Raw genomic sequence first — 56,819 nt, 5'->3', positions numbered from 1 at the left:
CTTGGCATCACCACGCTGCCGAGTTATGGCTCTGCCTGGGGTCTGGATCCCAACAATCCGGCTCACGTGATGCAGGGCAAGTATGTGCGTTACTACGATGAGAAGGCCCACGCGCCCTGGCTGTGGAACGAAGAGAAGAAGGTGTTCCTCTCAACCGAAGATGAAGAGTCCATGGGCCACAAGCTCGACTACATCATCAAGCGCGGTCTGGGTGGCGTGATGTTCTGGGAGATGGCGGGTGACTACGCCTTCGATCCGGCCAAGAACGAGTATGGCATGGGCAGCACCCTGACCACCCTGGCTTACGAGAAGTTTGCCAAGGCAACTCCGTACAACACCAAGCAAAACGATCTGGCCGCGCCGAGCGCCCAGCTCGACATCCAGGTCAGCCTCTCCGGCTTCAAGGAAGGGGACTCCAACTACCCGATCAACCCGAAACTCAAGCTGGTCAACAAGTCGACCCAGACCATTCCGGGTGGCGCGCGCATCGAGTTTCTGGTGCCCACCTCCACCTCTGACACCATCACGGATCAGAGTGGCATGGGCCTGAAAGTGGTGGAGAGCGGTGGCAACGACAACTCGGAAGGCATTGCCAACGAGAAGGACTTCCACAAGGTCGCCATGAACCTGCCGGGCTGGCAGACTCTGGCGCCGGGGGCCGAGATTGAAGTCGCCATGACTTACTACCTGCCCGCCGCTGGCGTGCCGAGCGGTATGCGTATCATCAGCGGCAGCCAGACCATTGGTCTCAAGGCCGAGTTCCCGACCCTGCCGGAGGCCGTGCTGGGTTCGGGTGGCGGCGAGAATCCGGGCACCAGCTGCAGCAGCCAGAACGTCAATCCGGCGGCCTACAAGGCCTATCCGAGCTGGCCGCAGGGGGATCATGCCAATGGCGGTGATCGCATCACCCATAACAAGGTGGTGTGGCAAGCAAACTGGTGGACCAGCAGCGAGCCCAAGGCAACCGATGGCAGCTGGAAGTCTGTCTGTAGCTATTGATTTTAAAATCAATGAGATAAGTGAGGCTTCGGCCTCACTTTTTTTGTCTGGTTGGTCGCTCTGGTTGAAAATGCGCCTGCCTTTCCTGGCGGGCAGCCTCTATAATAGAGTCGATTAATAATCAGATGGATATCAGCGTATGGCGAGTATATTGGATTCCGTTGATCAACGAACTCAACTGGTGGGGGAAAACCGCCTCGAGTTGTTGATGTTTCGTCTCGGCACCCGTCAGATGTTCGCCATCAACGTCTTCAAGGTACGGGAAGTGGTCAAATTGCCCCATCTGAGCAAGATGCCGGGCTCCCATCACAATATCAGTGGGGTGGCCAATATCCGCGGTACCTCGATCCCGGTGATCAACCTGCGTAGCGCCATCGGCATGCGTCCCATGCCCATCGACAGTGAATCCAACCTCATCATCACCGAGTACAACCGTACCATTCAGGGCTTTCTGGTGGGGCAGGTGGCCAATATCGTCAACATGACCTGGAAGGATATCCTGCCGCCGCCGCGATCTGCCGGGCGTGCCAACTACCTCACTGCCATCACCCGCATTCCCGAAGATGGGGTGGATCAGATCGTCGAGATCATCGACGTGGAGAAGGTGCTGGCGGAGATCATCACCTATGACATCCGCATCTCCGAAGAGGTGCTGGATCGGGAGATCCTGCCCGAGATGCATGGCCGCAAAGTGCTGATCGTCGATGACTCCAGCACCGCCCGCAATCTGGTGCGCGAGACCCTGGGCCAGCTTGGGCTTGAGGTGATCGAGTGTCAGGATGGTTTGCAGGCGCTGACCCTGCTCAAGGGGTGGTGCGATGCTGGCAAGAAGGTGACCGACGAGATCCTGCTGATGATCACCGATGCCGAAATGCCGGAGATGGATGGCTACCGCCTGACCCACGAGGTGCGCAGCGATCCGCGTATGTCCGATCTCTTTATCACCCTCAACACCTCCCTGAGCGGCAACTTCAACGAAGCCATGGTCAAGAAGGTGGGGTGCGACCGCTTTATCTCCAAATTCCAGCCCGACTTGCTGGTCGGCGTGGCCCAGGAGCGGCTGCGTCAGGTACTGGAAAGCTGAGAAACTGCCTGCCGGTTATGCTAAATCAATAACAACACATCCCGCTTCGGCGGGATGTGTTGTTATTGGGTATTAGCGATGGATTGGTTGAATCAAGGTGCCACGCAGAGATCGTCGACCATTCAAAACATCCGATTTTGGCGGGATATTTTGTTATGGGATATTGGCGATAGACGGCGGGCTTATTGGCTGAGCAGCGGCTCCATAAAGCGGGCGACTTTATCGCGGATTTGTGGCTGGGCCGCCGGGGTGGGATGAATACCATCGTTCATCATAAGTTCAGGGCGCAGCGCAATATCATCCATAAAGAAGGGCAGCAGGGGCAGATCGTTAGCCTGGGCCAACTCGGGAAAGATCTGTTCGAACTGGCGCAGATAGCGGGCACCGTAGTTGCGGGGCAGCTGGATTTGGGTCAACACCACACGGGTCTGCTGCTCCTTGGCGAGCGCGATCATGCTGGCCAGATTCTGGCGGGTAATGGTCGGTGCGAAGCCGCGCAGGCCATCGTTGCCCCCCAGTTCGATCAGCAGCCAGTCCGGCTTGTGCTCCTTCAGCAGAGCGGGCAGACGGGCCAGCGCCCCCTGGGTCGTTTCACCGCTGATGCTGGCATTGAGCAGGGTGTGTTTGCCCCCCTCCTCCTGCCATTTCTGGTTGAGCAGGGCAGGCCAGCTCTGCTCAACCTGCATTTGATAGCCGGCGCTCAGGCTGTCTCCCAGCACCAGCAGGGTCTGGGCCTGAGCCGACGAGAGCAGGCTGCCGAGGCCAACGAACAAGGCAAACAGAATACGCACCATCAATTCAACTCCCGCTATGGATTGTCATCAAGGAATTGGAACAAAGGATACAGAGCATGAGTTCAACCCCCATTATTGTCGTCAAGGGCCTCGGCAAATCGGTTCGCCTCGGCCAGGAAAGCCTCACCATCCTTGAAGGGATCGATCTGCAAGTCAATAGCGGCGAGACGGTGGCCCTGGTCGGCGCCTCCGGCTCCGGCAAGTCCACCCTGCTGGGATTGCTGGCCGGGCTCGATCTGCCGAGTCAGGGGGAGATCGAAATCCTCGGCAAATCCCTTGGCGAGCTGGATGAGGAGGGGCGGGCCCGGTTGCGCGCCGAGCAGATCGGCTTTGTGTTCCAGTCGTTCCTGCTGCTCCCGACCATGACGGCGCTGGAGAATGTGATGCTGCCCGCCGAGCTGCGCGGGGAGCGGGATTGCGAACCAAGAGCCCGCGAGCTGCTGGCAGCGGTCGGGCTTGGCGAGCGGTTGCACCATCTGCCGCCACGGCTTTCCGGCGGTGAGCAGCAGCGGGTGGCAATCGCCCGCGCCTTTATGACCCGTCCAAGCCTGCTGCTGGCGGACGAGCCGACCGGCAACCTCGACAGCAAGACCGGCGAGAAGGTGATCGAGCTGCTGTTTGAACTCAATCGCAAGCACGGCACCACGCTAGTGGTGGTAACCCATGATCATCAGCTGGCCGAACGTTGCCAGCGGCAAGTGGTCATGACGGCGGGCAGACTGGAGCGCGAGGTGGCCCATGATGTGGTGTAACGGGGTGAGCTGCGGATCAGGCGGGAGATGCAAGGGATGATGCAGTGGCGATTGGGATGGCGACTGCTTCGCCGGGAAGGTTTTAGCGGCGAGCTGCGCTGGTTTGTGCTGGCGCTAGCGCTTAGCGTGGCGTGCGTCTTGAGTGTGGCATTGGTGGCGGATCGGCTCGATGCCGGACTCAAGGCGTCGGGCCGCGACTTTATCGGAGCGGATCGGGTGCTGCGTACTGCCGCTGCTCTGCCGGATGGTTGGCTGGAACGAGCGAAACAGGATGGCTTGGCGGTGCAGACCACCGTCAGCTTCAACAGCATGCTGTTTCACGGCGACGCCCTGCAGCTCGCCTCCATTCGGGCGGTGCCCGACGGTTTTCCCTTCTACGGCAAGCTCACTCTGGAACCTGCCCGTGCCCCGGCCCCCGGCGAGATCTGGCTCTCCGCTCGGGTGATGCAGCTGCTTAAGGCCAAAACGGGGGATGAGCTGGAGGTGGGCAATACGGTGCTCAAGGTGGCAGGCCTGCTTGGCGAGGAGCCGGATCAGGGCTTCAGCCCCTTCCTGCTGGCGCCGCGTGCGCTGATCCACAGTGCCGATATCGAGGCGACCGGTGCTCTGCTCCCCGGCAGCCGCCAGCAGTGGCGCTATCTGTTCAAAGGGCCGCGAGAGTCGCTGGCCCGTTACGAGCAATGGTTGTTGCCGCAATTGCAGGCCGGACAGAAGTGGATCAAACCGGATGACAGCGAATCCCAAGTGGGTCGCTCGCTGGCCAATGCCGAGCGTTTCTTCCGGCTCGCCTCGCTAAGCGGGGTGTTGCTGGGGGCGTTGGCGATGGGGATTGCGGTGCGCCACTTTGCCGAGCGCCAGACCAATATGGTGGCGTTGCTCAAGACCCTGGGGGCATCTCGTCGCTCGCTCTGGCAACTGATGGGAACCCTGCTGCTGTCGCTGACGCTGATCGGTGCGCTGCTGGGTCTGGTAGCGGGTACCGTCATGCAGTGGATCACCTTGCAACTGCTGGGGGACCTGCTGCCGCCGGATCTGCCGCCCCCCTCCTGGCGCCCCTTTGCCCTGGGCGTGGCAGTGGCGCTCTTTATCACACTGCTGCTCGCTTTTGTGCCCTTCTTGCGGCTGCTGAAGGTGTCGCCGCTGCGGGTATTGCGCCGGGAGCTGGAGGCGGGGATTCCCCCCTGGCTGGCTCTGCCGGTCGGTCTGCTCGGGCTGTTTGCGCTGGTCTGGGGCTTTACCGCCGATGTGCGGCTGGCGCTGGGTCTGGTAGGTGGCATGGGCTTGCTGATGGGGCTGCTGGCCCTGCTGGCGGCGCTGATGTTGCGGCTGGGAGCGAGAGTGAGCGGGCCTCATGCCTTGCGGCTGGCGCTGGCCCATCTGTCGCGCGAGCGCAGCAGCGGCCTGTTTCAGCTGGCGGGCTTTGCGCTGGCATTGATGCTGTTTGGTCTGTTATGGGCGGCCCGGGTCGATCTGCTGGATGAGTTTTCGGCCCGTCTTCCCGTCGATGCGCCCAACCGTTTTCTGGTCAATGTGGCGGAGAACGAACGGGAGGGGATCCTGAGCGAGCTTGCGGCAGCCGGGGCCACCACTTCCGATTTCTATCCCATGGTGCGTGGCCGGCTGACCCATATCGCCGGTGAGGCGGTGGGCGAGGGGGCCAGCAGTGGCCGCGAGGGGGTCGATCGGGAGCTCAACTTCACTACCACAACAACTCTGCCAACCGACAACAAGCTGGTGGCCGGTAAATGGCTTGCCGGGCCCGGCGAGGTGTCGGTGGATAGCGAGCTGGCCAAGCGGCTCGATATCAAGTTGGGGGACATGCTCGCCTTTACTATCGAGGGGCGCAGCTTTGGCGCCAGGGTCACCAGTCTGCGCAGCATCAAGTGGGACAATATGCGTCCCAACTTCTACATGATCTTCTCCGAGGATCTGCTGGCACCCTTCTCCCGTACCTGGCTTGGCAGCTACCGGCTGCCCGAAGCGGGGCGCACTGCCGAGGTGGAGCTTATTCGCCGCCACCCCACGGTGAGCCTTATCGATGTGGATGACCTGATTGCGCGGCTCACTCAGGTATCGGAGCAGGTGAGCCGGGCGCTGGCGCTGATGCTGGGGCTGGTGACAGTGGCCGCGTTGCTGGTGCTGCTGACCCAGACTCAGGCCAGCATGGCCCAGCGTCGGCGCGAGCTGTTGCTGATGCGCACCCTGGGTGCCAGCAGCGACCTGCTGAAAAAGATGCTGCGCTGGGAGCTGGTGGCCAGTGGTGCGCTGGCGGGACTCTGTGCCGCCATGGTGGTGGAGCTCTGCTCCTTTGGCCTGCAGTGGTGGTGGTTCGAGGGGCAGTGGCAGTTCCACTGGGCCATCTGGCTCGGCCTGCCGACACTGGGGGCACTGCTGGTAACGCTGGCGGGGCAGGGGATGCAGCGTCAGCTGCTGGCTGGCACCCTGAGCGATCGGCTGCGAGGGCTGGGTCAGGGGTTGTTGTAATCCCGCCAGCGCGAGCCGATGCACACAAGGTGCAATAGCGCAGCCACCATAAACAAGCAGCCCGGCCATTGGCCGGGCTGCTTGCTATGTGGGGCGCTGACGAGTGGACGCAGCGAGCGGGTGTGAGTTAGCGGGGCTCGCGCAGCAGATTGGCGAGGGCGCTCGGCAGCTCGGGATAGCTGAAGTGAAAACCGGCCTGTTGCAGCCGTGCTGGTATCACCTTTTGTCCGGTCAGCAGCAGATCTGCCGCCTCCCCCATCACCAGTTGCAGCAGCGGCGCCGGGACGAAGAAGAGGTGTGGACGGTGTAGCGTCGCAGCCAGGGTCTGGCTGAACTCCCGGTTACTGACCGGATGGGGCGCAGTGCCGTTGAAGATGCCGCTACACTCCTCATGCTCCAGCAGGAACAGCATGGCACGTACCAAATCCTGCACATGGATCCAGCTCATCATCTGGCTGCCCGATCCCATGGGGCCGCCGAGTCCGAGTCGGTAGGGGGGGAGCATTTTGGGCAGGGCGCCGCCATCCATGCCAAGCACCAGTCCGATCCGCACGATACAGACCCGGGTTTGGCGGCTCTGGGCCTCTTGCACCAGGGTCTCCCACTGCTGGCAGAGTTGGTGGGTAAACTCGTCGTTGGGAGAGCGACACTGCTCGTCGAGGGTTTCGGTGCCCTGTCTGCCATACCAGCCGATGGCGGAGGCGTTGATCAGCACCTTGGGCGGCGTGCTGGATAGCTTGATGAGATCCACCAGTTGCTCGGTCAACAGCCAGCGGCTATCGCAGAGCAGCTGTTTGCGCGACTCGCTCCAGCGTCCGGCGGCGATGGGTTCACCGGCCAGATTGATCACCGCATCCACGTCATTGAGGTCATCAAGCCGGTCGAGGTTATCCAATACCTTGATATCGTGGCCGAGCAGGGAGTAGGCGCGGCTCCCCTGCCTGCTCAAGACCACGACCTCATGATTGACCTTGAGATGGGCAACCAGCTTGCGGCCGATAAAGCCGGTTCCTCCGGTAATAAGAATCTTCATCGCTGTATGCTCCTGCTGCCGTTTGCTCAACTTTAATGGTGTGGCTTCCCTTCAACAAGTGAGACGTGCTTCGGGAGTTTTCTGTTTGACGTTTGTTAACTCTATCCTCTTCTTACGACATATTGTTGAACAATAGTTTGAATTGATTGATTTTTGTTGGGTGGACATTTGTTGAACAATCGCTATTATGGCGACCCTTTTCGCCTGTCCACCGAGGCTGTCACCCATTATCCGAGCATCAAAGAGGCCGCCATGCCATTTCGTCGTTTGAAACTTCGCCAGCTTTACTCGAGGATTCTCTTGGCGCTGCTGATGGGGGGCGGGATCCTGCTGCTGGGGGTTGTTGCCGTTATCTGGCAGACGGTGACGGAGACAGAGCGTGATGCCGATTCACGGTTGCAGCATGCCCGTGTGATGTTTGAGCGCTCCATCGGCCATGCCCAGCAGGCGGCCATCAATGTGAAGGGGATGCTGGGTCACTCGTGCAAGGAGGCGGCACAACTGCTGCGCGAACAGGTGGCCACGGTGCCTTATGTCCGTTCCGCCAATCTGGCTGTAGGCAGCCACATCTATTGCACCTCGCTCTATGGTGACTACGATGGCCCCTTCAATCCCGACCGCTATGTGGATGGCAGGTTGCAACTGCTGCCTGGCAATGAGGTCACACCGGATCGCCCCTTGATCGTGCTGCGTCATGAAACGGACAAGGGGAGTGTGCTGATCGGTGTAGATGGCTACTACCTGCGCAATACCCTGGAGATCTCCAGCAAGAACTCCCCGATGGCTCTGGTGGTGGGGCAGAGGGCTCTGTTTGGCTCAGGTCAGGTCGGGGCGGCGCCCTCTCCGACAGAAGAGGGTTATATTGCCCTCGCTTCGGCCGATTTCCCCTATCAGGTCGTCACCCGGGTCACGGTGCATGACTACTGGAGTCACGCATGGCGCTACTCCAGATATACCTTGTTCCTCTCTCCGCTGCTGGCGCTGCTGATTGGATTCGGCACCTTCAGGCTGATGGGGCGTAGCAGCTCACCAGCGGAGGAGCTCAAGCGGGCGTTGATCGAAGAGGAGTTTATCCCCTACCTGCAGCCGGTGGTCTCCGGTGAGGATGAGCAGTGGCGTGGCTGTGAGGTGCTGATGCGCTGGCAGCATCCCAAGCAGGGGATGATCTCGCCGGATCGCTTTATTCCGCTGGCGGAAGATAGCGGGCTGATCGTGCCCATGACCAGCCTGTTGATGGCGCAGGTGCGCGACCACTTCTCCCCTTATGCCCGCAAGCTGCCGGCAAAGTTTCATTTTTGCTTCAATATCAGCGCCAAGCACTTTCAGGATCTCGACTTGTTGGCTGACTGCAAGGCCTTTCTCGACGCGTTTAAGGACAATCCCGTTGATTTGGGGCTGGAGCTGACCGAGCGGGAGCTGCTGGTGGCTGATGAAACAACCGCTCAGATGTTTGCCGAATTGCGCAAACTGGGCGTGTTGATCTCTATCGATGACTTTGGCACCGGTCACTCCAGTCTCACCTATCTGCAACAGTTTCAGGTCGATGCAATCAAGATTGACCGGAGCTTTGTGGAGATGATCGGCACGGATGCACTCTCCAGCCATATCGTTGAAAACGTGATTGATCTGGCGAAGCGACTTGAATTGATCCTGATTGCGGAGGGGGTCGAGAAGCAGTCGCAGGCGGACTACCTGCGGGCGCGCCACGTTGACTATCTGCAAGGGTATCGTTACAGCCGCCCCATTCCGATGAAGCAGTTTTGCAAGACCCTGTTTGGCTGAACGGTTGAATGGGGAGCATAAAAAACCAGCGATCACTCGCTGGTTTTTTTGTTGATACGGTTTGGCTTGGGCGATCAGAGCATGCGCTGGAGGGCGCGGGCCAAGCGTTTGACCCCCTCCTCGATGGTCGCTTCATCGACGCAGGAGAAGCTCAGGCGCAGGGTGTTCTTGATCTCGGGTCGCACGTAGAAGGGGGCGCCGGGTACGAAGGCCACCTTCTCCTTGATCGCCTCGTCAAACAGCGCCATGGCACTGATGTGGGCTGGCAGGGTCAGCCAGAGGAACATACCCCCTTCCGGTCGGGTGTAGCTGACGCCGGGCGGGCAGTGACGGGCCAGCGCGGCTTCCATGGCGGCGCGCTGGCGGCCATAGACCTCTTTGATTTTCTCCAGGTGAGCGTCGAGGGAGTTGTCGGTCAGGAAGCGGTGCAGCACCTGCTGGCTGAAGGCGTTGCTGTGCAGATCGGTCGCCTGCTTGGCGATGGTCACCTTCTTGCGCAGCCAGTCCGGCATCACCATCCAGCCCAGCCGGAAGGCGGGCACCACGGTTTTCGAGAAGGAGCCGAGCAGCACGGTATTGTTTGGCGCCAGCTTGGCAATGGGGGGCAGATGCTCGCCCTCGAAGCGCAGCTCGCCATAGGGATCATCTTCCACCATCAACAGCTCGTGGCGCACCAGTCGCTCGGCCAGTGCCTCGCGGTTAGCACGGCTGTAGGAGACTCCGCTCGGGTTCTGGAAGTTGGGCACGCCGTAGAGCAGTTTGGCACTGGACCCGTTGGCCAGCAGCGCATCCAGCGCCGCCAGATCCAGACCCTCTTCTTCAAGGGTGATCGGCTTGAAGGTGGGCTGGTAGACAGAAAAGGCCTGAATGGCGCCAAGGTAACCCGGCTCTTCGATGATGAGATCCTGACCCTCGTCGATCAGCACCTTGCCCAGCAGATCCAGCGCCTGCTGGGAGCCGCTGGTGATGAGGATGTTGTCCGGATTGACCTGCATGCCGTGGCGGGTCAGATAGCGGTCGGCAATATATTGGCGCAGCGGGGCGAAGCCTTCGGTCGCCGCATATTGCAGGGCGGCAGCCCCTTGCTCGCGCAGCACATCCTGACAGGCCTGATCGATCGCCTTGACCGGAAACAGGTGGGGATTGGGCAGGCCACCGGCGAAGGAGATGATCTCCGGATTGGCGGCAACTTTGAGGATTTCACGGATAAAGGAAGGCTCGACCTTCTCGAAGCGCTGGGCAAAAAACGGCTGCATAGACAATTCTCTCGGCATGTGGGCGGTCGCTCCATTCGACCGCCAGGTTATCCGTTTGTATCAGATTTCAGAAATGAGGCAATGATTGTCACAAAAATCGCCAAAAAAGGGCAGGTTTGGCACCTGCCCGAATTTTACCTGCCCGTGTGGCGCCCATGCATTGAATTGAAATGAGTTAGGGCGATCTTGTTTTGTGGACAAGCAACTGACTTTACAAACCCGGTTCCTTGAGGAAGCGGATCATCAGGTCGGTGTTGGCGCCAAGTTGGCTTTCTACTCTGCCAGGGAATAGTTCCTCCATCTTGTCGAGGCGGTCGTACTGGGTGTGCCAAATTTTTCCCCACTGGGTTTCGCTGTCACGATCGCAGGCGCTCTTGGTGGTGGCGTCATAGCAGTCCCACAGCGCTGGATTGGTGCTTTGGGAGTAGCCGTCATAGCCATCAGCGCCGTTGATGGTGAAGTTGGTCGCTTCAACGTAGGCGATCGGCACCCCCAGGCAGGCAAAGGGTGCGTGATCTGACCAGCTGCCAGTCTCTCCTTCCGGATAACCGCTGTAGCTGGGATGAATGGCAAACGGGGTTGCAGTCTGTTTGGAGAGGGTAAGCAGGCGATCCCGCACCTTGGGATCGAAGCTGTAGCGGCTCGGATCTGTGCAGTTGTATTCGGCGACGTCCGAGTGGGCTGAGTGGACGTAGACGATGTCGCCCCCGGCGATGGTGTCGTAGTTCACCATCGCCAGCAGCTTGGCGACGGCGGCGCTGTCGAGGCTGGCGACATAGGCTTTGGAACCGTTGAGACCGTTCTCCTCCGCGCCGAAGAATGCAAAGCGAACCGTGTAGGGCAAGGTTTGTCCTTTAAGCGCTTCAGCCACTGCCAGCAGGGCCGCGACGCCAGCGCCGTTGTCGGTGGCTCCTTCAGAACCTTTCTTGTCGCCCGTACTGTCGTAGTGGGCGCCGATCAGGATCACCTTGTCACTTGTGCCCTTGAGCTCAGCGATCAGGTTTTGGGAGTTTTTACTGGCGCCGCTTTTGGTGTAGGTGAAGGGTTGGCGTTGCACATCGTAGCCCCAACCGGTCAGATGGTCCTGGATCCATGCCGCGGCACGAGTTTCTGCCTCTGTCCCCGTGGGGCGTGCGCCAATCCCTTCTGCGGTTGAGCTCAACTGCACCAGATACTCATAGGCCTGCTCGGCGGCGGCAGGGGCTTGTGAGTCATTTGTTGATGTGTCGCATCCCACAAGCAAAGTGGTGATGGCAAACGCCAATGCTCTGTATTTCATACTGCAATCCTTTGTTGTGTATGGTTTTATTTGTGCAGGCAGCATGTACTCGACGCGTGACCAATTCTGTGAACGGGTCGGCATTTGTCAACTGTTGTCAATGAAATGGTGAGAGATGAGGGATTTGTTGCGCGAAACACTTGCGCCTTGGGCCTATCTTGGGATAATTCGCTCCCCTGTTTTCGCGGGTCGATGAAATGCCGAGCCGCGAGCGGTCCCGCTCGGGATCGAACACAAGATGTATTACCCGGATTGATGAAATAACGAGACCATTATGCCTGTGACCCAAGATGTATTTAACGAAGACGGCAAGTTCATGCGCAAGATCCGCAGCTTTGTCCGTCGCGAAGGCCGCCTGACCAAAGGGCAGGAGAAGGCCCTGGAAGAGCTCTGGCCGGTCATGGGCATCGATTTCGAGCCAAAGCAGCTCGATCTGGTCGCACTGTTTGGCCGTGAAGCACCTGTGGTGCTGGAGATCGGTTTTGGCATGGGCGCCTCTCTGGTGGAGATGGCCAAGAATGCCCCCGAGAAGAACTTCATCGGCATCGAAGTGCACTCCCCGGGCGTGGGCGCCTGTCTGGGTACCGCTCAGGAAGCGGGGGTCACCAATCTGAAGGTGATCTGCCACGATGCGGTCGAGGTGCTGGAGCACATGATCCCGAACGGTTCACTCTCCTGCCTGCAGCTCTTCTTCCCGGATCCCTGGCACAAGAGCCGTCACCACAAGCGCCGCATCGTACAGCCTGCGTTTGCCCAGGATATTCGTCAAAAGCTGGCCATCGGTGGCGTGTTCCACATGGCGACCGACTGGGAAAACTATGCCGAGCACATGCTGGAAGTGATGAGCGCCGCCGAGGGTTACGAGAACACCTCCGCCACCGGCAACTGGGTGCCGCGTCCTGACTGGCGTCCGCTGACCAAATTTGAACAACGTGGCCACCGTCTCGGCCACGGGGTTTGGGATCTGATTTTCAAGCGTGTCAGCTAAGCTGGCACGTCAACACACCTAGCGTATCAACTAACTTGAGGAGCTATCATGGCCAATCGTAGCCGCCGCCTGCGCAAGAAACTGCGCGTCGATGAATTCCAGGAAATGGGTTTCGACATCAGTTTCAACTTCCCGGTCGGCACTGCCGAAGAGACCATCGATGCGGTAGTCGATGCGATGATCGATGAGGTTGTTGAACCCCGCAAACTGGCTTTTGCCGGCTCCGGTCACCTGGCCTGGGAAGGGATGATCTGCACCCAGCAACTGGGCAAGTGTACCGAAGAAGACCGCGCTGCCGTCAAATCCTGGCTGGAAGGCAAGGGGATGGAAGCCGTGGTCGTTACCGAGCTGTTCGACCTCTGGTACGGTGAACCGGCCTGATACAAGGCTGCCGCATCTGGCGCCTTGTTGTGGGTAACTGAAAAATCCCGCCGCTGGCGGGATTTTTGTCAGTGGGGATGGGATCTCCACCGCTGTTTTAGTCATGGAATCGCTTATTGCTTATGGTGTTGTCATCCGAATTACTGGCCAGCATCCTTGAAGAGGTGCGCCCGTTGCTGGGACAAGGCAAGGTGGCCGACTACATTCCGGCACTGGCTCAGGTACCGGCCGATCGGCTGGGTATCGCAGTCTGTACCGTCGAGGGGGAGCTGTTCACCGCCGGTGACGCTTTTGAACCCTTCTCCATCCAGAGTATCTCCAAGGCCCTGAGCCTGACCCTGGCGCTCACCCTCTATCAGGAGGAGGAGATCTGGGCCCGGGTTGGCAAGGAGCCCTCCGGCCAGCCCTTCAACTCGTTGGTGCAGCTCGAGTTCGAGCAGGGGATCCCCCGCAACCCCTTTATCAATGCCGGGGCGCTGGTGGTGAGCGATCTGCTGGAGACCCGCCTCACTGCGCCCCGTCAGCGTACCCTCGAGCTGGTGCGCCGCCTTTCCGGCAATCCGGCCATCATGGCGGATCAGGTGGTCGCCCGCTCCGAATATCAGCACTCTGCCCGCAACGCCGCCATCGCCTATCTGATGAAGGCTTATGGCAACTTCGAAAACGAAGTGGACAAGGTGCTGCAAAGCTACTTCAATGCCTGTGCCATTCGCATGAGCTGCGTCGATCTGGCGCGGGCATTCATCTATCTGGCCAACCGTGGTGTGCCACTGGGCGAGAGCGTGCCGCTGCTGCCCGCCCGCACCACCAAACAGGTCAACGCCCTGCTCGCCACCTGCGGTCTCTATGATGAGGCGGGCGATTTTGCCTATCGTGTCGGCATGCCGGGCAAATCGGGTGTCGGCGGCGGTATCATCGCCCTGATCCCGGGCGAGCTCTGCGTCTGTGTCTGGTCGCCCGAGCTCAACAAAGCTGGCAACTCGCTGGCGGGCACGGCGGCGCTGGAGCTGCTGGCCGAGCGGCTGGGTCGCTCCATTTTTTAACCTTGTTCACTATGAATCGAGAAATCACCATGAAACGACATCTTCGCTTCCTGCAGGCCGCGCTGGCGACCTTACTGCTCTGGTGTGCCCTGCCCGCCGTGGCAGGGGAGTTGCCACCGCTCTCGCTGGCCGATGCCAAGGCCAAACAGGCTGTCATCCTGGATACCCGCGCCAGCTACTTCTATCAGGGGTGGCCGATGGAAGGGGAGAAGCAGGGCGGTCATGTGGCGGGTGCCGAGAACCTCTCTGCCGAGTGGAAATACAGCGATGAAGAGTGGCCAAAGGCGCTCGAGATCAAGGGGCTGAAAGCAGATCGTCCGGTTGCCCTCTACGGTGCGTCCCGCGAAGTGGCCGAGGTGGCCCGTCTGCTGCGCAAGCAGGGGATCAAGCAGCTGTTCGAGTTGCAAGGGTGGCAAGCCGCACCGCGCGAGTCGTTGGCACGCTGGCAGCAGCTGGTCTATCCGCGCTGGTTGGCGGATCTGCAAGAGGGCAAGCCGGTCGCCGCAGCGCCCAAGGGTGACTGGAAGTTGTTTGAAGTGGATTGGGGTTCACCCAAGGCCTACCTCATCAGCCACATCCCGGGGGCCGGTTATATCGATACCAACAGCCTCGAAGAGGAGCCGCTGTGGAACAAGGTCTCTGACGAAGCGCTCAAGAAGCTGCTGCTGGATAACGGCATCCGTCACGACACCACCGTTATCCTCTATGGTCGCAACACCATGGCGGCTGCCCGTGCCGCGCACCTGATGATGTATGCGGGGGTGGAAGATGTGCGCCTGCTGGACGGTGGTCTGGATGCCTGGTTTATCCAGCACCTGCGCACCGAAACCGGTCTGCCCAACAAATATGAGCCGGTGAAGGAGTTTGGCGTGGCCATTCCCGCTCACCCCGAGTACTACACCACGCTAAGTCAGGCGAAAGAGCTGCTCAAGAAGCCCGATAGCGCGCTGGTCAGTGTGCGTACCTGGGACGAGTTTGTCGGCAACACCTCAGGTTACAGCTACATCAAGCCGAAGGGCGATATCCCGGGGGCCAAATGGGGTCATGGTGGCGTCGATGCCAACAGCATGAGCGACTTCCACAACCCGGACGGCACCATGAAGCCGGCCCGCGAGATCCTCGCCATGTGGGACCAGTGGAACATCGAGCCAACTCAGCAGGCGGCGTTCTACTGCGGTACCGGCTGGCGCGCCTCCGAGGCCTTCTTCTACGCTTGGCTGATGGACTGGAAACAGATCAGCGTCTACGACGGCGGTTGGTACGAGTGGAGTTCCGATCCCAAGAACCCGACCGTGACCGGTGAGCGTCAGCCTGCCAAGTCATGATTGCGCCCTTGCGCTGAAAAGAAGAGGCCGGACAGATGTCCGGCCTTTTTCATTGCGCTCGCCACCCGGCCAGATAGCGAGGCTAAGTCGCTGATTATTGACAGCGATCCCGCTTTGCTCATCGCGCCATCCCGTGCCGTGCGATTGAACTAGGCTTCAAGAAACATCCTCGTGGTGAGGATGATCGCAGAAGAGGCCGCAATGAAAAAACTGATGATGATCCTGGTGTGTGCCCTGGGGCTGGTGGCATGCAGCTCCCAATACATCATGAGCACCAAGGATGGCAAGATGATCACCACAGAGAGCAAACCCAAGCTGGACGAGAGCACCGGCATGTATCGCTATTACGATCATGAAGGGCGCGAGGTAATGATCAAGAAAGATGACGTGACCCAAATCATGGAACGCTAAGCGCTCTCTTGTCGCAAGGGCCGCTATCTGCGGCTCTTCTCTTTTTGCCGAAGAGTAGTACTGTTTTCTCTGTTGATCCCCGCACATTCGCAGCAAATTCAGCTGTGATACAGCTTCCGTTATGGTTTAGCCCTTATCATCACACTCCATTTTTAATTGGAGGTGTTATGTCCTTGATGTCTATCTGGAATTCCCGTTTTTCTGCACGCAGCTTGCTGGGTGGTGTCTTGCTGGTAGTGGCGTCAGCCAGCCATGCCGGTGACGATCAGTTCACGCTGGGGCGGACTATTTTACTGGGAGCCGGTGATCATGGTGCGACAATTCCTTTGGTGGTTTGCCGTCAGACCAAATATATCAAGGTGAAGGCGGAGCGTGATTTGACCCTGGATCGGGTGGTGGTGACCTATGGTGGTGATCGTACCAAGACCATTCGTTTCGATCGAGAAATGAGCAGCGATAAAGAGACCGAGTGGAAATCACTGGGCTCGCGCCGTTGTGTGAAAAAAATCGAAGTGTACGGTAATTCAGAGCGCAGCAAAGCGGGCGTAAAAGTATTCGGCCGCAAATAATTGATGCGGTTTTTCTGCGCAGACAGATGAGTTAAAAATAATGGCGAGCCGTGGCTCGCCATTATTTTTTATGGTCGGGTTCGCTATTTTTTCGGCCGAAACGGCTTGATGACAGTTTCATCGCACTCGAGATACGGCCCTTCCATCAAATCGATACAGTAGGGGATGGCGGGGAAGACGGCATCCAGACATTCGCGGATTGATTTGGGCTTGCCCGGCAGATTGACGATCAGGGTATCGTCGCGCAGCCCGGCAGCCTGGCGCGATAAAATGGCAGTCGGCACAAACTTGAGGGATTCGGCCCGCATCAGCTCGCCAAAGCCCGGCATCATGCGATCACATACCGCCTCGGTCGCTTCCGGCGTGACATCCCGCTTGGCCGGACCGGTGCCGCCTGTGGTGACGATGAGACAACACTGCTCCTCATCCGCCAGCCGGATCAGGGTTGCTTCAATCTGCTCCTGCTCATCGGGGATCACCTGATAGACAGGTTCCCACTCCGAGGTCAGATAGGCGTTCAGGGTGTCGATGATGGCCTTGCCGGAGAGGTCTTCATAGATGCCCGCGCTGGCGCGATCGCTGACGGTGACGATACCGATTTTTGCCTTGCTCATGGTCTACTCTTGAATGTCCGATAAAAGTGGCAATTAAAATAACATAATCAGTGAGATATGTTAAACCGTCAGGAGATGGCGCGGGTCGGTGAGGGAAGAATAAAGTGTCGAATGAAGCAAAATAAGGCCACCCGGATTTTTATTTGCAATAAAAAACAGAAAATCACAACCTAAAATGTATAAGTGTTTTATCTCGCATGAATTAAAAACAATCGCTTGTTTCCAAACACAATTAAAATAGATAGACACCCTCGTAGTGACCATTGTCCGGTTTAGTCCCCAGTGGATGGATTGAACCCTTTTTCGCCGCATCGTATATACAGATTTATATGGCTGGGACGTGATGGTGTGGTACCGCAGTGTGTTGCCAGCAATAGTCGCCAAGGAGGGCATATGGAGTTGCCTGATTTTGACACCCTGAAGGAGTTGGCTGCGAGTGAGCCCTCCCGGCTGGATGCGATTCTGGAGCAGCAGATCGACCAGTTGATGGCCCGTGCGAGCCCCGATCAGCAGCGCCGTCTGCGCGGGTTGCAGTTCAAGATTGATGGTCAGCGCCGTCTGGCGAAAAACAATCTTGATAGCTGTATCCGGATTACCAACATGATGCGGGAATCTTTTTATTTGATGCGCAGCGAAATGAGCCAGTTCAGAGAAGAGGGGGACCCTCCGTCTGAAAGCGATGGCAGTGGTAAAATAATCCATCTGGCGGACTATCGACGTCGCAAATAATATGCAATAACCCCCTTGGTTGATATTTCAGCCAAATCGGTGAGGCCATGATAAAGGGAATTGCTGGCGACCTGATTGTTATGGTTTTTAATGTTAGTCGTAATGTACTTGTGATGTAATCTCTTTTCTCCTTCTTGTAATAACTAATTAGTCAGGTTGTGATAGGGGTGGATGAATAACAGTAAAAGTTAGGCTAATATGGCCGAAATTTTTATTGCTACGACTCGAAGGGATTATGAGAAGTATCACACCAAGACGGGTGTTGTCGCGGGAGCAACAGACAGAGATCACCCGCATTATCGTCAAGGTGGGTCAGATGTTGGCCCAGTTCGGGGCGGAGAGCCGGATCATCGAGCAGACCACGGTGCGGTTGGGGATGGCGCTGGGGCTGGAGAGTGTCGAGATGGCCATCTCTTCCAGTGCCATCGTGCTCACCAGCCTCTATCAGGGGGGCTGTGTTACCACTACCCGGCGGGTGCGCGAACATGGCATCAATATGCAGGTGGTGTGCGAGATCCAGCGGATCTGCATCATGGCGGAAAAAGAGCTGATCGGTGCCCGTGAAGTGCGCCAGCGCCTCGAAGCCATCGTCCCTTTCCACTATCACCCCTGGTTGGTGGTCCCCATGGTGGGGCTCTCCTGTGGTGCCTTTAGCCTGCTGTTTGGCGGAGACTGGCCCATCTTCCTGGTGACCTGCTTCTCATCTGCCGTGGCGATGCGGGTGCGCCAGCTGATGGCTCGCCATCACCACAGCCCGCTCATCAACTTTGCCGCCACCGGCTTTATTGCCACCCTGCTCTCCTCCAGCGCCACCTTCTTCAACTGGGGTGACCAGCCCTATCTCGCCATGGCGGCCAGCGTGCTGCTGCTGGTGCCGGGCTTTCCGCTGATCAATGCGGTCTCCGACATGGTGAAGGGCTACTTCAATATGGGGCTGGCCCGCTGGGGGACCGCGACCCTGCTGACCATCAGCGCCGCCATAGGCATCATTCTCGCCATGTCGGTGACCGGGATCTGGGGGTGGAAAGTATGATGGATTTGCTCTGGCTACTGGCCAAGGATGCCTTCTGGTCCTCCATTCCGGCGGTGGGGTTTGCCATGCTGTTCAACGTGCCGCCACGGATGCTGAAATATTGCGCCATGGGCGGCGCGCTGGCCCACAGCCTGCGTACCCTGCTTATCCACTACGGCATGCCTATCGAGTGGGCGACGCTGGCTGCGGCGACCACGGTCGGCTTTGTCTGCGTCTACTGGTCGCGCCGTCTGCTGGCGCCGCGTCCGGTGTTCAGCGTTGCTTCCATCATTCCGATGATCCCGGGCAGTTATGCGTTCAAAACCATGATTGCGGTGGTAGAGCTCAATATCAACGGCGTGACCATGGAGTTGATCCAGAGTGCGGTGGAGAACGGCCTCAAGGCGCTCTTTATCGTCGGTGCCCTCAGTTTCGGTTTGGCGATCCCCTCTCTGGTCGTGTACCGTAACCGCCCCATAATCTGACAGACGGTGAGAGGCCCCATGAAGATTTCCATGATTGCCGCCATGGCCCACGACAGGGTGATCGGCAAGGACAACCAGATGCCCTGGCATCTGCCTGCCGATCTGGCTCACTTCAAGCGTGTCACCTTCGGTAAACCGGTATTGATGGGGCGCAAGACCTTCGAATCTATTGGTCGACCGCTGCCCGGACGGCGCAATCTGGTGATCAGCCGCAATCCCGACTATCAGGTCGAGGGCATTGAGGTGGTGGGCTCCGTCGAGGCGGCGCTGGCTCTGTTGGCAGGCAGCTTGGTGGAGGAGTTGATGGTGATCGGTGGTGGTCATCTCTATGCCGAGATGTTGCCGAGTGCGGATTGCCTCTATCTGACGCAAATCGATCTGGCGGTGGAGGGAGATACCCGTTTCCCTGCTTTTGATGATGGCCAGTGGCAACGGATTGAGTGCGAGAGCCACCCTGCCGATGAGAAGAACCCGCACCCCTATAGCTTCGAGACCTGGCAGCGCCGCTGACGGACAAATGCTAATGGGCAAATAACAACAAGGGCATCTTCGGATGCCCTTGTTGTTCTGTTGGGTTTTCAAGACGGGATTAGATGCCTGAGCCGTCGTTCTCGCCATTTTCCTCGTGCAAACCGCACTCGCGCTTGAGGCCGAAGAAGCGGGTCTGCTCCTCGCTCATGCCCGGCTCCCATTTTGTGGTGGTGTGGACATCGCCCACCGACAGGTAGCCCTGCTCCCACAGCGGATGGTAGGGGAGGTCGAACTCCTTGAAGTAGTAGAAGACATCCTTGTTGCTCCAGTCGATCACCGGCAGGAACTTGAAGCGGCCGCGCTGGATGCCCAGCACCGGCAGCTTGCCACGGCTGCCGGACTGCTCCCGGCGCAGGCCGGAGAACCAGGTCTGGGCCCCCAGATCACGCAGAGCGCGCTCCATCGGCTCCACCTTGTTGAGCTGGTTGTAGCGGGTGATCCCCTCCACCCCCTGCTCCCACAAGAGACCAAATCGAGCCTCCTGCCAGGCAGGGCTGAGCTCGGCCTGATAGGTTTTCAGGTTGAGCGCGAGGCGCTCGGTCAGCTCGTCGATGAAACGGTAGGTCTCCGGGAACAGATAACCGGTATCGGTCAGCACCACGGGCACGTCGGCCCGCTCGCGGCTTACCAGATGGAGCATCAGCGCCGCCTGAATGCCGAAGCTGGAGGAGAGCACATGCTCCCCCGGCAGATTTGCCAGGGCCCAGCGCACCCGCTCGGGGGCACTCATGGTATCCAGCTCCCGGTTGAGGGGGGCCAGCGCCTCGACTTGCTCCTCACGGCCGAGGGCCAGCAGTGCCTGCAGGTCAAGGCGGCCATCTTCAGTGACATTAAGCGGCAGATTAAGCGGCATAGAAGTCCCTCGCAGAATCGATAACGGGCGCAATCACCCCAACCCGGATCACGAAGTCGCCGAAGCACTCACCCTGATTTCGCTCGGTGGCCCAGCGGCCGATCAACGCGTCGAGTTCGGCCAAAATCTGCGGCTCGGTGATGTTCTCCTGATAGAGGCGCGGAATGCGGGTGCCTTCCAGGTTGCCCCCCAGATGGAGGTTGTAGCGGCCAGGCGCCTTGCCCACCAGACCCACTTCCGCCAGCATGGCGCGGCCGCAGCCGTTGGGGCAACCGGTGACACGGAAGATGATGGCGTCATCCGCCAGCCCATGTTTGGTGAGCAAGTCCTCGATGTCGGTGACCAATGCTGGCAGCATGCGCTCCGCTTCAGCCATCGCCAGCGGGCAGGTAGGCAGTGCCACACAAGCCATGGACTGCTTGCGCTGCTCGCTTACGCCGTCATCCAGCAGGCCGTATTGGCGTGCCAGCCCTTCGATGCGGGCCTTCTCGCTGGCAGGCACCCCGGCGATGATCAGGTTCTGGTTGGCGGTCAGGCGAAAATCCCCCTGATGCACCTTGGCGATCTCCAGCATGCCAGTTTTGAGCGGCTTGCCTGGGAAGTCCAGCAGGCGGCCATTCTCGATAAAGAGGGTTAGGTGGTGCTTGCCGTCGATCCCGAGGGTCCAACCGAAGCGATCGCCACGGCTGGTGAACTCATAGGGGCGAACCGGCCCGAACTGGATGCCAGCGCGGCTCTCCACCTCGGCCTTGAAGGCTTCGACGCCGACCCGCTCGAGGGTGTACTTGGTCTTGGCGTTCTTGCGGTTGACCCGGTTACCCCAGTCGCGCTGGGTGCTGACCACGGCGGCCGCCACCTCCAGCACGTGAGAGAGCGGAATAAAGCCAAAGTCGCTCGCCTTGCGCGGGTAGGTGCTGGTGTCGCCGTGGGTCATGGCCAGCCCGCCGCCCACCAGCACGTTGAAGCCAACCAGCTTGCCATGCTCGGCAATGGCCACGAAGTTGAGATCGTTGGCGTGGATATCCACGTCGTTGTGAGGCGGGATCACCACAGTGGTCTTGAATTTGCGCGGCAGGTAGTTGGAGCCCAGGATCGGCTCCTCGTCCTGCCCCAGTTTTTCACCGTCCAGCCAGATCTCCACGTAGGCGCGGGTCTTGGGCAGCAGATGCTCGGAGATCTTCTTGGCCCACTCGTAGGCCTCCTGATGCAGTTCGGACTCCACCGGGTTGCTGGTGCAGAGCACGTTGCGGTTCACGTCGCCCGCGGTGGCAATACTGTCGATACCGGTGCTGTTGAGGGTCTGGTGCATCAGCTTGATGTCGCGCTTCAATACCCCGTGGAACTGGAAGGTCTGACGGGTGGTCAGGCGGATGCTGCCGTAGAGGCTGTGCTCTTCGGCGAACTTGTCGATGATCTGCCACTGGGCCGGGGTGATGATCCCACCCGGCAGGCGGGCACGCAGCATGACGTTGTGCAGCGGTTCCAGCTTCTGGGCGGCGCGCTCCGGGCGGATATCGCGGTCATCCTGCTGGTACATGCCGTGAAAGCGGATCAGCTGGAAGTTGTCGCCGTTGAAGCCGCCGGTGAGCGGGTCCTGCAGATCCTGCTCTATGGTGCCGCGCAGGAAGTTGCTCTCGCGCTTGAGGCGCTCGTTGTCGGCCAGCGGCCCTTCGACCGGTCCCGCTTTGGGGTGAGAAAGAGGTTGTTTGCTCATCAATAGACATCCCTTTGATAACGTTTGGCACGACGCAATTCGCTCAAATACTCTTCTGCTTCCTCACGGCTCTTGTGACCGTGTTCGGCAATTACATCCAGCAGGGCCTCCTGCACATCCTTGGCCATCTTGTTGGCGTCGCCACACACATAGAAGTGAGCGCCTGCTTCCAGCCACTGGTAGAGCTCCTGGCCCGCTTCACGCAGGCGGTCCTGCACATAAATCTTGTTGGCCTGATCCCGGCTGAAGGCCAGGGAGATCTTCGACAGCAGCCCCGATTTCACATAACGCTGCCACTCCACCTGATAGAGGAAATCCTGGGTAAAGTGGGGGTTGCCGAAGAAGAGCCAGTTCTTGCCTTCCGCGCCCTGAGCTTCCCGTTCCTGCATAAAGGCGCGGAACGGGGCGATGCCGGTGCCCGGGCCCACCATGATGACGGGGGTGTCGGGATTGACGGGCAGGCGGAAGTTGTCGTTGTGCTCGATGAATACCCGCACCTCGCCATCCTCAATCAGCCGATCCGCCAGATAGGAGGAGGCGGCGCCAGAGCGCACTGTGCCATCTTCCTGTGGGTAGCGCACCACGCCGACGGTCAGGTGCACCTCCTCTTCCACTTCGCTCTGGGCGGAGGCGATGGAGTAGAGGCGCGGGGTGAGGGGACGTAGCAACCCGATCAGCTGCTCGGCCGTGAGGGCGGTCGGGAAGCGTTTCAGCACATCCACCACCTGAGCGGAGGCCACCAGTGCATTGACCTGGGCCTTGTCACCAGCCAGATCTTTCAGCGCCGCATTATCCGATATGTCAGCGAGCCCTGTGATAAAGCCGCCGTGCAGCCGGGTCAGTTCGAAGTGACTGGTCAGGGCCGCGCACAAGGTGCCGTGGGCCGTGGCTTCATCGCCAGAGAGGCCGGTCAGGGCCAGCACTTCGCCCACCAGTTCGGCGTCATTGTCGAACCAGACACCGAGGGCATCACCCGGCTGATAGGCGAGTCCGGAGGACTCGAGGCTGATCTCGATATGGCGGATATCCTTGGTGGAATCCCGGCCGGTGATCTTCTGATTGACCGACAGGCGGGCAGGGAAGGGATTCTCCTTGCTGTACTGGCTGTGGCCAACCGCCTGCTGCACCGCGCTGGCTACGTTGCTGGCCACACCGGTAGAGAGGGTCGTGGCAATGGCGTTGAGTGCCTGCTCGCCCCAACTCTTGGCCGCATCCTGATAATCCACATCGAGGCTCGCGAGCTCATAAATGCGCTCGGCCCCTGCTTTGGCGAGGAAGTTGTCAAAATCTTTGCCGGTCTGGCAGAAAAATTCGTAGGAGCTGTCACCCAGCCCCAGTACCGCGAACTTGAGCCCGTCCAGCTTGCCAAGCTTGCCTTTTTTAAGTTGCTCGAACAGATCGACGGCGCTTTCAGGTGGTTCACCCTCCCCGTAAGTGCTCACTACCACCAGCAGGTGGCTCTCTTTCTTGAGCTGCTTGGGTTTGTAGTCGGCCATAGACGCTAGGGTGACCGGTAGGCCGCGGGCCTCGGCCTGCGCCTTGATGGCACTCGCGACCCCTTTGGCGTTGCCTGTCTGGGAGCCGTAGAGAATGGTCAGTCTGCCGCTGGGCGCAGCCACGGCGGCGCTGGCAGCAACGTTCTGGTGACCGCTCTGGGAGAGGCCGTAGAGATATCCGCTCACCCAGGCCAGTTGCTGGGTATTGAGGGTCGAGAGTACCTGGCCCAGCTGACGTTGCTGCTCGTCAGATAGGGGGGAGAGGTAGAATGGGGAATCCTTCAATTGCATCGCACGCGTCTTCCATGGTCTGATTTTTGGCCAGATTAAAGGGCGTTTTGGATAACAACAAAGAATAAAAATATCTTCTTTATTCCATTATTGAATTTATAAAGTGATTTGGCGGTAAAGGAGATAGAAAAACGCCCCGCAGTTGCGGGGCGTTTTTATGGGCTATCACGCTTGGGATTGACCCAAGGGATTTAGCTGGCTTCTGTGGGCCTTATTTCTGCGGACGCAGGGCCGGGAACAGAATGACGTCACGGATGGTGTGGCTGTTGGTGAACAGCATGACCAGACGGTCGATACCGATACCCTGACCGGCAGTCGGCGGCAGGCCGTGTTCCAGCGCGGTGACGAAGTCGGCGTCGTAGAACATGGCTTCGTCGTCGCCTGCTTCTTTCTGATCAACCTGATCCTGGAAGCGCTTGGCCTGGTCTTCTGCATCGTTCAGCTCGGAGAAGCCGTTGGCCAGCTCGCGGCCACCGATGAAGAATTCGAAGCGGTCGGTTACGTCCGGGTTCACGTCGTTGCGACGAGCCAGCGGAGAAACGGCGGCCGGGTACTCGGTGATAAAGGTCGGTTGCAGCAGCATGTGCTCCACGGTCTCTTCGAAGATCGCGGTGATCACGTGGCCCAGTTCCCATCCCTTCATCAGCTCGATGTGCAGACGCTTGGCAACGGCCTTGGCGCTCTCGAGGGTAGCCAGATCGTCCAGAGTTACGTCCGGGTTGAACTTCAGGATGGACTCGACCATGGTGAGGCGCTGGAACGGCTGACCGAAATCGATGGTCAGGCCCTCTTCGCCCTCTTTGGCGTAACGGATCTTGGTGTCGCCCAGAATGTCTTGCGCCAGGGTGCGCAGCAGCTCTTCGGTCAGGTCCATCAGATCGATGTAGTCGGCGTAGGCCATGTAGAACTCGATCATGGTGAACTCGGGGTTGTGACGAACCGAGATACCTTCGTTACGGAAGTTGCGGTTGATCTCGTAGACACGCTCGAAACCACCGACCACCAGACGCTTCAGATAGAGCTCCGGAGCGATACGCAGGTACATGTCGATGTCCAGCGCATTGTGGTGAGTGACGAACGGACGCGCGGAGGCACCACCCGGGATGACTTGCATCATCGGGGTTTCTACTTCCATGAAGCGCTTTTCGTTGAAGAACTTGCGGATACCGGCAACCACCTGGGTGCGGATCATGAAGGTCTTGCGAGACTCTTCGTTGGCGATCAGATCCAGGTAGCGCTGGCGGCAGCGAGCTTCCTGGTCGGTCAGGCCTTTGTGCTTCTCGGGCAGCGGACGCAGTGCCTTGGTCAGCAGGCGGATATCGGAAACGTGAACGGAGAGCTCACCGGTCTGGGTCTTGAACAGGGTACCTTCGACACCCACGATGTCGCCCAGATCCCACTTCTTGAACTGCTCGTTGTAGAAACCTTCCGGCAGGTCGTCACGGGTAACGTAGACCTGGATCTTGCCGGCCATGTCCTGCAGGGTGGCGAAAGAAGCCTTGCCCATGATCCGGCGGGTCATGATGCGACCGGCAATCTTCACCCGTTTACCCAGGCTCGTCAGCTCCTCGGCGCTTTTGTCGTCGAACTCTGCGTGCAGATCGCCAGAGAGGCTGTCGCGACGGAAGTCGTTGGGGAAAGGATTACCCTGGGCACGCAGGGCGGCCAGCTTGGAACGACGCTCGGTCATCTCGTTGTTGAGTTCGAGAGTTTGGTCGACTTCCGGAGTGATGGTTTGTTCAGACATGGTGATTCCTGCTTGTTTACAGACCTGATTTCAGGCTGGCTTCGATAAACTTGTCCAAGTCACCGTCGAGCACCGATTGGGTATTACGGGTTTCGACGCCGGTGCGCAGATCCTTGATACGGGAGTCATCCAGCACATAGGAACGGATCTGGCTGCCCCAACCGATATCAGACTTGGTCTCTTCCAGGGCTTGTTTCTCAGCGTTCTGCTTCTGAATTTCCAGCTCGTAGAGCTTGGCTTTCAGCTGCTTCATACACTGGTCTTTGTTTTTGTGCTGGGAACGGTCGTTCTGGCACTGTACCACGACACCGGTCGGAACGTGGGTAATACGCACCGCGGATTCGGTTCGGTTAACGTGCTGACCACCGGCACCGGAGGCACGGTAGACGTCGATCCGCAGATCCGCCGGGTTGATCTCGATATCGATATCGTCATCGATCTCGGGGTAGACGAACACAGAACAGAAGGAGGTGTGACGGCGGCCACCGGAATCGAACGGGGACTTGCGAACCAGACGGTGAACGCCGGTTTCGGTACGCAGCCAGCCGAACGCATATTCGCCGGTGAACTTGATGGTGGCGGATTTGATACCAGCCACGTCGCCTTCGGAGCATTCAATCAGCTCGGGCTTGTAACCGTGGGCATCGCCCCAGCGCAGGTACATGCGCAGTACCATGTTGGCCCAATCCTGTGCTTCGGTACCACCGGAGCCGGATTGAATATCGATATAGCAGTCGGAGCCGTCGTGCTGACCGGAGAACATGCGGCGGAATTCGAGATCCACCAGCTTGGCTTCCAGCTGTTCGGATTCGGCGATGGCTTCGTTGAAGGTCTCTTCGTCTTCCCCTTCCACGGCCAGGCTCACCAGCATCTCGACGTCATCCACGCCCTGGGTCAGGGTGTCGATGGTGCCGACCACGTTTTCCAGCGCGACGCGCTCTTTGCCCAGCGCCTGTGCGCGCTCGGGTTCATTCCATACGTCCGGCTGTTCCAGCTCGGCGTTGACCTCTTCTAGACGCTCTTTCTTGGCGTCATAGTCAAAGGTACCCCCTAAGAAGCTCGGTCCGCTCAGACAGCTCCTTAAGTTTATTTAATACGGGATTAACTTCGAACATCGTGAAAACTCTCAGGGTCGATGTGATTTAAAAACGGGATATTCTAGCCAATTGTGGAAGGAATAAACAGGGTTGCCTTGGCTTGTGCGGCTCATGCCGTCAATTTCTGGTGCACTTTTCTCCACCTCGGTAGAAAATATCGCCCGCAGACCCATTTTCAGGTTCAGTTTTGGCCATTCGGGTCGCTAATGACTACGTGTAGTGTTGTGCAATTTAGGGAAAAACCCGCTCCTCACCTCAATAAGAAGAACACATGATGAAAAACCTGTCACTCAAGCAGAAGATACTGTTGTCAGTGGTGATCGCCCTTTCGTTGGTGATTTTGTTGCTCTCCTGGCAGAGCTATAGCAGCCAGAAGTCCCTGTTGCTGCAAGGCAGCCAGGAGCAGTTGCAACGGCTGGGTACCCAGCAGGCCGAGCGTGTCAGCGACTGGCTCGCCGCCCGTCGCGACGTGATCCAGGCGCTCGGCAACAAGGCCGGTGCCGAACCCCTCAATGCCTTGCAACAGGCACAAGTTTCCGGCCGTTTCCAGCTCACCTATTTCGGTGAGAGCAGTGGCAAGATGAATGACTCTGATCCTTCCATCAACCGCGATGGCTACGACCCGCGCTCCCGTGGCTGGTATCAGGAGGCGATGAGCAAAGGTGGCCTGATTGTCACCAAACCCTATCTCGACGTGGCTTACAACATCATGGTGGTGACCCTGGCCCAGCCGGTTTCTGGCGGGGTAGTCGGTGGTGACCTCTCCATCGCCTCGCTAGTGGAAGACGTGACCAAGATGCAGCTGCCTGCCGACGGTTTCGCCATCATGATGCACAAGGATGGCACCATCATCGCCTACAAGGATGCCGCCAAGGCGATGAAACCGGCCAGCGAGATCGACAACGATCTGACCAATGCGCTGATCGAGCAGAGCAAGTCGAGCAAGGATCTGGTTCCTGCCTACTTCGACAACGAAGGTCGCGACAAGCTGCTGTGGGCGGCCGATATCCCCGACACGGATTGGGAGCTGGTGCTGGTGCTGGACAAGGCCGCGCTGGAAGCGCCGCTCTCCTCTCTGCTGATGACCCAGCTGGGCATGGCGCTGCTGGTGCTGGTGGGCAGCATCCTCGCCATCTCCTGGCTGGTCAGCATGCTGCTGGGCCCGCTCACCAAGGTCTCCCAGGCACTGGCCCGCATTGCCGATGGTAACGGTGATCTGACCCAGCGCATCAAGATCGACGCCAACGACGAAGTGGGCCAACTGGCCAACAGCTTCAACCGTTTCGTCGGTAGCCAGCATCAGCTGATCGGCAATATCCGTCAGCTGGCCAACGAGTTGAACGCCGATGCCGAGCGCAGTCTGGTGACCAACCAGGCCGCGGTGGACGAGCTGCAGCGTCAGCAGCAGGAGGTGACCATGGTCGCCACTGCAGTCACCGAGATGGCGAGCGCCACCATGGAGATCGCCGGCAACGCCGAGAACACCGCCGCCGCTGCCCAGCAATCAGCCCAGAGCAGTGAGCAGGGCAAAATGCTGGTCAACAAGACTCGCCAGTCCATCAATGGTCTGGCCGAAGAGGTGGGGCAGGCGACCGAGGTGATCGGCGAGCTGAGCCGCCACGCGCAGGCCATCACCAGCATCCTCTCCACCATTCAGGGGATTGCCGAGCAGACCAACCTGCTGGCACTGAACGCGGCCATCGAAGCGGCCCGTGCCGGTGAGCAGGGTCGTGGTTTTGCGGTGGTGGCTGATGAGGTGCGTGTGCTGTCGCGCCGTACCCAGGACTCCACCCAGCAGATCCAGTCCACCATCGAGACCCTGCAACAGACCACTGCCCGCGCGGTGAGCCTGATGCAGACCAGTCAGGGGCTGGCGGACAACAGCGTGCAGGATGCCGATCAGGCGGTGCGTGCGCTGGAAGAGATCACCAGCGCCATCTCCCTCATCTCCGACATGGCGGGTCAGATCGCCACAGCTGCCGAGGAGCAGACCCAGGTGACCGGCGAGATCACCCAGAACACCACCGCCATCAAGGATGTGAGTGACGAGATCACCGCCGCTGCCATGCGCGATCTGGATCAGGCACACAGCCTTAAAGGGCGTGCTGCTGACCTGAACCAGCAGGTGTCGACCTTTATCCTGTAAGGTGCACGTCCCGGTCTGTTCCGGCTGAGATAAACAAGCCCCGCCCTCTGTCGAGTGCGGGGCTTTTTGTTGTTTGGAGGAGTGCGGGATGTGGGGATTCCGGGTAGTCCGGGTTGCTCGCGGGTCACCCTGGTGGCGGATACGATCCCCGGCTCTGCCTGCGTCACCTAGCGAGTCGATAACAAACAAAGAGCCCACCGAAAGGTGGGCTCTGATCATATACGTCTGACGGAAAGGGAATTACAGGAATGGCATCGCCATAAACAGCTTGATCACCATGGCGTTGATGATGTCGATAAAGAAGGCACCCACCATGGGCACCACCAGAAACGCCAGGTGGGAGGGACCGAAGCGCTGGGTAATGGCCTGCATGTTGGCAATCGCGGTCGGGGTGGCCCCGAGGCCAAAGCCGCAGTGACCTGCCGCCAGCACGGCTGCATCGTAATTTTTGCCCATCACCCGGAAGGTGACGAAGATGGCGTAGAGCGCCATTGCCACTGTCTGGGCGGCCAGCAGGATGAAGATGGGCAGCGCCAGGCTGGCCAGATCCCACAATTTCAGGCTCATCAGTGCCATCGCCAGGAACAGCGACAGGCTGACGTTGCCCAGCAGGGAGACCTCGCGATCGCTCACCTCATGCCAGTTCAGCAGGGTCAGGACGTTGCGCAGCAGCACGCCGACAAACAGCACGCAGACAAAGATCGGCAGCTCGAAGGCGCCCCCTTTGAGCGAGGCCGAGAGCAGCTCGCCGCCCTTGAGGCTGATGGCGATCAGCGCCAGCGTTTCGATAACGCTGAAAGTGGTGAGGGGGCGCTCCATATCCGGCATTTCGAAGCCCTGGGGGGCCTCATCCTGATTGTGCTCCTCACCGGGCACCTGTACTTTCTTCACCAGATAGCGAGCGACCGGGCCACCAATCAGGCCGCCCAGCACCAGACCGAAGGTGGCACAGGCGATGGCGAGCTCAGCGGCGGATTGCACGCCGTACTTCTCGGAGAAGGTAGCGCTCCAGGCCGCACCGGTGCCGTGGCCGCCGGAGAGTGTGATGGAGCCGGCCAGCAGCCCCATGTGGGGGTCCAGACCGAGCAGGGTCGCCAGACCGACACCCAGACTGTTCTGCACCAGCAGCAGGCCGGTGACCACCATCAGGAAGGTAACCACCGCCTTGCCGCCGCGTTTCAGGCTGGCGAGATCAGCGGAAAGACCGATGGAGGCGAAGAAGGCCAGCATCAGCGGGGTTTGCAGGCTGGTATCAAATTGCAGCTCCATCTGCAGGGTGGAGCGCAGCAGCAGCAGCACCAGCGCGACCACCAGGCCGCCGGCTACCGGTTTGGGGATGTTGAAGGTACGCAGCAGCCCGACTCGGGTAACCAACACCCGGCCAAGCAGCAACACCAGAGTGGCAGCGACCAGCGTTGCGTAGGAATCAAGTTGTAACATTCAGTACTCCCATGTTGATTGGCTGTGTCTTTCATAGCAAAAGACTTACAGATTCAGCCGGGATGAAAACAGTGTGGCTTATGTGCCAGCAAAGAAGGGGAAACATCTCCCCGCCCCAGGAAAGATGGGGCTTGTGCGGGCCTGAAATGCTCAGGCATCCAGATGAGATTTTAGTAAAATCCGGCGGATTGTAGCAAAAAGCATCGTTTAATTCCATCTTTGTCGTATTAATGCTCGTTTTAGTGGTTTATTGTGACATTTAACACTATGTGGGTAGAGGGCAGAAAAGCCGAAAAGGGTGCATGGAACGGCTGTCATTTGGGGCGCCAGTCTCTATAATTCGCCGGTTTCCGCTGCACGCAGAGGCGCTGGCGGGCGTTGACATTGTGGTTCACCCCGACATGGTTCATGTTCCGGCGGTGTTCACTTCATCAAGAGGAGAGGGTGTGAAGAAGTCTATCTACATTGCCTACACAGGCGGCACCATTGGGATGCAGCGTTCCGATCACGGCTACGTGCCGATGGCGGGCTTTATGGAAGACTGTCTGGCGCGGATGCCCGAGTTCCACCGCCCCGAGATGCCGGATTACCATATCCACGAATATGCGCCCCTCATCGACTCCTCCGACATGACCCCGGCGGATTGGCAGCGTATCGCCGAGGATATTCGCGACAACTACGAGAAATACGATGGTTTCGTGATCCTGCATGGCACCGACACCATGTCGTTCACCGCCTCGGCGCTCTCCTTCATGCTGGAAGATCTGCACAAGCCGGTCATCATCACCGGCTCCCAGATCCCGCTCGCCGAGTTGCGCTCCGACGGTCAGCAGAATCTGCTCAACGCCCTCTATATCGCGGCCAACTACCCGATCCACGAGGTGACGCTGTTCTTCAACAATCAGCTCTATCGCGGCAACCGCAGCAAGAAGGTGCACGCCGACGGCTTCCACGCCTTCGATTCCCCCAACTATCCGCCGCTGCTCAATGCCGGGATCGCCATCTCGCTGGAAGCGGGCGAGTTGGGCGTGCCGTCCGAGCGGCCGCTGGTGCTGCACGACATTACCCCCCAGCCCATCGGCGTGGTAACCCTCTATCCGGGGATCTCCAGCGAGGTGATCGCCAATATCCTGCAACAGCCGGTGAAGGCGCTGATCCTGTTGTCATTCGGGGTCGGCAATGCGCCGCAAAACCCGGCCATGCTGGCGCTGCTTTCCGAGGCTTCGGCCCGCGGCGTCATCATCGTCAACCTGAGCCAGTGCCTGCACGGCAAGGTCAATATGGGGGGTTATGCTACCGGCAATGCCCTGTCGCGGGCCGGGGTGATCTCGGGCTTTGACATGACCGCCGAAGCGGCGCTCACCAAGCTCCACTTCCTGCTGAGTCAGGACTTGCCATCCCACCGCATTCGCGAGTTGATGCAGCAGTCCCTGCGCGGGGAGCTGACTCCCTAAGCGATGCGGCCCTCACCCTAACCCTCTCCCGGCGGGAGAGGGGATAGAGCGAGGTGCTGTTGGCCACGAGGCTTGCCATGAAGAGCGTTGGCAGGTGGCCCGTTCACTGTTCGCAGGTGCGAGCCTGCTCCCTTCTCCCCCTGGCGGGAGAAGGGTTGGGGATGAGGGGGATGAGTCACCCGGCATCGATAGGAAAAAAGAGGGGAGCCATCATGGCTCCCCTCTCTGTTGTGGCCGCTGCGAGCGGCCTGCCGGGTCAGGTTCAATGGTTAAGGTCGACCCGCACTATCTCTTCCTCGTCGCGATACTGACGCTTGAGCTCGCTCTTGCTCTTCATCACGATCTCGCCGTCACGGCCGATGTTCATGTGCTCCGGATTGTCGATGTGCATCGACTGCCAGGCCATCACGGCTTGCAGGGAGGTGGCCTTCTGCTCGTCGGTCAGGGGCTTGCCATCGGGCCACTTGCCCAGCTCGACAGCGGTTTTGAGCCGCTCATACACCTCTTCGGGCATCTGCCTGATAGCTTGTAAAAACTCACCCTGTTGAAACGACATCCGGCCTCTCCTTGAACTATTGAGCCATAAACAGCGGGATCTGATGGGCCATGCAGGTAGACCCTATCGGTCTATGCCGGCAGATCCTGGCGGACTACGCCAGCCATCTGCTCCATCACCCGCACTACCTGACAACTGTACCCGAACTCGTTGTCATACCATACGTAGAGCACACAGTGATCCCCTTCGGCGATGGTCGCCTGGGAGTCGACGATGCCCGCATAACGGGAGCCTACCATGTCGGAGGAGACCAGCTCGGTGCTGGCGCTGAAGTCGATCTGGCGGTGCAGGGCCGAGCTTAACGCCATCTGCTGCAGATAGGCGTTGAGGCTCTCCCGATCGGTGGCCTGCTCCAGCGACAGGTTGATAATCGCCAGCGACACATTGGGGGTCGGCACCCGGATGGCGTTGCCGGTCAGCTTGCCCTTCAGTTCCGGCAGCGCCTTGGCCACCGCCTTGGCGGCGCCGGTGCTGGTCATCACCATGTTGAGGGCTGCGCTGCGACCGCGGCGCTCGCCTTTGTGATAGTTATCGATGAGGTTCTGATCGTTGGTGTAGGAGTGGACCGTCTCCACGTGGCCGTGGCGAATGCCGTAACGCTCCTGCATCACCTTGAGCACAGGGGTGATGGCGTTGGTGGTACAGGAGGCGGCGGAGATGATCCTGTCACCCGGGCCTATCACTTCATGGTTGACCCCGAACACCACGTTTTTCATCTCCCCCTTGCCGGGAGCGGTCAGCAGCACCTTGCCGGCACCGCGCGCCTTCAAGTGCTCGGAGAGGCCTGCCTCGTCACGCCAGACGCCGGTGTTGTCGACGATCAGCGCATCGTGAATGCCGTAGGCGGTGTAGTCGATGTCGGCCGGGCTATTGGCGTAGATCACCTGAATGAAGGTGCCGTTAGCGATGATGGCGCTGCGCTCCACATCCACCTCGATGGAGCCGTTGAAGGGGCCATGCACCGAGTCGCGGCGCAGCAGGCTGGCACGTTTCTCCAGATCTCCGTCGCGACCACCGCGTACCACGATGGCGCGCAGACGCAGCGGATTGGCAGCGCCGGTGCGCTCGATCAGCAGGCGGGCCAGCAGGCGGCCGATGCGGCCAAAGCCGTAGAGCACCACGTCGGTCGGCTGCGGCATCTGGCTGCGGCCAAGGGCCGGTGCTAGTCGCGCTTGCAGATAGTCCTCGATCCCCGCTTCATCCTGATGATCCTGCCAGTAGCCGACTGCCAGCTTGCCAAGGTCAACCTCGGCGGCGGTGGGTTTGAGGGCAACGATGGCCTGAAGCAGGGGGAAGCTTTGCTGGATGGGGAGGGGAGCGCCCTGGTGGCGGCGGACGACCCGGTGGGCCTTGAGGATATCGATGGTGGAGGCGTTTTGCAGCGGGCGGCCGTAGAGGGTGATCTCGACCCCTTGTTGTCGGTAGAGGCGACCAATCAAGGGCTGCATGGCTTCGGCGAGCTCCTGGCTCTCCTGCCACGCTTGCAAGTAGTGCTCGTGGGTCATTGACCAGATCCTTTATTTCACGTTGTTGGTGTAAATAGAAAATTCGTCGAATGCAGATCAGTGTAGGGGTGTATATTTCGTTATATTATTCTGCAATCGCGGCCTTATATGGCGCGCGCATTGTAATGGATATGTAACCGGTTTGCTAGCCGGAGGTGGCCCGTAAAGGCGCCAGTTGTTACCAACCCGCGTTACCAACAAGATGTGAACCATGGCCAATTTCCCCCTGCGACAGACCTTCATCATGCTTTCAGTCGGCCTTGCCGTGGCTGGCTGCAATGACGACCGGATCCACAACATCTGTGGCAATCATCCCGAGCTCTGCCAGGATCTGGTGGACGATGGCTGGTGTCGCTACGAGCGTACCGATGTGATCCGCAGTCGCTTCTATCTCAAGGAGGAGGGGACGGATCGGCGCAAGTATGAGCTGATGCGCAACCTTGAGCGCTATCTCAAATGTGCCGAGCGTTCCACCAGCATTGAATACAAGAATGCCCGCGAGCAGAAGAGTCCAAGGGTCGAGGGCATGCTGGCGGCCGGAGATCAGTTGGCCCAGCTCGATGCCGCGACCCGCAATTCGCAAGATCCCTACCTGCTGCTCTGGCACTGGACCAACAACACCAACGAGCTGGCTCGTCAGCAGTTTATGGCGCTGGAAGGCACCAAGGCGCTGGATGAACCCGAGCTGCAACTGGCGCTTGGCGGTATCTACGCCAAGAGCGACCCGGAAAAGGCCATTGCCACCCTGCAGCACGGGCTCTCCCTCTATCAGGAGGGGGACAAGGTGAACAGCCGCATATTCACCTCCCTCAGCACCCTCTATATGGGCCAGAAACAGTATGGGCTGGCCTATCTGTGGGGCAAGGTGAGCGAGTCGTTTCAGGATAGCCCCGAGGTCTCCGCCAAGCGTTTTGGCATCTACCACACCCTGAGCAAGACAGAGCAGGATGGTTACGATGTGCGGGCTGCCGAAATTGTCGAGCAGCTCAAGCATGGCAACTACCGGCCCTGAGGCAGTGATGACGATGCTCTCCCCGGCCAGTTGCTGGTACACTCCGTTCGATCTCTCTTTCGTTCATGGCGAGGTACGTACCGATGGCCGCACCCTGGAGCGCCTCACGGTGCGTGCCGTGGTGCCCCGTGGCGACGAGCTGCTGCTGGTGCATTCCCGGGTCAACGGCGATCTGATGTTCCCCGGGGGCGGCATTGAAGCGGGGGAGAGCCACCATGTGGCGCTCGCTCGCGAGCTGCTGGAGGAGTGCGGTGCCGAGCTGCGGGAAGTGGGGGGCCTGCTTGGCGAGACCCGTGAATATCGCGCCGCCCGCGAGCCGGGGTTTGATGCCTACTGCATCCGCTCGCTCTACTACTTGTGCCGGATTGGCGATCAGCTGGTGGCCCCGCAGCCGCAGCCCTACGAGATCCGCCTTGGCTTCGTGCCCGGCTGGTTTGCCCTCGACGAAGCGCTGCAGACCAACAAGACCCAGCTGGCGGGACCCTGTCCCCAGTGGACGGCGCGAGAGACTCGGGTGCTGGCCCAGCTGCAACGCTGGCATCAACAGGGGATCTTCGACCACGGCTGATGAGTACATCAAGCTGCAACTGTCAGTGATACCAATAAAAAGAGCGCCAATAGGCGCTCTTTTTCATTGCGAGGGTGGCGGTTATTTGGCCTCCCTGTCGTGCGAGATCATTTGACCTCTTCGCCCTTGGCTTGCAGATCAGCATGGTAGGAAGAGCGAACGAAAGGACCACAGGCGGCGTGGGTAAAGCCCAGCTCCATAGCGACATCTTTCAGCTCGTCAAACTCTGCGGGCGGCACGTAGCGCTTGACCGGCAGGTGGTGGCGGCTCGGCTGCAGATACTGACCCAGGGTCAGCATGTTGACGCCGTGGGCGCGCAGATCCTTGAGCACCTCGACGATCTCTTCGTTGGTCTCGCCAAGACCCATCATCAGACCGGATTTGGTCGGTACGTGAGGGTGCATCTCCTTGATGCGGCGCAGCAGCTCCAGCGACCACTTGTAGTCGGCACCCGGGCGGGCGACGCGATACATGCGCGGCGCGGTTTCCAGGTTGTGGTTGAAGACGTCCGGCGGGGTCTCGCGGAACACCTCCAGCGCTTGCTCCATCCGGCCACGGAAGTCCGGAGTCAGGATCTCGATGCGGGTCTGCGGGCTGTGCTCGCGGATCTCGCGGATGCAGTCGGCGAAGTGCTGGGCACCGCCGTCGCGCAGATCGTCGCGGTCCACCGAGGTGATCACCACATACTTGAGGTTCATCTCCTTGATGGTCAGCGCCAGCTTCTTCGGCTCTTCCGGATCGAGTGCCAGCGGGCGGCCGTGGGCCACGTCGCAGAAGGGGCAACGGCGGGTGCAGATGGCGCCCATGATCATGAAGGTGGCGGTGCCGTGGTTGAAACACTCCGCCAGATTGGGGCAGGAGGCCTCTTCACAGACCGAGTGCAGCTTGTTCTTGCGCAAGGTGCTCTTGATGTGTTCGATCTTCTGGCTGGAGGGGGGCAGCTTGATCCGCATCCAGTCCGGCTTGCGAAGGAGTTCTTCGTTGGGATCCGGCATGAATTTCACCGGGATCAGGGCCATCTTGTCGCCATCGCGCAGCTTGACGCCCGGCTCCATACGAACGGGTTTGCTCATGATTCACTCTCGGTGTTTGTTATTGTTTGATAGCCAATCAGGCGGGCCAGTTCGGCCACCAGAATGGATTGCGCCTCGGCCACACTTTGCGGGCCGCCCAGGGCGCTGGTCTGGGTCATGGCCATGCCCGCATAGCCGCACGGATTGATGTGCAGGAAGGGGGTCATGTCCATGTTGATGTTGAGGGCCAGTCCGTGGAACGAGCACCCCTTACGGATGCGCAGCCCCAGCGAGGCCAGTTTTGCCTCCATGCCAAGGTCATTTTTCACATAGACCCCGGGGGCATCGGCCTTGGCATAGGCCTGGATATCGCTTTTGGCGAGGGTGTTGATGATGGCTGTCTCCAGCGCGGTCACCAGCTCGCGAACCGAGAATTTGCAGCGGCGGACATCCACCAGTACGTAGAGCACCAGCTGGCCCGGGCCGTGATAGGTCACCTGACCGCCGCGATCGCTCTGCACCACCGGGATATTGCCCGGATTGAGCAGGTGTTCGGCCTTGCCGGCCTGACCCTGGGTGTAGACGGGATCGTGCTCGACCACCCAGAACTCGTCCGGGGTGTCGCTGGTGCGGTTGTCGGTGAAGGCTTTCATGGCGTCCCATACCGGCTGGTAGGGGCGGCGACCCAGCTGCCTGACAATCAGGCTGGACTGGGCGGGGATCTGGGATGACATGGCGTCCTCGCGGCGTGCTGCGGCCAAAAACAGTCGCCCCGCAGAACGGGGCGAGAGAGAAATTACAGTACGTATTTCACCAGCTCGATCTTGCCAAGGGCGTGGTACATCGCTTCGATGTGCTCTTTGCTCTGGGCAGTCACGGTCACGCGGACCGAGTGGTAGTTGCCCTTGGAGCTGGGCTGGACTGTCGGGCTGTAGGTGCCGGGGGCGTGCTGTTGCAGCACTTCAACCACCATTTCCGGCAGTGCCGGGTCGGCAACGCCGAGTACCTTGAACGGGAATTTGCAGGGAAACTCCAGCAGTTCATCAAACTTGGTATTCATTTACTCACCTTTTGCGTCATCACCGGGATGACTTCATCTTGGATGGCTAGTGGCCGATGGCCCGTGGAGGCCGCCATTTCAAGTCTATATGGGCACGGCTCATAACTATATGGGCGCTGCCCGGACCGGGATCAAGGCCAGGATCGGTCAGACAAGGATGGAAGTGCTGCTTTTTACCACAAATCAGGGTAAGGCGGAACCTGCAGTTTACAGGGTTATTCACTGCCTTTGCCGGTCACAGACAGCAGCGGCGCCTGTTGGCGCCGCTGTTTGGTGAGGATTGTGCGTTGGATTACTTGAACCAGCTGGTGACCAGCAGTACCAGATAGTCCCACAGACGGCTCATCAAGCCACCTTCCTGCACCTCTTCTAGGGCGACCAGCGGCACCTGCTTGATCTCTTTGTCACCCTGTTTCAGGAACACGGTACCGACGCGCTGACCCTTGGCCAGCGGCGCTTTCAGCTCGCTGTCGAGCTGGAAATCAGCCTTCAGGTTGTTGCCCTGACCGCGGGTGACCAGCACGGAGACATCCTTGTCGACGCCCAGTTTCACTTCCGGTTTGTCGCCCATCCAGATCTTCTGGGTGACCAACTCGGTGCCTGCCTTGTACGGGGTCAGGCTCTGGAAGAAGCGGAAGCCATAGGTGAGCAGTTTTTTGCTCTCGGCGGCGCGGGAGGCTTCGCTGCTGGCGCCCAGTACCACGGCGATCAGGCGCATGCCTTCGTTGTTGGTGGCAGAGGAGACCAGGTTATAGCCGACCTGACTGACGTGGCCGGTCTTGATGCCATCCACCTGCAGGGATTGATCCCACAGCAGGCGGTTGCGGTTGTGCTGGGTGATGCCGTTGAACACGAAGGATTTCTGGGAGTAGATCTTGTACTCCTCCGGCAGGTCGCGGATCAGCGCCTGACCCAGACGGGCCATGTCGTGAGCGGTACTGTAGTGACCTTCCGCATCCAGGCCGTGCGGGTTCATGAAGTGGCTGTCGTTCATGCCGAGCTTGGCGGCCCAGCTGTTCATCAGGCTGGCGAAGGAGTCGGTGCTGCCCGCCAGGAACTCGGCCATGGCGACGCAGGCGTCGTTGCCGGACTGGATGATGATGCCCTTGTTGAGATCATCGACAGAGACCTGCTTGCCCACCTCGATAAACATCTTGGAGGAGTCGGAGTAGTTCTTGGACCAGGCGTTCTGGCTGATGGTCACCATGTCGGTGCGCTTGATGTTCCCCTTCAGCAGCTCCTGGCCGATGATGTAGGAGGTCATCATCTTGGTCAGACTGGCGGGCGGCAGACGCTCTTCGGCGTTCTGCTCGGCCAGCACCTGACCGGAGTAGTAGTCGATCAGAATATGGGCCTTGGCGGAGATCTCCGGTGCGGCGGGAACCACCATGGGCATGGCATTCGGGGTCGGTGTCGGCACCGGCGTATTGGCCTGGGCGGTTACGCTGATCAGTGAGGCCAGAAGAACTGAACGGGCAAATTTGGACATCTTGAAATTCCTGCGAGCCAGATGGGGATAAAATGCGGGCCTAACTATACCAGATGCGCCCGCAGGTTATAGCCCGAGATGGCGATCAGAACTGGTTTTTTATCCATCACTCCCTGTCATCACGCCATAAAACGACGTGATGACAGTGAGTAAGCGGTTAGTCACATCCGCGGCAAAGTGGGGCGATCAGGGTACGATAAAGGCCTGTTCCAGCCCGCCCTGACGTACTTTTTCCAGCACACTTGCCTGCTGGTCGGCGGCGACCGGGCCAATCAGCACCCGGAAAATGGCGCCATGAGCATCGATCCGGTAAGGCACGCCGTAACGCTGGGTCATCACCTTGCCCATCGCCTCGGCCCGATCCCGGGAGCCGCTGGCCAGTACCTGGATCATCTTGCCATCACCACTGCTGGCAGGCGCTGCGGCCTTGGCTGGTGCTGGCTTGACAGGTGCCGCTTTGGCGGGCGTGGCGGCGGGTGCCTTGACGGGGGCGGGTTCGGCGGCGGGAGTGGCCATCGCCAGTGCGGTTGGTTCACCCAGGAAGCCATCTTGCGACAGCGTGTTGGAGGCCGCAGCCGGAGTGGTCGGAGTCATTTCGATGGGCTTCATCGGCTCCATGATCACCATCTGATCCGGAGTGTCGCTGATCAGCTCCAGCCGTACTCTGGCCTCACCGCTATCGACCATCTCCAGCTGCTTGGCCGCTGCGTAGGAGAGGTCGATCAGGCGCGGGCTGTTGAACGGGCCGCGATCGTTGACCCGCACTATGGTCTCCAGCCCGTTGTCCAGATTGGTGACCCGCACATAGCTAGGGATGGGCAGGTTGCGGTGGGCGGCACTGAACAGCTTGCTGTCCAGCACATCGCCGTTGGCGGTTTTCTGACCGTCCAGATCCGGCGACAACCAGCTGGCGGTGCCCTCTTCGCTGTAGTGTTTGATGTCGCGCCACACCTCGTGCTTCTGCTTGCCGATCCAGTAGTCCCGGTTGCCGCTGGCACTCAGGGGCTCGGGGCGCGGAATGGCGCCGGTAGCTTGCGGGATCTCGATAACGGGTGGCTTGCTGACCGGTGCTTGCGGCTCGATGGGGGCGCTCTGTTCCGGCTGGCTGCTACAGGCGGCCAGCAACAAGCTCAGGCTGAGCGGGAGGAGTTTGTGACGAAGATGCATACGCTTCCTGAATGGCTTGGCTAAGTTGATACACCGCCATCGCATAGAGTGGGCTGCGATTGTAACGGGTGATCACATAAAAGTTATGCCGTGCGACCCAGTATTCCGGTCCATCGGCTTGGGCAAACGCCAGCAACTTGACCGGCGTCTGTGGGGCCAGCGGCGTGGCGAGCTCAATCCCTGCCGCCGCCAGTTCTGACCACTGTTGTGTTAACTCGGGTTCAGGCCTGAGTAGAGGTTCGACTGCTATCAACCCGATTTGGGCCGGTTCCACCACGGATTCGCCCCAGCGCCACTGGTGGTTGGCAAAATAGTTGGCCACGCTGCCGATGGCATCGACCGGGTTGGCAAACAGATCCCGCTTGCCATCCCCGTCAAAGTCGACGGCGTAGTGGCGATAGCTAGAGGGCATGAACTGCCCCATCCCCATGGCGCCGGCATAGGAGCCCTTGAGGGCATCGAGTTGCCACCCTTCCTCTTTGGCCAGCACCACCAGCTGGGCAAACTCCTTGGCAAAGAAGTCCGCCCGCTCCGGGTAGTGAAACCCCAGGGTGTAGAGGCTATCGAGCACCGGATGACGACCCATCTGGCGACCGTAGAAGGTCTCGACCCCGATGATAGCCACGATGAGCGAGGCGGGCACCCGATAGGTCTGCTCCGCGCGAGCCAGTGTCTCGGCATGTTGCTGCCAGAACTGCTGGCCGTCACGGATGCGATCCGGGGTAACAAACAGCGGCCGGTAGCGATGCCAGGGTTTGGCCTCCCACGGCTTGCTGATGGTGTCGAGCACCTCCTGCCGTAATTGGGCGCGGGCGACGGCCGCCTGCAGCTCCGCCAGCGGCACCTGTTGCTGTTCGGCGAGCAGGGCCAACCGATCCGGCGACACGGCGGCGGTCGCCATCGTGGTGGCGAGCGAGAGCAGCAATCCAACCCGTCTCATCAGGCGAGCAGTCTTCTATGAGTCTGGATGGACATCAGGATACCGAATCCGGCCATCAGGGTCACCATGGAGGTGCCGCCATAGCTCACCAGCGGTAGGGGTACCCCCACCACCGGCAAGATGCCGCTCACCATGCCCATGTTGACGAACACATAGACGAAGAAGGTGAGGGTGATGGCACCACCCAGCAGTCGCTCGAAGCTGTTCTGGGCCTGCATCGAGATAAACAGGCAGCGGCTGATGACGTAGAGGTAGAGCACCAGCAGCAGGGCAACCCCCACCAGACCGAACTCCTCGCTGAATACCGCGAAGATAAAGTCGGTATGGCGTTCGGGCAGAAACTCCAGCTGGGACTGGGTCCCTTGCAGCCACCCCTTGCCAAAGACGCCGCCGGAGCCGATGGCAATCTTGGACTGGATGATGTGATAGCCGCGCCCGAGCGGGTCTTTCTCCGGGTCGAGCAGCATCAGCACCCGCTGGCGCTGGTAGTCGTGCATCAGGAAGAACCAGAGTACCGGCATAAAGGCGACCATCAGCAGGACCGCCAAGCCGATCAGCCACCAGCTGAGCCCCGCCAGGAAGATGACGAAGAAGCCGGAGGCTGCCACCAGAATGGAGGTGCCAAGGTCAGGCTGGGCGGCGATCAGTAGGGTGGGCAGCAGCACCATGATGAGGGCGATCACCACATGGCTGAACTTGGGTGGCAGCGAGTGGCGACTGAGCCAGGCGGCCACCATGATCGGCATGGAGAGCTTCATCACCTCGGAGGGCTGGAACTTCATAAAGCCCAGATCGAGCCAGCGCTGGGCCCCCTTGCCGATGTGGCCGAACACGTCCACCGCAATCAGCATCAGCACCACCACGGCGAACAGCGGCACCGACCAGCGGGCGTAGAGGGAGGGGGGCAGCTGGGCCAGGCCGATCATCAGGGCAAAGGCGAGACCGCCGCGCACCAGCTGGCGCACGATGGAGTCCATATCCTGACCGGAGGCGGAGTAGAGCACCACCATGGAGAGGGTCATCACGGCCAGCAGACCGAGCAGCAGGGGCAAGTCGATATGCAGCTTGTACCAGATGCTCTGCTGGCGGGCAGAATTACTCATTGGGAGCGACCTCACTCGGTTGGGACGGCTTTTCCGGTGCCGGTGGCAGTTGCGGATCAGGGGGCAGCAGATAGGCATCCAGCATTTGGCGTGCAATGGGCGATGCAGCTCGACCACCGCCACCTCCGATGGAGTTTTCCAGTACCAGAGCTACCACCGCTTTGGGCGCCTCGAAGGGGGCATAAGCAACGAACAAAGCGTTATCGCGATGTTCCGCCTTGACCGTCTTGATGTTGTAAACCTGATTTTCCTTCAAACCGACTACCTGGGCTGTGCCCGATTTGCCGCCTGAGGAGTAAGGCGCCTTGGCAAACGAGTGACGGCCACTGCCTTCACTGCCATGGTTGACTCGCCACATCCCATCCTGCGCCACTTTCCAGAAGCTGTCGTTCTTGAGCTTGAGGGCGATATTGGGGTTGATGGGGGCATCGACCACCCCCGCCTGGGAGGCGGTGCTCTTGAGCAGGTGCGGGGTGACGTCGTGACCATTCTGGGTCAGGATGCTGATCGCCTTGGCTAGTTGGAGCGGGGTGGCGCTCCAGTAGCCCTGACCGATACCGACAGAGATGGTGTCACCCTGATACCAGGGCTGGCGCCAACGGGCCATCTTCCAGTCACGGGACGGCATGACCCCCTTGGTCTCTTCATAAAGATCGACTCCTGTGTACTGACCGAAGCCAAACTTGGTCATGTAGCTGTGGATCTTGTCGATGCCGACCCGATAGGCGAGATCGTAGAAGTAGGTATCTGCCGAGACCTCGATGGCGCGATAGACGTCGAGCCAGCCATGACCCCAGCGGCGCCAGTCGCGAAACTTCTTGGTGGTGCCGGGAATGGAGAAGCTTGGGCCGCCGAAATAGCGGTAGCCCGGGGTGATGGCCCCCTCGTTGAGACCCATGATGGACATCATGGGCTTGACGGTGGAGGCGGGGGCATAAATGCCCTGAGTGGTGCGGTTCACCAACGGCCGCGCCGGATCGTTGAGCAGCGCCGAGTAGTTGGCGCTGGAGATACCGGTCACGAACAGGTTGGGGTCATAGCTGGGGCTCGACTCCAGGGCCAGGATGGCGCCGGTTTTCGGGTCCATCATCACGATGGCTCCGCGCTGGCCAGCCAGCAGTTGCTGGGCCTTGAGCTGCATCCGGACGTCGATATTGAGGTAGATATCCTTGCCCGGAATAGGTGGCTGGAACTTGAGGGTGCGGACAATCCGGCCGCGGTTGTTCACCTCGACCTCCTGATAGCCCGCCACACCGTGCAGCTCATCTTCGTAATATTTCTCCACCCCCTGCTTGCCGATATCCTTGGTGGCCGCGTAGTTGGCGAGTTTTTCTTCCTTCTCGAGGCGCTCTACGTCACGGGTGTTGATCTTGGCCACATAGCCCAAAGCATGGGTGAGGGTGTCACCAAACGGGTAGTAGCGCTTGAGGTAGGCCTCGATGCTGGCGCCTGGGTAGTTATGCTGATTGACCGAGAAGAGGGCCACCTGATATTCGGTCAGCTTCTCGTAGAGGGCGACCGGCTTGAAGCGGCGCTGGCGCTTCACTTCGGCGAGGAACTTCTCCTTGGTGCCTTCCGGCAGACCCAGCAGGGTGATCAGCTGGTCGGCGGTTTTTTCGAGATCCTTGGTCTCTTCCGGCACGATTTCCAGACTGTAGACCGGGCGGTTTTCCGCCAGCAGCACACCGTTGGTGTCATAGATGAGGCCCCGTGGCGGTGCCACCGGCACCACGCGGATTCGGTTGGAGTTGGAGCGAGTCTGGTAGGTGTCGTAGGACTCGACCTGCAGATAATAGAGATTGCCCAGCAGCACCAGCATCAGCACGACGATGCCGATGTAGGCTACCAGGGTGCGCCGGAAGAACAGATTGCCCTCGGCACTGTGATCGCGCATTTCGATGCGTTGTTTCAGCATGCCTTTACCTCAAGACCCTTGGGGGCAATAAGAGCAGGAACTGCATTGTTCACTCTCTATGATACGGATGGTTGGTGGTGATGCTCCAGGCCCGATAGAGGCTCTCGGCCACCAGTACCCGTACCAGCGGATGGGGCAGGGTGAGCGGTGACAGTGACCAGCTCTGTTCGGCGGCAGCCTTGCACTCGGGGGACAAGCCTTCCGGCCCGCCTACCAGCAGGGCCACATCGCGGCCATCGAGTTTCCACGCCTCCAGCTGGGTCGCCAACTGCTCAGTGGTCCAGGGCTTGCCCGGAATGTCGAGGGTGACGATGCGCGAGCGCCCCGCAGCCGCCAGCATGGCTTCCCCTTCCTTCTGCAGGATGCGGGGAATGTCGGCATTTTTGCCCCGTTTGCCTGCGCCGATCTCGACGAGTTCAAACGGCATGTCTTTGGGGAAGCGGCGACGATACTCTTCGAAGCCATGCTCTACCCAGGCGGGCATCTTGGTGCCCACCGCAATCAACTGGATCTTCATGGTCGTTACACTTGTGCTCTTATTGCGTATTCATTTGAGCGGCACCGCTCCACAGCTTTTCCAGTTGGTAGAAGTCACGATGTTCATCCTGCATTACATGCACGATCACCGAGCCCATATCTACCAGCACCCATTCACCGCTCAGTTGCCCTTCCACGCTCAGCAGATCCAGACCCGCGTGGCGGGCCTCGCTGGCCAGATGGTGGGCAATGGCGCTGACGTGACGACTGGAGTTGCCGGAACAGATGATCATGGTGTCAGTAATGCTGGATTTGCCGCGTACATCGAGGGTGATGATGTCGCGGCCTTTCATGTCATCGATCTTGTCGATGATAAAGGCATGCAATTCTTGGCCTTGCAATGAGTCTCTCCTGTATTCCGGCGCGCAGCGTTTGCGTCAGGGCGGCGGATTATATCATGGTCACTCCCGTTTCCCATCGGGCGGGGCGGGATTACGACAGGGGCTAGCGGCGGTTGGCGCGGTAGAGCCCCTGTTGATCAATATAGTGCGCAACCGACTCGGGCAAGAGGTAGCGGGTGTCTTGCCCCGCATCCAGCAAGGCCCGCAGTCGGGTGGCTGACAGTTCGATGGGCTGGTTGTCCGCCAGCCAGATATGACCGGTCAGACGCTGATGCAGCGCGTTGGCATCTGTGGTGTGATGGCGCGCCAGCAGCTGCGCCACCCCGGCCGGATAATCCGGTTGCCAGCCCGGCCGCACGCTCACCACCAGATGGGCATGGTCGAGCAGCTCCTGCCAGCGGTGCCAGCTTGGCAGGCTCAGCAGGGAATCCATCCCCATCAGAAAACAGAGCGGCGTACCGGGCAGTTCATGACGCAGCTCGATCAGGGTATCGATGGTGTAAGAGGGCTTGTCCCGTCTCAGCTCCCGCTCATCCACCACAAAGTGGTGGTTCTCTGCCGCCGCCAGTTTGACCATGGCGAGACGCTGTTCGCTCGAGCAGAACGGATTGGCGCGGTGGGGCGGGATATGGTTCGGGATCAGCCGCATCTCGGCCAACCCGAGGGCATCGCGCGCCTCGATGGCCGGGCGCAGATGGCCGATATGGATAGGATCGAACGTGCCCCCCAGCAGGCCAATGGGCGCCTTCAGCACGGGCTGCTCTCCATCACCAGCGGCAGCGGGGTGCCATCACGAAAGCCGAGGGCAATGGTCTGCAGCATCAGCCAGGCCTGCTCGCTATCGAAGCGGCGCTGGGCATCGTCCAGCTGGGCCATCAGTTGCCACAGTTGCTGCAACTTGGCAAACGGCAGTCGGGTCAGTGCTTGCTGAATGAGCTGCTGGCGGCTCTGCCAGATGCGCAGGCGGCTGAAGTGCTCCCCCAGCGGCTGGCCGTTGCGCATTGCCAGCGACAGCTCGGTCAGCTGCTCCAGCTCGCGGCAAAGGGTCCAGGCCAGCATCCCCGGCTCGGTGCCTTCGGCCCGCAGGGCGGCCAGAATGCGCTGGGCCCGGTTCACCTTGCCCTCCAGCAGGGTATCGACCAGCTGGAACGGGGTGAAGTGGGCGTGGCGGATAATGGTCTCTTGCAGATAGGTGACGCTGATGGGCTGGGGCGGCGAGAGCAGGGTCAGCTTCTCGATCTCTTGGCTGGCGGCCAGCAGGTTGCCCTCGTAGGAGTGGCACATGAAGTTGATTGCATCCGGCAGCGCCTTGAGGCCGAAACGCGCAAAACGGGCGCTCATCCAGCGCGGGAAGAACTTGGGCTCCGGATGGTTGACCGGCACATAGGTGCCAATCTGGTAGAGCTTGTCGAACCAGGCTGCCTTCATCTGGGTCTGGTTGAGGCGACCGCCACTCAGCACCAGCAGCAGGTCGGGATGAAGCTGCTTGCCAATTTCGCTGATGCGGGCAGCGAGATCCTTGTCCACCTTGGCGGGCAGCTCCAGCTCGATGATCTGGCGGGCGGAGAAGAGGCTCATGGCCTGACAGGCATCGTAGACCTGATTCCAGTCCAGCCCCTGCTCCACCACGAAGGTGTGGCGCTCATCGAAACCCTGCTTGCGGGCGACCTGACGGATGGCATCGATGGCCTCCAGTCGCAACAGGGGCTCGTCGCCAAAAACGAGATAGCAGGGCCGAAGCCCTGCTTTGAGGTGGTCACCAAATTGCTCAGGGTAGACTCTCATCAAAGTACTCGCATCAGAAGCTGACCTGACTCAACTGCCGGATCACCTGATTGGCCGCCTGCTCCTGCATCTCGCGGTTGAGCTGCTCCTGCTCACGGGAGGAGGCGAGCGCTGCATCCGGCTTGTTGAGGAAGCTGCGGTTGAAGTTGATGGGGAAGACCTGAGTCGGCTTGCCCGGTACCGAGATGGTGAACTGGGTACCAAAGCCCAGCACATATTCGGTGTCCGTCCCCAGCGCGTTGACCGAGGCGACCTGACTGGTGCCGCCTACGCCGCCCAGAGTGAGCACCGGAATGCCCTCCTTGTCGGCCAGGGTCACGCCAGAGGCCTTCAGACGGGTGGTAACCATCCGGTAGAAGTCGCTCTTGTTGTCGCCCACGACCTTCATGGTCATCAGCTCGCTCGGAATGCCGTTGCCGCGCATGTGAAAGCCGCAGCCTTGCAGCAGCAGACCAGCCAGCACGATGGCCATCCAGCGGGTGAAGATGGTGCCCATAGAAAATCCTCTTTGCATTAAGGGAAAGCGGCGGGCGCAGGGCCCGCCGTTATCATCCGTTTGCTGTCACAGATTGGCAATGATCAGTTGGCAGCCAATTAGTTAGCGACAATGTTGAGCTGTCATGGGCCGGTACGTCGTTACCCATGAGTGGCCACACAGTCAGCCAAGGTCGCCAAATGGTATGACATCAGTTGGCAACCGATCAGTTAGCGACAATATTGAGCAGCTTGCCAGGTACATAGATCACCTTACGCACGGTCAGCCCGTCGGTGAACTTCTGCACGGAAGCATCGGCCATCGCCAGCTTCTCGACATCAGCCTGGCTGATCTCGGCCGGCACGGTCAGTTTGCCGCGCATCTTGCCGTTGATCTGCACCACCACCAGCTTCTCGGTCTCGACCATGGCCGCTTCATCGGCCACCGGCCAGGCTGCGTGATCGATGTCGTCGCCCTTGCCCAGCATCTTCCACAGCTCGAAGCCGATGTGCGGGGTGATGGGGTAGAGCATGACCACCACGGCTTCCAGCGCTTCCTGCATCAGGGCGCGGTCCTGCTCGTCGTTGCCGAGCTTGGCCAGATTATTCATCAGCTCCATGATGGCGGCGATGGCGGTGTTGAAGGTTTGACGGCGACCCACGTCATCACTCACCTTGGCGATGGTCTTGTGCAGTTCACGGCGTACCGCTTTCTGCTCGTTGGTGAGAGCAGCTATATCGAGTGCGGCAACGGCGCCACCGGAAACGTGTTCGAAGGTGACGCGCCACAGGCGACGCAGGAAGCGCTGGGCACCCTCTACGCCGGAGTCGGACCACTCCAGGGTCATCTCGGCCGGAGAGGCGAACATCATGAACAGACGGACGGTATCGGCGCCGTAACGCTCGACCATCAGCTGCGGGTCGATGCCGTTGTTCTTGGACTTGGACATCTTGGTCATGCCGGAGTGCATTACCTCACGGCCTTCGTTGTCGATGGCCTTGGTGATGCGACCCTTCTCGTCACGCTCTACTTTGACGTCGGTCGGGCTGACCCAGACGTTGCCACCCTTCTCGTCTTTGTAGTAGAAGGCGTCGGCCAGCACCATGCCCTGGCAGAGCAGACGCTTGAACGGCTCGTCACTGTTCACCAGACCCGCGTCACGCAGCAGCTTGTGGAAGAAGCGGGCGTAGAGCAGGTGCATACAGGCGTGCTCGATACCGCCGATGTACTGATCCACCGGCAGCCAGTGGTTGGCAGCAGCCGGATCCAGCATGCCCTTGTCGTAGTCCGGGGAGCAGTAGCGCGCGTAGTACCAGGAGGACTCCATAAAGGTGTCGAAGGTATCGGTCTCGCGGAACGCTTCCTGACCGTTGTAGGTGGTCTTGGCCCACTCGGCGTCGGCCTTGATCGGGCTCTGGATGCCGTCCATCACCACATCTTCTGGCAACAGTACCGGCAGTTGATCTTCCGGCGTCGGCACCACGGTGCCGTCAGCCAGGGTCAGCATCGGGATGGGGGCACCCCAGTAACGCTGACGGGAGACGCCCCAGTCACGCAAACGGTAGTTGACGGTGCGCTTGCCCTTGCCGAGCCCTTCCAGCTTGTTGGCGATGGCATCGAAGGCGCCCTGGAAGTCGAGACCGTCGAACTCGCCGGAGTTGAACAGCACGCCCTTCTCGGTGTAAGCCGCTTCGCTCACGTCGACGTCGCCATCAACCGGCTTGATCACCGCCTTGATGTCGAGGCCATATTTGGTGGCGAATTCAAAGTCACGCTGATCGTGGGCCGGAACCGCCATCACGGCGCCGGTGCCGTAGTTCATCAGCACGAAGTTGGCGACCCAGACCGGTACCTTGCGGCCATCCAGCGGGTGAATGGCATAGAGGCCGGTGGCCATGCCCTTCTTCTCCATGGTGGCCAGCTCTGCTTCGGCTACCTTGGTGTTCTTGCACTCTTCGATGAAGGCGGCCAGCTCAGGATTGTTCTGGGCTGCTTGCAGCGCCAGCGGGTGACCGGCAGCGATACCGACATAGGTGACGCCCATGAAGGTGTCCGGACGGGTGGTGTAGACCTCCAGCTGTTCAGTCTGCCCCTCGATATTGAAGCTGATGTTGACCCCTTCGGAGCGGCCAATCCAGTTGCGCTGCATGGTCTTGACCATCTCCGGCCAGCCTTCCAGATTGTCGATGTCGCTGAGCAGCTCTTCGGCGTAGTCGGTGATCTTGATGAACCACTGGGGGATCTCTTTCTGTTCCACCGGGGTGTCACAGCGCCAGCAGCAGTTGTCGACCACCTGCTCGTTGGCCAGCACTGTCATGTCGTTCGGGCACCAGTTGACGGAGGAGGTCTTCTTGTAGACCAGACCCTTCTCGTAGAGCTTGGTGAAGAACCACTGCTCCCAGCGGTAGTAGTCCGGTTTGCAGGTGGCGATTTCACGATCCCAGTCATAACCCAGACCCAGCATCTTCAGCTGGTTCTTCATGTATTCGATGTTTTCGTAGGTCCAGGGCGCCGGCGCGGTATTGTTTTTGATCGCGGCGTTCTCGGCCGGCAGACCGAATGCATCCCAACCTATGGGTTGCAGCACGTTCTTGCCATTGAGGCGTTGATAACGGGAGATCACATCACCTATGGTGTAGTTACGAACGTGCCCCATGTGTAGTCGACCAGACGGATAGGGGAACATGGACAGGCAGTAGAACTTCTCCTTGTCTACCTTTTCCACGGCCTTGAAGGTTTTCTTGGCATCCCAGTGCTTTTGCACTGCTGGTTCGATTGATTGGGGAACGTATTGCTCTTGCATTGGTGACATCCGGATCTGTGAAATGAATAGATAAATCAGCTGGGAAATCGCAATAGAATACCCATATCCTGCGGCGGCAACAACCGCCAGCGTCCCTTGGGCCTTAAGCCGGGCCAGATCAGGGTTTAGTAGAGGAGTTAGAGCCATGGACAAACGTCAAAAAGGGTACGAAGCCTTCATTGCCGAGCTGCAAAAACAGTGGCAAGAGACTGAAGAGTTCCAGGGGGAGCGCCTCAACCGGATGATTGCCAAGGTGCAGGCCTATCTGGAGGCCGCCAGCGACCTGACTCAGGACGAGCTGGCGCTCATCGCCGAGTACGTGAAGCGGGATCTGGGCAACTATGACGAGGGGCGCCATGACGATAGTGCGCAGGTGGAAGAGTCTGCCTTTATGTTGGCCCTCAAAGACACCGCCTGGTCCTGGCTGGCGGATGTGACCGACCGCGCCCAGGTGGAGTGGCGCGAGCTGGCCGACGAGCTGGAGCACAAGGGTGTTTACGAAGCGGGTGACTGGGTAGGGCTCGGGGTCATGGTGTGCGACCAGTGTGGCTGGCGCCATACCGTGCTGCACCCACAACAGCTCGATACCTGCCCCGAATGCGGCTGCGCCGAGTATCATCGCGAGCCGCTCTCGCCCTGAGTCATGCCATCAAGGCGGACGAGATAACGAGCAAAAAGGCGCCATCAGGCGCCTTTTTCTTGCTTGCAGGTTTCGTCGGGGCGTTTACTTGCCCGCGACGGAGAGGCCGCCAAAACGGATCTGCGGGGCGTAGAAGCCCTTGCCGTCGTTGTGGTGCAGGGTATCCCCGACCGCTTCCAGCTCGCCCAGCAGGCGGTAGAAGTTGCCTGCTACCGTGATGCCGCGCACCGGCTGCAGGCGAACTCCATCGCGACAGAGGAACCCTGACGCGCCAAAGGAGAAGTCGCCGCTCACCGCATCGGCACCCGAATGCAGGCCATCCAGCTTGACCAGCTCCAGATAGTCGCCGCTCTGCACCTCCGCTTCGCTATGGGGGCCCGCGCCAAACACCAGATGGCGAGCGGTCACATCGAGGGCGCTGCGAGCGCCGCGGGCGGCCGAGCCGTTGCTGGCGACGCCAAAGTGGCGGGCAGTGGCGCTGTTGTGGAGCAGGGTCCTCAGCTCCCCTTCGCCAATCAGCAGCAGATCAGAGCTGGCCGCCCCCTCGCCATCAAACGCCTTGATGTTCATGCCGCCCGGCATATAGACCCGGCTCTCCAGAGTAAGCCAGCGTGACGCTACGCTCTGGCCGACCTTGCTGCGCCAGGGGTTGATCCCTTGTTGGGCCCACTTGCCCGACAGCACACCCTGAAAGCAGCCAAACAGGCTGGCGAAGCAGTTGGTGCTGAAGATGACGCTGTAGCGACCGCTCGGCACCGCTTCACCGGGCAGCAGACCATCGGCGATGGCGTAGATCTGCTCGATCAGGGCCTGACTATCCAGCTCGTCGAAGCGACGGCCATACTGCCCCTGCGAGTGCATCGACTGGCGGCCATCCCGTTCCACCAGCGCCGAGGTGTAGCAGCCGACGCTGAACTCGCCGTGCTGGCAGAGGGTACCCTGACTGTTGGCGAGCCAGAGCTGGCTCTCCCCTTCGAAGAAGCTGTTGTAGGGGGCGCCGCTCACATCGGGCATGGCCAGCATGTCAGATTCGAGGCGCAGGGCCAGAGCGATCTTCTCCTCAACCGGCGTGGTATCGGGCTGGTTGATCTCGGCGCAATCTGTGGTGATCCGGCTATTGGCCACCGAGATGCGCTGATCCGGATCCACCTTGGCAAAGCGGCTGGCATCGAGCGCATCCTGCAGCATGGCATCCAGCGCCAGCTCATCGAGGGATTCCGAGTAGGCGATGCCGACCCGACCTTCTTTTATCAGGCGAATACCGAGCTGCTGGCTGCTGGTGACCTTGTATTCACCCAGCTCGCCCTTGTCTGCCTTGAGGGAGAAGGCCTTCTCCTGATTGGCGATGATGTCTGCCTCGGCGTTGAGGGCGGCCACCTTGTCGAGCAGGCGGGTGAGCAGTTGGTTCATGTCGAGCTGGCTCATCAGGCGTTCCCTCCCACCAGAATATTGTCCACTTTCAGCGCCGGCTGGCCCACCGAGGTGGGGACCGAGCCCGAGACCGAGCCGCACATGCCGGCGGCCAGTGCCAGATTGCGGCCCACCATGGAGATCTCTTTCAGCACCTGCGGGCCGGTGCCGATCAGGGTGGCCGACTTGAGCGGTTTGGTGATCTTGCCGTGCTCGATGAGGTAGGCCTCCTGCACGTTGAAGTTGAATTCACCGGTGCCGGGCTGTACCGAGCCGCCCCCCATCTTCTTGGCGTAGATGCCGTGTTCCACCGTGGCCAGCATGTCGTCGAGGCTGTGGTTGCCCGGTTCGATATAGGTGTTGCGCATGCGCGAGGTGGGGGCGTACTTGTAGGATTCGCGCCGACCCGATCCGGTGCGGGCATAACCGGTCTTGAGGGCGCCCATTCGGTCCACCAGAAAACCGGTCAGTACCCCGTCCTTGATGAGCTGGGTGTGCTGGGTCGCCATCCCCTCGTCATCGACGTTGATGGAGCCCCAGGCATTGCCTTGCAGTCCTTCATCCACTGCATTGACCACAGGATTGGCGATGAGCTGGCCCATCTTGTCGTGGAATACCGACGCCTTCTTGGCCACCGAGGTGGTCTCCAGCAGGTGGCCGCACGCTTCGTGGAAGATGACGCCGCCAAAGCCGTTCTCCATGATGACCGGCAGGGTGCCGCTCGGGCAGGGAGCCGCGCCCAGTTTCACCAGCGCCTGACGGGTGGCGGTGAGCGCCAGCTCGCGCGGATCGATGCGATCGGCATGCTCCCACCCCATCAGGGCGCCGGGGGCCTCGTAACCGACGCTCTGCTCGCTCCCTTCCATGGCGATAGTCTGGGCCATGATGCGGTTGTAGTGGCGGCGATCGGCCACTTGCACCCCTTCGCTGTTGAAGATCTCCACCTCCTGCTCCCAGCCCAGCACGTTGCCGGAGAACTGGCTCACCTTGTCGCTCTCGGCGCGGGCCGCCGCATCCATGGCGTGCAGATAGGCGATCTTCTGCTCCAGCAGCTTGTCTGCCGAGAGCGGCAGCGCCACCGGGTTGCGATCGCTCAGGCGTGTGAAATCGAAGGCGGTGGCGGTCACCACAGGGTCGCGGCGGTCTTTGGCCGCCAGCAGAGTGACGATGCGTAGCAGTTCGTCGCGGCTGGCCAGATTAGTGTAGCCGTAGAGCACCTTGTGGCCGTAACAGAGGCGCACACCGATGCCGAAATCGAGGCCGCCGCTGATGTTCTCTATCTGGCTGGAGAGCAGGCTGAGCTGGCTGCGGCGCTTGCGCTCCACAAACAGCTCGGCGAAATCGGCACCCAGCGCCAGCGCGTGATCGAGCACGTCACGGGCGATGGAGGGGGCCAACAGGGAGAATGGAGTCATAGAATATCCTTTTCTGGTCTGTCCGTTTGCTTCCGACATCCGGCTCTGATTGTTATAGGATGTCGAGTCCATTGTTGCAGACCAGCACAAAAAAGTCGCTATAGCGTCATGCGATGATACCGATTGAGAAAATCGGTGCGATAACTGCGCCCGGGCGGCCACATCAGCGGGTGAGTGGCCGCCTTGAGAGGAGGGGGCCGGATTAGAGCAGGGCGTGGATTTCGCTCAGGATCTGCTCGACCCACAGCTCGATGCGCGGATCGGTCTGGTCATATTGGTTGGCATCATCGAGGGCCAGCCCGACGAAGTGACGGCCATCGTCGATCAGTGCCTTGGAGGCATCGAATTCGTACCCTTCGTTGGGCCAGTAGCCCACCAGCTTGACCCCTTTTGGCACCAGCTGATCGTGCAGCATGCCGAGGGCGTCCTGGAACCATTCGCCATAACCGAGCTGATCGCCGAGGCCAAACAGGGCCACGATGCGTCCCTCCAGATGGAGGTCGGCGATATCTTCCCAGCGGGACTCCCAGTCCTCCTGCAGTTCGCCAAAATCCCAGGTGGAGATGCCGAGGATCAGGATCTCGTAATCCTCCATCCGGCGCAGGGAGACATCCTTGATATTGTGAATATCCACCAGCTCGGGGCCGATGAGGGCGCGGATCTTCTCGGCAGCCATCTCGGTGTAGCAGGTGGTGGAACCGTAAAACAGACCAATCTTCATCGCTCTACTCTCTGTTGGCGCTTTCTCGCTTGCTGTTGGCGCGTTCTCGCATGCTCGTGTGGGCTGCGCCATGTTGGCAACACGATGGGTAACGTAAGGGGAGGGCGCCAGTCTAGCAGATTGCCATTCGACCTTCACCGCCCGGCAAGGGGTGTGGCAAACGAGCCTTATCTTTCCAATGAAAGTGCCTTGTCTTTCCAAGGAGTTGGCGCGTTACAATGGGCCATCGATCCCCTGATTGCAGCGCACCATGAGCAAACCCGACCCCCATCCCCTGATTGAACCCTTCCTCGATGCCCTCTGGCTGGAGCGGGGATTGTCTGACAACACGGTCAGCTCCTATCGCAGCGATCTGGAGAAGTTCTCCCTCTGGCTCGACGAGCAGGGGAGCTCGCTGCTGCTGGCGGGGATGGACGAGATCCAGCACTACCTCGCCTGGCGGGTCGATCACCAGTTTGCGGCCAGCAGCACCGCCCGCTTCTTGTCGGCCCTGCGCCGCTTTTACCAGTATCTCAACCGCGAGAAGCTGCGCAGCGACGATCCGACCGTGCTGCTGGAGGGGCCCAAGCTGCCGAAAAAACTCCCCTCCGATTTAAGCGAAACGGAGGTGGATGCGTTGCTGAGTGCGCCGCTGGTGGATGACCCGCTGGAGTTGCGGGACAAGGCGATGCTGGAGCTGCTCTACGCCACCGGCTTGCGGGTTTCCGAGCTGGTTGGGCTCACCGCCGAGCATGTCAGTTTGCGTCAGGGCTTGGTGCGCGTAGTGGGCAAGGGCAACAAGGAGCGGTTGGTGCCGATGGGCGAGGAGGCGATGCACTGGCTGGAGCGTTACTACCGGGAGGCCCGCACCCTGCTGCTGGGGGGCACCACTTCGGATGTGGTCTTCCCCTCCAAGCAGGCCCGTATGATGACCCGCCAGACCTTCTGGCATCGCATCAAGCTTTACGCGCAGCGGGCCGGGATCAACGGCGAGTTATCCCCTCATACCCTGCGCCACGCCTTTGCCACCCACCTGCTCAACCACGGCGCCGACCTGCGAGTGGTACAGATGCTGCTGGGCCATGCGGATCTCTCCACCACCCAGATCTACACCTATGTGGCCAACGAGCGGCTCAAGGCCCTGCACGGGGAGCACCACCCCCGCGCTTAAGCCCGTTGCAGCCGATTTTTGCCCGCTTGTTTAGCCTGATAAAGAGCTGCATCGGCGCGGGCCATCACACTGTCTGGGGCATCATGCAGGGATTCGGCAATGCCACCGCTAAAGGAGACGCTTAAGCCCTTTTCACGCCAATCCTGTTGCCCCATGCTGATACGCCACTGCTCCATCAACTGCTGTGCACTGGCAATATCTGTCTGTTCAAAAATGGCGACCAGCTCTTCCCCCCCAAAGCGGCACAGGGTTGCCTGTTCCTCTAAATAACTGATCCCAATAGTGCTACACCTTCGCTGTGCCATAGCCATTCCCCGGGAAAGGAGACACGGTATCCATGAAGTGTTTCACTCGGGCCAGCAGGTTTGCCATCCCTCTGCATTGATGATTGCGCGTGATGGTTTCATGTAACTTGTGCCATAGCCGTTCTATGTGATTAACCCAAGGGCTGTAAACTGGCTGGAACACCAGGCAGAACTTGGGATTCTTCTTCAACCATCGCTCGGTCTGTTTGCTTTTGTGAATGATGTAGTTATCGAGGATCAACGTGATGGTTTTGGCTCGTCGGTAGTGGTGGCGCAGCTTTTCCAGCATGGCAATAAACAGCGATGAGTTTTTCTTGATCCCGCTGACGTAAAGTACCCTTCCGTTGCCTGCGTGGAGAACGCCTGCCAGATAATGCTTGGCATTCTGCCCCGGTGTGACAACCCGCTTTTGCTGCGCTCTGAACATCCAGTCGGCTCCTAATTTGGGATTGAGGTCTATATCGACTTCATCCTCATAAAACACCGGATTATCGGCATCACAGCGGGCCAGCGCGGCGTCGATATTCGCCATTTTTTCCTGATAGGCTGGGTCTTTTATCCGCAAGGTCGGCACGGGCCTGCGCCAGACAATGCCCATACGAGGTAACCATCGGCGGAGCGTGGAGGCTGCCACATTGAGCCCTGTTAACCGATTGATTTTTATAGCCAATAGTTCAGTACACCAACGGCTGCGCTGATAACCAAAATCTTGCGGAGAAAACTGCATGAGCAGCACCAGTAAGGTGACAATCTTGGCGATAGGTAAGACTGGGGCACGGCCAGCCGGTAAGGCTTCTAGCGCATCTATGCCTTCATCTCGATACCACCGAAGCCAACGACCGATGGTCGAGCGCGCAGCGCCGGTAAGGTGATGAACATCGGTGATCGTGCGTCCTTCATGTAACAGCAAGATGGCCATCAAGCGACGAGCATGTCCTTTATCACGGGTGGCATGGATGATTTTGTGAATGCGGCGCCGTTGTGGTCGTGGCAGAGGTGGTAGGATAGGCATCAACTCAGTCCTTTGGGTGTGGCTTGTTTTGTTTAGCGACTAATCAGATCGCACAAACTGGACTGAGTTCCCTTCCTCCGGTGATCTACTATTCGGAACAGCTATTTA

Annotated in this window: 52 protein-coding genes and 1 pseudogene (1 of these 53 running past the window's edge); 21 read left to right on the top strand and 32 right to left on the bottom strand. The window is 59.8% G+C overall.

Annotation, left to right across the window (positions count from 1 at the left end; all coding sequences use genetic code 11):
- Both AB5Y84_RS07855 and AB5Y84_RS07850 read left to right on the top strand, forming a co-directional pair.
- Window positions 1-999 carry the final stretch of a glycosyl hydrolase family 18 protein gene (locus AB5Y84_RS07855; RefSeq protein ID WP_368176729.1) on the top strand. The gene continues 1,998 nt to the left of window position 1, outside the view, so only the last 999 of its 2,997 coding nucleotides appear in the window; the start codon falls outside the window, past its left edge; its stop codon occupies window positions 997-999.
- A gap of 139 nt (window positions 1,000-1,138) precedes the next feature.
- Window positions 1,139-2,083, top strand: a complete 945-nt coding sequence (locus AB5Y84_RS07850) for a chemotaxis protein CheV (RefSeq protein ID WP_005335238.1) — start codon at window positions 1,139-1,141, stop codon at window positions 2,081-2,083.
- Window positions 2,084-2,265: 182 nt separating this feature from the next.
- On the opposite strand, the gene AB5Y84_RS07845 is transcribed toward AB5Y84_RS07850, so the two are convergent.
- Complete coding sequence (locus AB5Y84_RS07845) at window positions 2,266-2,877, bottom strand: arylesterase (RefSeq protein ID WP_005335237.1); 612 nt, start codon at window positions 2,875-2,877, stop codon at window positions 2,266-2,268.
- Window positions 2,878-2,933: 56 nt separating this feature from the next.
- Here AB5Y84_RS07845 and AB5Y84_RS07840 point away from each other — a divergent pair, with 56 nt between their 5' ends.
- A complete protein-coding gene (locus AB5Y84_RS07840; protein ID WP_204419493.1) occupies window positions 2,934-3,629 on the top strand; it encodes an ABC transporter ATP-binding protein in 696 nt (231 codons plus the stop codon).
- 36 nt (window positions 3,630-3,665) lie between these two features.
- Complete coding sequence (locus AB5Y84_RS07835) at window positions 3,666-6,113, top strand: ABC transporter permease (protein ID WP_368176728.1); 2,448 nt, start codon at window positions 3,666-3,668, stop codon at window positions 6,111-6,113.
- 127 nt (window positions 6,114-6,240) lie between these two features.
- Here the strand turns inward: AB5Y84_RS07835 and AB5Y84_RS07830 are convergent, their stop codons facing one another.
- Entirely contained in the window at window positions 6,241-7,146 is a 906-nt protein-coding gene (locus tag AB5Y84_RS07830) for a TIGR01777 family oxidoreductase (protein ID WP_368176723.1), read from the bottom strand.
- A 252-nt stretch (window positions 7,147-7,398) separates the two neighbouring features.
- Here AB5Y84_RS07830 and AB5Y84_RS07825 point away from each other — a divergent pair, with 252 nt between their 5' ends.
- Window positions 7,399-8,928 carry an EAL domain-containing protein gene (locus tag AB5Y84_RS07825; RefSeq protein WP_368176722.1) on the top strand — a complete coding sequence of 510 codons (1,530 nt, stop codon included), beginning with the start codon at window positions 7,399-7,401 and terminating at the stop codon, window positions 8,926-8,928.
- Window positions 8,929-9,002: 74 nt separating this feature from the next.
- On the opposite strand, the gene AB5Y84_RS07820 is transcribed toward AB5Y84_RS07825, so the two are convergent.
- Complete coding sequence (locus AB5Y84_RS07820; protein ID WP_368176721.1) at window positions 9,003-10,184, bottom strand: PLP-dependent aminotransferase family protein; 1,182 nt, start codon at window positions 10,182-10,184, stop codon at window positions 9,003-9,005.
- A gap of 211 nt (window positions 10,185-10,395) precedes the next feature.
- Window positions 10,396-11,463, bottom strand: coding sequence for a M28 family metallopeptidase (locus AB5Y84_RS07815; protein WP_368176720.1), 1,068 nt, complete (start codon window positions 11,461-11,463; stop codon window positions 10,396-10,398).
- Window positions 11,464-11,737: 274 nt separating this feature from the next.
- Between AB5Y84_RS07815 and trmB the strand changes: the two genes are divergently transcribed.
- The 6 genes from trmB (at window position 11,738) to AB5Y84_RS07785 (ending at window position 16,180) form a co-directional block, all read left to right on the top strand.
- Window positions 11,738-12,451 carry a tRNA (guanosine(46)-N7)-methyltransferase TrmB gene (gene trmB, locus AB5Y84_RS07810; RefSeq protein WP_005335228.1) on the top strand — a complete coding sequence of 238 codons (714 nt, stop codon included), beginning with the start codon at window positions 11,738-11,740 and terminating at the stop codon, window positions 12,449-12,451.
- 48 nt (window positions 12,452-12,499) lie between these two features.
- Window positions 12,500-12,832 carry a YggL family protein gene (locus tag AB5Y84_RS07805; RefSeq protein WP_005348158.1) on the top strand — a complete coding sequence of 111 codons (333 nt, stop codon included), beginning with the start codon at window positions 12,500-12,502 and terminating at the stop codon, window positions 12,830-12,832.
- A 122-nt stretch (window positions 12,833-12,954) separates the two neighbouring features.
- Complete coding sequence (glsB, locus tag AB5Y84_RS07800; RefSeq protein WP_005348151.1) at window positions 12,955-13,875, top strand: glutaminase B; 921 nt, start codon at window positions 12,955-12,957, stop codon at window positions 13,873-13,875.
- A 29-nt stretch (window positions 13,876-13,904) separates the two neighbouring features.
- Window positions 13,905-15,200, top strand: coding sequence for a sulfurtransferase (locus tag AB5Y84_RS07795; protein ID WP_064335634.1), 1,296 nt, complete (start codon window positions 13,905-13,907; stop codon window positions 15,198-15,200).
- 201 nt (window positions 15,201-15,401) lie between these two features.
- Window positions 15,402-15,611: a YgdI/YgdR family lipoprotein gene (locus AB5Y84_RS07790; protein WP_005335219.1), complete on the top strand. Its 210-nt coding sequence runs from the start codon at window positions 15,402-15,404 to the stop codon at window positions 15,609-15,611.
- Window positions 15,612-15,778: 167 nt separating this feature from the next.
- On the top strand, window positions 15,779-16,180 hold the full coding sequence (locus AB5Y84_RS07785; protein ID WP_040066783.1) for a DUF2541 family protein: 402 nt from the start codon (window positions 15,779-15,781) through the stop codon (window positions 16,178-16,180).
- 83 nt (window positions 16,181-16,263) lie between these two features.
- On the opposite strand, the gene mog is transcribed toward AB5Y84_RS07785, so the two are convergent.
- A complete protein-coding gene (mog, locus tag AB5Y84_RS07780; RefSeq protein WP_368176719.1) occupies window positions 16,264-16,794 on the bottom strand; it encodes a molybdopterin adenylyltransferase in 531 nt (176 codons plus the stop codon).
- 393 nt (window positions 16,795-17,187) lie between these two features.
- Between mog and AB5Y84_RS07775 the strand changes: the two genes are divergently transcribed.
- The 4 genes from AB5Y84_RS07775 (at window position 17,188) to folA (ending at window position 19,530) form a co-directional block, all read left to right on the top strand.
- Window positions 17,188-17,523, top strand: a complete 336-nt coding sequence (locus tag AB5Y84_RS07775; protein ID WP_231720113.1) for a DUF3135 domain-containing protein — start codon at window positions 17,188-17,190, stop codon at window positions 17,521-17,523.
- A 235-nt stretch (window positions 17,524-17,758) separates the two neighbouring features.
- Window positions 17,759-18,556, top strand: a complete 798-nt coding sequence (locus AB5Y84_RS07770; RefSeq protein WP_005348133.1) for a threonine/serine exporter family protein — start codon at window positions 17,759-17,761, stop codon at window positions 18,554-18,556.
- Window positions 18,553-19,020, top strand: a complete 468-nt coding sequence (locus tag AB5Y84_RS07765) for a threonine/serine exporter family protein (protein WP_026035076.1) — start codon at window positions 18,553-18,555, stop codon at window positions 19,018-19,020. Before AB5Y84_RS07770 ends, AB5Y84_RS07765 begins: the two co-directional genes overlap by 4 nt.
- Before the next feature lie 18 nt (window positions 19,021-19,038).
- Window positions 19,039-19,530 (top strand): type 3 dihydrofolate reductase, encoded by a 492-nt coding sequence (folA, locus tag AB5Y84_RS07760; RefSeq protein ID WP_257724802.1) that lies wholly within the window; start codon window positions 19,039-19,041, stop codon window positions 19,528-19,530.
- Between the two features lie 79 nt (window positions 19,531-19,609).
- Here folA and AB5Y84_RS07755 read toward each other — a convergent pair whose 3' ends face one another.
- The 5 genes from AB5Y84_RS07755 to prfB form a co-directional block, all read right to left on the bottom strand.
- A complete protein-coding gene (locus AB5Y84_RS07755; protein ID WP_257724801.1) occupies window positions 19,610-20,404 on the bottom strand; it encodes a phosphoadenylyl-sulfate reductase in 795 nt (264 codons plus the stop codon).
- Window positions 20,394-22,118: an assimilatory sulfite reductase (NADPH) hemoprotein subunit gene (gene cysI / locus AB5Y84_RS07750; RefSeq protein WP_368176718.1), complete on the bottom strand. Its 1,725-nt coding sequence runs from the start codon at window positions 22,116-22,118 to the stop codon at window positions 20,394-20,396. The genes AB5Y84_RS07755 and cysI overlap by 11 nt, the downstream gene beginning before the upstream one ends.
- The gene (locus tag AB5Y84_RS07745; RefSeq protein ID WP_257724799.1) at window positions 22,118-23,905 is read right to left on the bottom strand and encodes an assimilatory sulfite reductase (NADPH) flavoprotein subunit; all 1,788 of its coding nucleotides are present in this window, start codon (window positions 23,903-23,905) and stop codon (window positions 22,118-22,120) included. The genes cysI and AB5Y84_RS07745 overlap by 1 nt, the downstream gene beginning before the upstream one ends.
- Window positions 23,906-24,116: 211 nt before the next feature.
- Window positions 24,117-25,652 carry a lysine--tRNA ligase gene (lysS, locus tag AB5Y84_RS07740; RefSeq protein WP_005335201.1) on the bottom strand — a complete coding sequence of 512 codons (1,536 nt, stop codon included), beginning with the start codon at window positions 25,650-25,652 and terminating at the stop codon, window positions 24,117-24,119.
- A 16-nt stretch (window positions 25,653-25,668) separates the two neighbouring features.
- Window positions 25,669-26,767 (bottom strand): peptide chain release factor 2 gene (gene prfB / locus AB5Y84_RS07735; protein ID WP_100645262.1). Its coding sequence is split into 2 segments (ribosomal slippage): window positions 25,669-26,691 and window positions 26,693-26,767, totalling 1,098 coding nucleotides; the frame shifts between segments, so codons are not numbered across the junction.
- Window positions 26,768-27,023: 256 nt separating this feature from the next.
- Between prfB and AB5Y84_RS07730 the strand changes: the two genes are divergently transcribed.
- The gene (locus AB5Y84_RS07730; RefSeq protein WP_139747823.1) at window positions 27,024-28,895 is read left to right on the top strand and encodes a methyl-accepting chemotaxis protein; all 1,872 of its coding nucleotides are present in this window, start codon (window positions 27,024-27,026) and stop codon (window positions 28,893-28,895) included.
- Window positions 28,896-29,135: 240 nt separating this feature from the next.
- On the opposite strand, the gene gltS is transcribed toward AB5Y84_RS07730, so the two are convergent.
- Window positions 29,136-30,335, bottom strand: coding sequence for a sodium/glutamate symporter (gene gltS, locus AB5Y84_RS07725; protein ID WP_005348115.1), 1,200 nt, complete (start codon window positions 30,333-30,335; stop codon window positions 29,136-29,138).
- Window positions 30,336-30,781: 446 nt separating this feature from the next.
- Between gltS and ansA the strand changes: the two genes are divergently transcribed.
- Entirely contained in the window at window positions 30,782-31,789 is a 1,008-nt protein-coding gene (gene ansA / locus AB5Y84_RS07720) for an asparaginase (RefSeq protein WP_005335195.1), read from the top strand.
- Between the two features lie 262 nt (window positions 31,790-32,051).
- Here the strand turns inward: ansA and AB5Y84_RS07715 are convergent, their stop codons facing one another.
- Entirely contained in the window at window positions 32,052-32,345 is a 294-nt protein-coding gene (locus AB5Y84_RS07715; RefSeq protein WP_129503431.1) for a YeaC family protein, read from the bottom strand.
- Window positions 32,346-32,416: 71 nt separating this feature from the next.
- Window positions 32,417-33,850, bottom strand: coding sequence for a glyceraldehyde-3-phosphate dehydrogenase (locus AB5Y84_RS07710; protein ID WP_069554128.1), 1,434 nt, complete (start codon window positions 33,848-33,850; stop codon window positions 32,417-32,419).
- 211 nt (window positions 33,851-34,061) lie between these two features.
- Here AB5Y84_RS07710 and AB5Y84_RS07705 point away from each other — a divergent pair, with 211 nt between their 5' ends.
- Window positions 34,062-34,862 (top strand): DUF2989 domain-containing protein, encoded by an 801-nt coding sequence (locus AB5Y84_RS07705; protein WP_005335192.1) that lies wholly within the window; start codon window positions 34,062-34,064, stop codon window positions 34,860-34,862.
- Between the two features lie 7 nt (window positions 34,863-34,869).
- Window positions 34,870-35,430, top strand: coding sequence for an NUDIX domain-containing protein (locus AB5Y84_RS07700; protein ID WP_201937544.1), 561 nt, complete (start codon window positions 34,870-34,872; stop codon window positions 35,428-35,430).
- Between the two features lie 107 nt (window positions 35,431-35,537).
- Here AB5Y84_RS07700 and lipA read toward each other — a convergent pair whose 3' ends face one another.
- The 14 genes from lipA to leuS all read right to left on the bottom strand — a co-directional run bounded on the left by lipA (window position 35,538) and on the right by leuS (window position 50,058).
- The gene (lipA, locus tag AB5Y84_RS07695) at window positions 35,538-36,503 is read right to left on the bottom strand and encodes a lipoyl synthase (RefSeq protein WP_005335190.1); all 966 of its coding nucleotides are present in this window, start codon (window positions 36,501-36,503) and stop codon (window positions 35,538-35,540) included.
- Window positions 36,500-37,177, bottom strand: a complete 678-nt coding sequence (gene lipB / locus AB5Y84_RS07690; RefSeq protein ID WP_040066806.1) for a lipoyl(octanoyl) transferase LipB — start codon at window positions 37,175-37,177, stop codon at window positions 36,500-36,502. Before lipB ends, lipA begins: the two co-directional genes overlap by 4 nt.
- 62 nt (window positions 37,178-37,239) lie before the next feature.
- Window positions 37,240-37,503, bottom strand: coding sequence for a DUF493 family protein YbeD (gene ybeD, locus AB5Y84_RS07685; RefSeq protein WP_005335178.1), 264 nt, complete (start codon window positions 37,501-37,503; stop codon window positions 37,240-37,242).
- A 292-nt stretch (window positions 37,504-37,795) separates the two neighbouring features.
- A complete protein-coding gene (locus AB5Y84_RS07680) occupies window positions 37,796-38,992 on the bottom strand; it encodes a D-alanyl-D-alanine carboxypeptidase family protein (protein ID WP_005335176.1) in 1,197 nt (398 codons plus the stop codon).
- A gap of 186 nt (window positions 38,993-39,178) precedes the next feature.
- Entirely contained in the window at window positions 39,179-40,159 is a 981-nt protein-coding gene (locus AB5Y84_RS07675; protein WP_124928714.1) for a septal ring lytic transglycosylase RlpA family protein, read from the bottom strand.
- Window positions 40,101-41,099, bottom strand: coding sequence for a lytic murein transglycosylase B (gene mltB, locus AB5Y84_RS07670; RefSeq protein ID WP_368176717.1), 999 nt, complete (start codon window positions 41,097-41,099; stop codon window positions 40,101-40,103). Before mltB ends, AB5Y84_RS07675 begins: the two co-directional genes overlap by 59 nt.
- Window positions 41,099-42,202, bottom strand: coding sequence for a rod shape-determining protein RodA (rodA, locus tag AB5Y84_RS07665; RefSeq protein WP_021229734.1), 1,104 nt, complete (start codon window positions 42,200-42,202; stop codon window positions 41,099-41,101). Before rodA ends, mltB begins: the two co-directional genes overlap by 1 nt.
- Window positions 42,195-44,117, bottom strand: coding sequence for a penicillin-binding protein 2 (gene mrdA / locus AB5Y84_RS07660; RefSeq protein WP_005335168.1), 1,923 nt, complete (start codon window positions 44,115-44,117; stop codon window positions 42,195-42,197). The genes rodA and mrdA overlap by 8 nt, the downstream gene beginning before the upstream one ends.
- 49 nt (window positions 44,118-44,166) lie before the next feature.
- Window positions 44,167-44,634 carry a 23S rRNA (pseudouridine(1915)-N(3))-methyltransferase RlmH gene (gene rlmH / locus AB5Y84_RS07655; protein WP_005335166.1) on the bottom strand — a complete coding sequence of 156 codons (468 nt, stop codon included), beginning with the start codon at window positions 44,632-44,634 and terminating at the stop codon, window positions 44,167-44,169.
- A 19-nt stretch (window positions 44,635-44,653) separates the two neighbouring features.
- Window positions 44,654-44,995, bottom strand: coding sequence for a ribosome silencing factor (gene rsfS / locus AB5Y84_RS07650; RefSeq protein WP_005335165.1), 342 nt, complete (start codon window positions 44,993-44,995; stop codon window positions 44,654-44,656).
- A gap of 103 nt (window positions 44,996-45,098) precedes the next feature.
- Window positions 45,099-45,749, bottom strand: coding sequence for a nicotinate-nucleotide adenylyltransferase (nadD, locus tag AB5Y84_RS07645; RefSeq protein WP_021229735.1), 651 nt, complete (start codon window positions 45,747-45,749; stop codon window positions 45,099-45,101).
- A complete protein-coding gene (holA, locus tag AB5Y84_RS07640) occupies window positions 45,743-46,780 on the bottom strand; it encodes a DNA polymerase III subunit delta (protein WP_021229736.1) in 1,038 nt (345 codons plus the stop codon). The genes nadD and holA overlap by 7 nt, the downstream gene beginning before the upstream one ends.
- Before the next feature lie 13 nt (window positions 46,781-46,793).
- On the bottom strand, window positions 46,794-47,276 hold the full coding sequence (gene lptE / locus AB5Y84_RS07635) for an LPS assembly lipoprotein LptE (protein WP_139747808.1): 483 nt from the start codon (window positions 47,274-47,276) through the stop codon (window positions 46,794-46,796).
- A 205-nt stretch (window positions 47,277-47,481) separates the two neighbouring features.
- A complete protein-coding gene (gene leuS, locus AB5Y84_RS07630) occupies window positions 47,482-50,058 on the bottom strand; it encodes a leucine--tRNA ligase (RefSeq protein WP_368176716.1) in 2,577 nt (858 codons plus the stop codon).
- 145 nt (window positions 50,059-50,203) lie between these two features.
- On the opposite strand from leuS, the gene AB5Y84_RS07625 reads away from it, so the two are divergent.
- Window positions 50,204-50,698: a zinc ribbon-containing protein gene (locus tag AB5Y84_RS07625; protein WP_005335155.1), complete on the top strand. Its 495-nt coding sequence runs from the start codon at window positions 50,204-50,206 to the stop codon at window positions 50,696-50,698.
- Window positions 50,699-50,782: 84 nt separating this feature from the next.
- Here the strand turns inward: AB5Y84_RS07625 and AB5Y84_RS07620 are convergent, their stop codons facing one another.
- The 3 genes from AB5Y84_RS07620 to fldB all read right to left on the bottom strand — a co-directional run bounded on the left by AB5Y84_RS07620 (window position 50,783) and on the right by fldB (window position 54,244).
- Window positions 50,783-52,123, bottom strand: coding sequence for a TldD/PmbA family protein (locus AB5Y84_RS07620; protein ID WP_257725900.1), 1,341 nt, complete (start codon window positions 52,121-52,123; stop codon window positions 50,783-50,785).
- Window positions 52,123-53,523, bottom strand: a complete 1,401-nt coding sequence (locus tag AB5Y84_RS07615) for a TldD/PmbA family protein (RefSeq protein WP_368176715.1) — start codon at window positions 53,521-53,523, stop codon at window positions 52,123-52,125. The genes AB5Y84_RS07620 and AB5Y84_RS07615 overlap by 1 nt, the downstream gene beginning before the upstream one ends.
- Before the next feature lie 202 nt (window positions 53,524-53,725).
- On the bottom strand, window positions 53,726-54,244 hold the full coding sequence (gene fldB, locus AB5Y84_RS07610) for a flavodoxin FldB (RefSeq protein ID WP_236271571.1): 519 nt from the start codon (window positions 54,242-54,244) through the stop codon (window positions 53,726-53,728).
- A 250-nt stretch (window positions 54,245-54,494) separates the two neighbouring features.
- Here fldB and xerD point away from each other — a divergent pair, with 250 nt between their 5' ends.
- On the top strand, window positions 54,495-55,394 hold the full coding sequence (gene xerD, locus AB5Y84_RS07605) for a site-specific tyrosine recombinase XerD (protein WP_368176714.1): 900 nt from the start codon (window positions 54,495-54,497) through the stop codon (window positions 55,392-55,394).
- Here the strand turns inward: xerD and AB5Y84_RS07600 are convergent.
- Together AB5Y84_RS07600 and AB5Y84_RS07595 are read right to left on the bottom strand one after the other, a co-directional pair.
- Window positions 55,391-55,660: pseudogene (locus tag AB5Y84_RS07600) on the bottom strand (GGDEF domain-containing protein); the annotation flags it as partial. The gene xerD and the pseudogene AB5Y84_RS07600 overlap by 4 nt on opposite strands.
- Before the next feature lie 19 nt (window positions 55,661-55,679).
- On the bottom strand, window positions 55,680-56,711 hold the full coding sequence (locus AB5Y84_RS07595) for an IS630-like element ISAhy2 family transposase (protein WP_001809438.1): 1,032 nt from the start codon (window positions 56,709-56,711) through the stop codon (window positions 55,680-55,682).
- Window positions 56,712-56,819: the final 108 nt, after the last annotated feature.

It is taken from the genome of Aeromonas sp. s11, assembly GCF_040907945.1.
In the GTDB taxonomy this organism is placed as follows: domain Bacteria; phylum Pseudomonadota; class Gammaproteobacteria; order Enterobacterales; family Aeromonadaceae; genus Aeromonas; species Aeromonas veronii.
This window is presented reverse-complemented; position numbering and strand designations above follow the sequence as displayed.

Coding starts and splice junctions, on each gene's coding strand:
- AB5Y84_RS07815 (WP_368176720.1), bottom strand. CDS start 11,463: ATGAAATACAGAGCATTGGCGTTTGCCATCACCACTTTGCTTGTGGGA.
- mrdA (WP_005335168.1), bottom strand. CDS start 44,117: ATGCTGAAACAACGCATCGAAATGCGCGATCACAGTGCCGAGGGCAAT.
- AB5Y84_RS07820 (WP_368176721.1), bottom strand. CDS start 10,184: ATGCAGCCGTTTTTTGCCCAGCGCTTCGAGAAGGTCGAGCCTTCCTTT.
- AB5Y84_RS07795 (WP_064335634.1), top strand. CDS start 13,905: ATGAAACGACATCTTCGCTTCCTGCAGGCCGCGCTGGCGACCTTACTG.
- AB5Y84_RS07775 (WP_231720113.1), top strand. CDS start 17,188: ATGGAGTTGCCTGATTTTGACACCCTGAAGGAGTTGGCTGCGAGTGAG.
- AB5Y84_RS07785 (WP_040066783.1), top strand. CDS start 15,779: ATGTCCTTGATGTCTATCTGGAATTCCCGTTTTTCTGCACGCAGCTTG.
- AB5Y84_RS07830 (WP_368176723.1), bottom strand. CDS start 7,146: ATGAAGATTCTTATTACCGGAGGAACCGGCTTTATCGGCCGCAAGCTG.
- AB5Y84_RS07625 (WP_005335155.1), top strand. CDS start 50,204: ATGGACAAACGTCAAAAAGGGTACGAAGCCTTCATTGCCGAGCTGCAA.
- AB5Y84_RS07850 (WP_005335238.1), top strand. CDS start 1,139: ATGGCGAGTATATTGGATTCCGTTGATCAACGAACTCAACTGGTGGGG.
- AB5Y84_RS07680 (WP_005335176.1), bottom strand. CDS start 38,992: ATGTCCAAATTTGCCCGTTCAGTTCTTCTGGCCTCACTGATCAGCGTA.
- leuS (WP_368176716.1), bottom strand. CDS start 50,058: ATGCAAGAGCAATACGTTCCCCAATCAATCGAACCAGCAGTGCAAAAG.
- AB5Y84_RS07700 (WP_201937544.1), top strand. CDS start 34,870: ATGACGATGCTCTCCCCGGCCAGTTGCTGGTACACTCCGTTCGATCTC.
- folA (WP_257724802.1), top strand. CDS start 19,039: ATGAAGATTTCCATGATTGCCGCCATGGCCCACGACAGGGTGATCGGC.
- gltS (WP_005348115.1), bottom strand. CDS start 30,335: ATGTTACAACTTGATTCCTACGCAACGCTGGTCGCTGCCACTCTGGTG.
- cysI (WP_368176718.1), bottom strand. CDS start 22,118: ATGAGCAAACAACCTCTTTCTCACCCCAAAGCGGGACCGGTCGAAGGG.
- glsB (WP_005348151.1), top strand. CDS start 12,955: ATGGTGTTGTCATCCGAATTACTGGCCAGCATCCTTGAAGAGGTGCGC.
- trmB (WP_005335228.1), top strand. CDS start 11,738: ATGCCTGTGACCCAAGATGTATTTAACGAAGACGGCAAGTTCATGCGC.
- xerD (WP_368176714.1), top strand. CDS start 54,495: ATGAGCAAACCCGACCCCCATCCCCTGATTGAACCCTTCCTCGATGCC.
- fldB (WP_236271571.1), bottom strand. CDS start 54,244: ATGAAGATTGGTCTGTTTTACGGTTCCACCACCTGCTACACCGAGATG.
- mltB (WP_368176717.1), bottom strand. CDS start 41,099: ATGAGACGGGTTGGATTGCTGCTCTCGCTCGCCACCACGATGGCGACC.
- AB5Y84_RS07710 (WP_069554128.1), bottom strand. CDS start 33,850: ATGACCCACGAGCACTACTTGCAAGCGTGGCAGGAGAGCCAGGAGCTC.
- AB5Y84_RS07790 (WP_005335219.1), top strand. CDS start 15,402: ATGAAAAAACTGATGATGATCCTGGTGTGTGCCCTGGGGCTGGTGGCA.
- lipB (WP_040066806.1), bottom strand. CDS start 37,177: ATGTCATCCCAGATCCCCGCCCAGTCCAGCCTGATTGTCAGGCAGCTG.
- AB5Y84_RS07770 (WP_005348133.1), top strand. CDS start 17,759: ATGAGAAGTATCACACCAAGACGGGTGTTGTCGCGGGAGCAACAGACA.
- AB5Y84_RS07835 (WP_368176728.1), top strand. CDS start 3,666: ATGATGCAGTGGCGATTGGGATGGCGACTGCTTCGCCGGGAAGGTTTT.
- rlmH (WP_005335166.1), bottom strand. CDS start 44,634: ATGAAGATCCAGTTGATTGCGGTGGGCACCAAGATGCCCGCCTGGGTA.
- AB5Y84_RS07825 (WP_368176722.1), top strand. CDS start 7,399: ATGCCATTTCGTCGTTTGAAACTTCGCCAGCTTTACTCGAGGATTCTC.
- AB5Y84_RS07845 (WP_005335237.1), bottom strand. CDS start 2,877: ATGGTGCGTATTCTGTTTGCCTTGTTCGTTGGCCTCGGCAGCCTGCTC.
- AB5Y84_RS07675 (WP_124928714.1), bottom strand. CDS start 40,159: ATGCATCTTCGTCACAAACTCCTCCCGCTCAGCCTGAGCTTGTTGCTG.
- AB5Y84_RS07705 (WP_005335192.1), top strand. CDS start 34,062: ATGGCCAATTTCCCCCTGCGACAGACCTTCATCATGCTTTCAGTCGGC.
- AB5Y84_RS07730 (WP_139747823.1), top strand. CDS start 27,024: ATGAAAAACCTGTCACTCAAGCAGAAGATACTGTTGTCAGTGGTGATC.
- AB5Y84_RS07715 (WP_129503431.1), bottom strand. CDS start 32,345: ATGTCGTTTCAACAGGGTGAGTTTTTACAAGCTATCAGGCAGATGCCC.
- AB5Y84_RS07755 (WP_257724801.1), bottom strand. CDS start 20,404: ATGCCGCTTAATCTGCCGCTTAATGTCACTGAAGATGGCCGCCTTGAC.
- lptE (WP_139747808.1), bottom strand. CDS start 47,276: ATGGGCACCATCTTCACCCGCTGGATGGCCATCGTGCTGGCTGGTCTG.
- rodA (WP_021229734.1), bottom strand. CDS start 42,202: ATGAGTAATTCTGCCCGCCAGCAGAGCATCTGGTACAAGCTGCATATC.
- AB5Y84_RS07805 (WP_005348158.1), top strand. CDS start 12,500: ATGGCCAATCGTAGCCGCCGCCTGCGCAAGAAACTGCGCGTCGATGAA.
- lysS (WP_005335201.1), bottom strand. CDS start 25,652: ATGTCTGAACAAACCATCACTCCGGAAGTCGACCAAACTCTCGAACTC.
- AB5Y84_RS07615 (WP_368176715.1), bottom strand. CDS start 53,523: ATGACTCCATTCTCCCTGTTGGCCCCCTCCATCGCCCGTGACGTGCTC.
- AB5Y84_RS07620 (WP_257725900.1), bottom strand. CDS start 52,123: ATGAGCCAGCTCGACATGAACCAACTGCTCACCCGCCTGCTCGACAAG.
- mog (WP_368176719.1), bottom strand. CDS start 16,794: ATGAGCAAGGCAAAAATCGGTATCGTCACCGTCAGCGATCGCGCCAGC.
- holA (WP_021229736.1), bottom strand. CDS start 46,780: ATGAGAGTCTACCCTGAGCAATTTGGTGACCACCTCAAAGCAGGGCTT.
- AB5Y84_RS07840 (WP_204419493.1), top strand. CDS start 2,934: ATGAGTTCAACCCCCATTATTGTCGTCAAGGGCCTCGGCAAATCGGTT.
- lipA (WP_005335190.1), bottom strand. CDS start 36,503: ATGAGCAAACCCGTTCGTATGGAGCCGGGCGTCAAGCTGCGCGATGGC.
- AB5Y84_RS07595 (WP_001809438.1), bottom strand. CDS start 56,711: ATGCCTATCCTACCACCTCTGCCACGACCACAACGGCGCCGCATTCAC.
- ybeD (WP_005335178.1), bottom strand. CDS start 37,503: ATGAATACCAAGTTTGATGAACTGCTGGAGTTTCCCTGCAAATTCCCG.
- AB5Y84_RS07745 (WP_257724799.1), bottom strand. CDS start 23,905: ATGCAATTGAAGGATTCCCCATTCTACCTCTCCCCCCTATCTGACGAG.
- AB5Y84_RS07765 (WP_026035076.1), top strand. CDS start 18,553: ATGATGGATTTGCTCTGGCTACTGGCCAAGGATGCCTTCTGGTCCTCC.